This window comes from Streptomyces sp. NPDC002853, from assembly GCF_053591915.1.
Genome location: NZ_JBSFUS010000007.1, coordinates 1 through 57,671, shown reverse-complemented (window position 1 = coordinate 57,671; position 57,671 = coordinate 1). Strand labels below are relative to the sequence as shown.

Annotated in this window: 40 protein-coding genes (1 of these 40 running past the window's edge); 27 read left to right on the top strand and 13 right to left on the bottom strand. The window is 71.8% G+C overall.

Annotation, left to right across the window (positions count from 1 at the left end):
• The 9 genes from ACWD02_RS19905 to ACWD02_RS19865 all read left to right on the top strand — a co-directional run.
• Positions 1 to 714: the 3' portion of a radical SAM/SPASM domain-containing protein gene (locus ACWD02_RS19905; protein WP_451212224.1), read on the top strand. Its footprint begins 651 nt before the window's first position; 714 of the gene's 1,365 nt are visible here — the last part of the coding sequence; the start codon falls outside the window, past its left edge; it ends in the stop codon at positions 712 to 714.
• A gap of 95 nt (positions 715 to 809) precedes the next feature.
• Positions 810 to 971, top strand: a complete 162-nt coding sequence (locus ACWD02_RS19900) for a hypothetical protein (RefSeq protein WP_389644163.1) — start codon at positions 810 to 812, stop codon at positions 969 to 971.
• A 139-nt stretch (positions 972 to 1,110) separates the two neighbouring features.
• Positions 1,111 to 2,580, top strand: a complete 1,470-nt coding sequence (locus ACWD02_RS19895) for a coproporphyrinogen-III oxidase family protein (protein WP_451212221.1) — start codon at positions 1,111 to 1,113, stop codon at positions 2,578 to 2,580.
• A gap of 4 nt (positions 2,581 to 2,584) precedes the next feature.
• On the top strand, positions 2,585 to 3,295 hold the full coding sequence (locus tag ACWD02_RS19890; protein ID WP_451212218.1) for an esterase/lipase family protein: 711 nt from the start codon (positions 2,585 to 2,587) through the stop codon (positions 3,293 to 3,295).
• Entirely contained in the window at positions 3,292 to 4,107 is an 816-nt protein-coding gene (locus ACWD02_RS19885; protein ID WP_451212216.1) for a class I SAM-dependent methyltransferase, read from the top strand. Before ACWD02_RS19890 ends, ACWD02_RS19885 begins: the two co-directional genes overlap by 4 nt.
• 400 nt (positions 4,108 to 4,507) lie before the next feature.
• Complete coding sequence (locus ACWD02_RS19880) at positions 4,508 to 4,954, top strand: SAM-dependent methyltransferase (protein WP_451213316.1); 447 nt, start codon at positions 4,508 to 4,510, stop codon at positions 4,952 to 4,954.
• A gap of 52 nt (positions 4,955 to 5,006) precedes the next feature.
• On the top strand, positions 5,007 to 6,278 hold the full coding sequence (locus ACWD02_RS19875) for an MFS transporter (protein WP_451212213.1): 1,272 nt from the start codon (positions 5,007 to 5,009) through the stop codon (positions 6,276 to 6,278).
• 82 nt (positions 6,279 to 6,360) lie between these two features.
• Complete coding sequence (locus ACWD02_RS19870) at positions 6,361 to 8,025, top strand: FAD-dependent oxidoreductase (protein WP_451212210.1); 1,665 nt, start codon at positions 6,361 to 6,363, stop codon at positions 8,023 to 8,025.
• Positions 8,026 to 8,152: 127 nt separating this feature from the next.
• Positions 8,153 to 8,719: a TetR/AcrR family transcriptional regulator gene (locus ACWD02_RS19865; protein WP_451212207.1), complete on the top strand. Its 567-nt coding sequence runs from the start codon at positions 8,153 to 8,155 to the stop codon at positions 8,717 to 8,719.
• Between the two features lie 13 nt (positions 8,720 to 8,732).
• Here ACWD02_RS19865 and ACWD02_RS19860 read toward each other — a convergent pair whose 3' ends face one another.
• From ACWD02_RS19860 to ACWD02_RS19850, 3 genes are read right to left on the bottom strand one after another with little or no spacing between them, the layout of a single operon-like run.
• Complete coding sequence (locus ACWD02_RS19860; protein WP_451212204.1) at positions 8,733 to 8,957, bottom strand: acyl-CoA carboxylase subunit epsilon; 225 nt, start codon at positions 8,955 to 8,957, stop codon at positions 8,733 to 8,735.
• 54 nt (positions 8,958 to 9,011) lie between these two features.
• Positions 9,012 to 10,658, bottom strand: coding sequence for an acyl-CoA carboxylase subunit beta (locus ACWD02_RS19855; RefSeq protein WP_451212201.1), 1,647 nt, complete (start codon positions 10,656 to 10,658; stop codon positions 9,012 to 9,014).
• Positions 10,655 to 11,758, bottom strand: a complete 1,104-nt coding sequence (locus ACWD02_RS19850) for a 3-oxoacyl-ACP synthase III family protein (RefSeq protein WP_451212198.1) — start codon at positions 11,756 to 11,758, stop codon at positions 10,655 to 10,657. Before ACWD02_RS19850 ends, ACWD02_RS19855 begins: the two co-directional genes overlap by 4 nt.
• Before the next feature lie 403 nt (positions 11,759 to 12,161).
• Between ACWD02_RS19850 and ACWD02_RS19845 the strand changes: the two genes are divergently transcribed.
• Together ACWD02_RS19845 and ACWD02_RS19840 are read left to right on the top strand one after the other, a co-directional pair.
• The gene (locus ACWD02_RS19845; RefSeq protein ID WP_451212195.1) at positions 12,162 to 12,767 is read left to right on the top strand and encodes a TetR/AcrR family transcriptional regulator; all 606 of its coding nucleotides are present in this window, start codon (positions 12,162 to 12,164) and stop codon (positions 12,765 to 12,767) included.
• Between the two features lie 250 nt (positions 12,768 to 13,017).
• Positions 13,018 to 13,668, top strand: coding sequence for a TetR/AcrR family transcriptional regulator (locus tag ACWD02_RS19840; RefSeq protein ID WP_451212193.1), 651 nt, complete (start codon positions 13,018 to 13,020; stop codon positions 13,666 to 13,668).
• A gap of 97 nt (positions 13,669 to 13,765) precedes the next feature.
• On the opposite strand, the gene ACWD02_RS19835 is transcribed toward ACWD02_RS19840, so the two are convergent.
• Positions 13,766 to 14,821 (bottom strand): PhlD, encoded by a 1,056-nt coding sequence (locus ACWD02_RS19835; protein WP_451212190.1) that lies wholly within the window; start codon positions 14,819 to 14,821, stop codon positions 13,766 to 13,768.
• A 748-nt stretch (positions 14,822 to 15,569) separates the two neighbouring features.
• Here ACWD02_RS19835 and ACWD02_RS19830 point away from each other — a divergent pair.
• From ACWD02_RS19830 to proB, 3 genes are read left to right on the top strand one after another with little or no spacing between them, the layout of a single operon-like run.
• Entirely contained in the window at positions 15,570 to 16,112 is a 543-nt protein-coding gene (locus ACWD02_RS19830) for a WhiB family transcriptional regulator (protein WP_451212187.1), read from the top strand.
• Positions 16,109 to 17,119, top strand: a complete 1,011-nt coding sequence (locus ACWD02_RS19825) for an alpha/beta fold hydrolase (protein ID WP_451212184.1) — start codon at positions 16,109 to 16,111, stop codon at positions 17,117 to 17,119. Before ACWD02_RS19830 ends, ACWD02_RS19825 begins: the two co-directional genes overlap by 4 nt.
• A 29-nt stretch (positions 17,120 to 17,148) precedes the next feature.
• On the top strand, positions 17,149 to 18,318 hold the full coding sequence (gene proB, locus ACWD02_RS19820) for a glutamate 5-kinase (RefSeq protein WP_451212181.1): 1,170 nt from the start codon (positions 17,149 to 17,151) through the stop codon (positions 18,316 to 18,318).
• 81 nt (positions 18,319 to 18,399) lie between these two features.
• On the opposite strand, the gene ACWD02_RS19815 is transcribed toward proB, so the two are convergent.
• Genes ACWD02_RS19815 through ccrA form a run of 5 tightly spaced genes read right to left on the bottom strand, consistent with a single transcriptional unit; the run spans position 18,400 to position 23,257 of the window.
• Positions 18,400 to 18,570, bottom strand: a complete 171-nt coding sequence (locus ACWD02_RS19815) for a hypothetical protein (protein ID WP_451212178.1) — start codon at positions 18,568 to 18,570, stop codon at positions 18,400 to 18,402.
• A gap of 18 nt (positions 18,571 to 18,588) precedes the next feature.
• On the bottom strand, positions 18,589 to 19,884 hold the full coding sequence (locus tag ACWD02_RS19810; protein WP_451213313.1) for a glutamate-5-semialdehyde dehydrogenase: 1,296 nt from the start codon (positions 19,882 to 19,884) through the stop codon (positions 18,589 to 18,591).
• A gap of 20 nt (positions 19,885 to 19,904) precedes the next feature.
• Entirely contained in the window at positions 19,905 to 20,105 is a 201-nt protein-coding gene (locus tag ACWD02_RS19805) for a hypothetical protein (protein ID WP_451212175.1), read from the bottom strand.
• A 36-nt stretch (positions 20,106 to 20,141) separates the two neighbouring features.
• On the bottom strand, positions 20,142 to 21,878 hold the full coding sequence (locus tag ACWD02_RS19800) for a 3-hydroxyacyl-CoA dehydrogenase family protein (RefSeq protein WP_451212172.1): 1,737 nt from the start codon (positions 21,876 to 21,878) through the stop codon (positions 20,142 to 20,144).
• On the bottom strand, positions 21,875 to 23,257 hold the full coding sequence (gene ccrA / locus ACWD02_RS19795) for a crotonyl-CoA carboxylase/reductase (protein ID WP_451212169.1): 1,383 nt from the start codon (positions 23,255 to 23,257) through the stop codon (positions 21,875 to 21,877). Before ccrA ends, ACWD02_RS19800 begins: the two co-directional genes overlap by 4 nt.
• Before the next feature lie 241 nt (positions 23,258 to 23,498).
• On the opposite strand from ccrA, the gene ACWD02_RS19790 reads away from it, so the two are divergent.
• The 5 genes from ACWD02_RS19790 (at position 23,499) to ACWD02_RS19770 (ending at position 29,692) form a co-directional block, all read left to right on the top strand.
• Positions 23,499 to 24,923: a cation:proton antiporter gene (locus tag ACWD02_RS19790; protein WP_451212166.1), complete on the top strand. Its 1,425-nt coding sequence runs from the start codon at positions 23,499 to 23,501 to the stop codon at positions 24,921 to 24,923.
• A gap of 43 nt (positions 24,924 to 24,966) precedes the next feature.
• Entirely contained in the window at positions 24,967 to 26,397 is a 1,431-nt protein-coding gene (locus ACWD02_RS19785; RefSeq protein ID WP_451212163.1) for a citrate/2-methylcitrate synthase, read from the top strand.
• A 93-nt stretch (positions 26,398 to 26,490) separates the two neighbouring features.
• Positions 26,491 to 27,630 (top strand): acyl-CoA dehydrogenase family protein, encoded by a 1,140-nt coding sequence (locus ACWD02_RS19780; RefSeq protein WP_451212160.1) that lies wholly within the window; start codon positions 26,491 to 26,493, stop codon positions 27,628 to 27,630.
• Positions 27,627 to 29,102, top strand: coding sequence for an amino acid adenylation domain-containing protein (locus ACWD02_RS19775; RefSeq protein WP_451212157.1), 1,476 nt, complete (start codon positions 27,627 to 27,629; stop codon positions 29,100 to 29,102). Before ACWD02_RS19780 ends, ACWD02_RS19775 begins: the two co-directional genes overlap by 4 nt.
• 56 nt (positions 29,103 to 29,158) lie before the next feature.
• Positions 29,159 to 29,692: a flavin reductase family protein gene (locus tag ACWD02_RS19770; protein WP_365816185.1), complete on the top strand. Its 534-nt coding sequence runs from the start codon at positions 29,159 to 29,161 to the stop codon at positions 29,690 to 29,692.
• Between the two features lie 76 nt (positions 29,693 to 29,768).
• Here the strand turns inward: ACWD02_RS19770 and ACWD02_RS19765 are convergent, their stop codons facing one another.
• Positions 29,769 to 30,512 carry a thioesterase II family protein gene (locus tag ACWD02_RS19765; protein WP_451212152.1) on the bottom strand — a complete coding sequence of 248 codons (744 nt, stop codon included), beginning with the start codon at positions 30,510 to 30,512 and terminating at the stop codon, positions 29,769 to 29,771.
• Positions 30,503 to 31,354: a 4'-phosphopantetheinyl transferase family protein gene (locus ACWD02_RS19760; RefSeq protein WP_451212149.1), complete on the bottom strand. Its 852-nt coding sequence runs from the start codon at positions 31,352 to 31,354 to the stop codon at positions 30,503 to 30,505. The genes ACWD02_RS19765 and ACWD02_RS19760 overlap by 10 nt, the downstream gene beginning before the upstream one ends.
• A 204-nt stretch (positions 31,355 to 31,558) precedes the next feature.
• Between ACWD02_RS19760 and ACWD02_RS19755 the strand changes: the two genes are divergently transcribed.
• The 7 genes from ACWD02_RS19755 to ACWD02_RS19725 all read left to right on the top strand — a co-directional run bounded on the left by ACWD02_RS19755 (position 31,559) and on the right by ACWD02_RS19725 (position 51,967).
• Positions 31,559 to 31,828, top strand: a complete 270-nt coding sequence (locus tag ACWD02_RS19755) for an acyl carrier protein (RefSeq protein WP_451212146.1) — start codon at positions 31,559 to 31,561, stop codon at positions 31,826 to 31,828.
• 50 nt (positions 31,829 to 31,878) lie between these two features.
• Positions 31,879 to 33,228, top strand: coding sequence for an NAD(P)/FAD-dependent oxidoreductase (locus ACWD02_RS19750; RefSeq protein ID WP_451212144.1), 1,350 nt, complete (start codon positions 31,879 to 31,881; stop codon positions 33,226 to 33,228).
• 127 nt (positions 33,229 to 33,355) lie between these two features.
• Positions 33,356 to 42,052 carry a type I polyketide synthase gene (locus tag ACWD02_RS19745; RefSeq protein WP_451212141.1) on the top strand — a complete coding sequence of 2,899 codons (8,697 nt, stop codon included), beginning with the start codon at positions 33,356 to 33,358 and terminating at the stop codon, positions 42,050 to 42,052.
• A complete protein-coding gene (locus ACWD02_RS19740; RefSeq protein WP_451212138.1) occupies positions 42,052 to 47,544 on the top strand; it encodes an SDR family NAD(P)-dependent oxidoreductase in 5,493 nt (1,830 codons plus the stop codon). Before ACWD02_RS19745 ends, ACWD02_RS19740 begins: the two co-directional genes overlap by 1 nt.
• A gap of 86 nt (positions 47,545 to 47,630) precedes the next feature.
• The gene (locus ACWD02_RS19735) at positions 47,631 to 49,295 is read left to right on the top strand and encodes an NAD(P)/FAD-dependent oxidoreductase (protein ID WP_451212135.1); all 1,665 of its coding nucleotides are present in this window, start codon (positions 47,631 to 47,633) and stop codon (positions 49,293 to 49,295) included.
• 27 nt (positions 49,296 to 49,322) lie between these two features.
• On the top strand, positions 49,323 to 51,089 hold the full coding sequence (locus ACWD02_RS19730; protein ID WP_451212133.1) for an NAD(P)/FAD-dependent oxidoreductase: 1,767 nt from the start codon (positions 49,323 to 49,325) through the stop codon (positions 51,087 to 51,089).
• Between the two features lie 188 nt (positions 51,090 to 51,277).
• Positions 51,278 to 51,967, top strand: a complete 690-nt coding sequence (locus ACWD02_RS19725; protein ID WP_451212130.1) for a TetR/AcrR family transcriptional regulator — start codon at positions 51,278 to 51,280, stop codon at positions 51,965 to 51,967.
• A 978-nt stretch (positions 51,968 to 52,945) separates the two neighbouring features.
• Here ACWD02_RS19725 and ACWD02_RS19720 read toward each other — a convergent pair.
• Positions 52,946 to 54,694 carry an MFS transporter gene (locus tag ACWD02_RS19720; RefSeq protein ID WP_451212127.1) on the bottom strand — a complete coding sequence of 583 codons (1,749 nt, stop codon included), beginning with the start codon at positions 54,692 to 54,694 and terminating at the stop codon, positions 52,946 to 52,948.
• A 312-nt stretch (positions 54,695 to 55,006) separates the two neighbouring features.
• Positions 55,007 to 55,570, bottom strand: coding sequence for a TetR/AcrR family transcriptional regulator (locus tag ACWD02_RS19715; RefSeq protein WP_451212124.1), 564 nt, complete (start codon positions 55,568 to 55,570; stop codon positions 55,007 to 55,009).
• A 130-nt stretch (positions 55,571 to 55,700) separates the two neighbouring features.
• Here ACWD02_RS19715 and ACWD02_RS19710 point away from each other — a divergent pair, with 130 nt between their 5' ends.
• The gene (locus ACWD02_RS19710; RefSeq protein WP_451212121.1) at positions 55,701 to 57,656 is read left to right on the top strand and encodes a 2-oxoacid:acceptor oxidoreductase subunit alpha; all 1,956 of its coding nucleotides are present in this window, start codon (positions 55,701 to 55,703) and stop codon (positions 57,654 to 57,656) included.
• Positions 57,657 to 57,671 lie beyond the last annotated feature (15 nt).

Here is a 57,671-nt window from a genome sequence, read left to right as displayed (position 1 = left end):
GGACATGTGTTCCGCACCGCGATCTCCGTGCACCGCAACAACATCCACGACGCCGAGGAGATCTTCGACTGGTGCGCCGAGCACGGCTACCCCCGGCCCCAGTGGCTGGAGACCCACCCGGTGGGCCGCGCCCTGCTCCACCCGAACATGCTGCTCAAACCCGAGGACATCGATGAGGTCTTCGGCGTCTACCAGCGGTGCATGGAGCGGTACTCGTCGGACCCGGGCCTGCCTGCCGGCGACGGCGCGGGCTCCGGCAGCGGCGCCGGGCGGCGCGCGGCGGACGAGATCCGCGGCGTCGACACCATCAAGTTCTGCCAGCGCCTAGAACGCGCCGTGGGACAGGAGAAGTGCGGCCGCTCCGTCGTCTACGTGAACAGCCGTGGCGACGTGTACCCGTGCAGCAACTGCATGTCGGGCCAGCTCTACGGCGCGGGGAACATCACCGAGCGCTCGTTCGCGGACATCTGGGAGCACGGCTTCGACGAGTTCCGCGACATCCGGTTCAGCGACCACTCCGTCTGCGGCCAGTGCCCGGTGGCCCAGGAGGACATCTGGTGCCAGTTCCGCTGCCCGCCCCTCGCCCGCAACATCACCGGCGACCCGAAGGGCTGCGGCGCCACCGAATACCTCCAGGAGTTCACCCTGCGCTCCGGCCGCTACTGGCGCGGGCGCGCCCAGCGCGACGTACGGCTGACGCTGACCCCGCGTTAGCCGCCCCAGCGCCCTTTGACCCCCGCTCCCGACGACGTGAGCGGGCCCCCGTACACGGCGGCACCACCGAAGCCGCCCCACCGAAGGGAAAGATCATGGGAGCCGAGGAGAAGAAGGTCATCCGCATCCATCTGGAGCCGGGGCAGGAGGGCGTGACACTGAGCGCCGTCGGCGCCGCTTCGGCCACCGCACCCTCCGAGACGCTGGTGGAGGCCACCACCGTCACCGAGGCCACGGTCATCGAGGTCGAGGTCTGAGCCCCACAGGACCCGCAATCCGGCGCACCGCCGCCCGGCACCGGCCCCGCCCCTGACGCGGGGCCGGGCCGGGACGGCCCGCCGCCGTCCACATCCCCTCCGGTCCATATCCCGTCACAGAGACGAGGTCGCGACGAGCATGGAGAAGACCGCCTCAGCCAGTACCACCACCCTCCGCCCCGGCACCGGGCTCGCGCGACTGCTCCAGGAGAACCCCGCGCTGCGGATCGGCCAGGACGACTACAACATCAACGTGACCGCCAACTTCGGCGAGCAGCTGGCGGACCGGCAGGTGGCCGACACCCTGCGCCGCCACCCGGGAGCCGGGCGCCCGGCGCATCTCTACTTCCATGTGCCGCTGTGCGCGTACATCTGCCACTTCTGCAACTACGTCAAGCGCAAGGTTCCCGAAGGGCCCGAGGGCGAGCAGGCACCGCGGATCTGGACCGACATGCTCCTCGACGAGTCGGAGCGCCAACTGGCCCACTCCCCCTGGCTGCCCGAGGCCCGCATCGAGTCCGTGTACCTCGGCGGAGGCACCGCATCGCTGCTCGGCACGGAGCAACTCGCGCGCCTCATACGGCACATACGCACGCGCTACACGCTCTCCGCCGACTGCGAGATCTCCCTGGAGGGCAACCCGGACAACTTCCAGCACGACGAGCTCGCCGAGGCCTGCGCCATCGGCTTCAACCGCTTCAGCGTCGGCGTCCAGTCCCTGCAGAGCGAGGTCAACGCCTTCGCGGGACGCGGCCACGACGCCGCCATGTCGCTGACGGCGGTGGAGAAACTGCGGGCCACGGGAAAGCCGTTCAACGTCGACATGATGTTCGGCCTGCCGCACCAGAGCGTCGCCACCGTCGCCGACGGCATCCGCCGCCTGGTCGACCTCGATGTGCCCACCATCACCATCTACCGGCTGCGCAACGCGGACCGCGCGAAGATGGGCATCGGCAACCGCGCCCTGTGGAACGTCGAGAGCGTCAAGGCGCGGCTGAACGACGAGCACCGATTCCCCTCCCTCGGCGAGACGTACGAGATGCGCGAGGCCATCGTCGAGACGCTCCTGGACGGCGGATACCACCCGAGCCCCTGCGGCTGGTGGAACCGCCCCGGCGTCTACCCCGACGGGAACATCCCCCGCGTCTCCCGCAACAAGTGGCAGCGGCACGACTCGATGATCGCCATCGGCCCCGGCGCGTACGGCTGGCTGACCGGCGACGGCGACGAGATCGTGCAGACCCACAACATCGCCGACATCTCCTCCTACGCCCGCCGGTTACGGGAAGGGCCCGGGCTGCCCCTCGCCTCCGGCCGCCGTCTGGTGGGCCACGAGGCCATCGGCATGGTGCTCGGCTTCGCCTTCAAGGCGAACCAGCCGATCGACGCCGGGCGGTTCAGGAGGCGGTTCGGCGTGGAGCTGTTCCGTGACGAGCCGTTCGCCCCGGTCTTCGACGAACTGATGGAACGCGGGCTCGTGGAGCCGGTGCCGGGCACGGCGGAGAGCGTCGTTCCCACGCTGGACGGCGAGGCGCTGCACGAGGAGATCATCAGTGTCTACTTCCACCAGCGCGTCGGCGGTTTCGCCGAAGCAGTCTGCCGTCGGTGATCCCGTGGCCGTACACGAACGCACCCAGTGGCGGATCGACCCCGCGGGCTCGGCCTATCGCACCCGGCGGTCGTTCCCGGCCGGGCCGTCGACCGCGACCGTGCTGCTCGCCGGGCCCGGCAGTGTCTCCGCCCTCGACGGCGAGGGCCGCGACGACACCCTGCTGCGAGAACTGACACACCGTCTGGTGGCGGACGGAGCGCAGGTCCTCACCTGCGACATGCCCGAGCGGGACCGCGGGCGGCCCGCCGACGACTCCGACTCCCGGGCCCGGTCCGACCGACTCGGTCAACTCCTGCGCGCACACGAGCACTTGGCTGCGGGTTCGGTCACCCTGATCGGATTCTCGCTGGGCGGGCAGGCCATCCTGCGGATGCTCGCGTCCGGTGACCCGCGCCGGACGGACCGGGTGATCCTGATCGGCACGGTCCTGGAGGAGGACACCTTCCTCAGCAGCCAGATCGAGACCCTCGACCTGGTCTACGGCAGCCTCGACCTGATCGGCTACGTCGCCGAGGCCGACGACGGCCTGCCGCCCGTGGCCCTCACCCCCGACATGTACGGCAAGTGGTCGGCCGCCAGGCTCATCGGACGGCACGCACTCGACGTGCACGTCTACCTGTTCAAGGGGCTCGGACACACGCTGCACCCCTGCGCGGCCGGTCCGGTGCCGGACCCGGTCTCGGCACTGACCGCGCTGGCCGCCGGCCGGTGACGACGAACGAGAGGAAGCAGGCCAAGAACATGCTCTCCAGCCAGCGATTCGACAAGATCGCCGACAATTTCGCCACCAGTGAGGTGCACCGGTCGAGCCCGACCATGGAGGCCCTGCACGAGACGCTCGGCCCGCAGACCGGCAAGGACATCTGCGATGTCGCCTGCGGCGCCGGACACCTGGCGCTCTCCTTCGCCGACGAGGGCCCGGCCCGTCTGGTGGGCGTCGATCCCGCGCCCAGCATGCTCGAGTCCTTCCTCAAGCTCGCCGCGGAACGCTCGGCGACGGTCGAGTCCGCGGAGGCCTTCGCCGAGGAACTCCCCTTCCCCGACGCCTCGTTCGACCTCGTCGTGTCGCGTCTGGCCCCGCATCACTTCCGTGACATGCCGACGGCGGTGGGTGAGATGACCCGGCTCCTGAGGCCCGGCGGACGCCTCGCCGTCATCGACCTCGAAGGCCATCGCGACCCGGAGATCGACGCCCTCAACCATGAGCTCGAGATGCTGCACGACCCGACCCACCACCGCAGTTACACCCTCACGGAGTGGGTCGGCTTCCTCCAGGACGCCGGTCTGAACGTGCCGGTGGCCCGCGGCTCGCTCGCGGAGAGCCGTACCGGCGTGCCCATCAAGCGGTGGTGCGAGATCGCCTCGTCGGGAGCGGAGGCCGAACAGGCCATCCGGCAGCGGCTCTTCGAAGCCCCGAGCAGCCATCTGCACGCCCTGGGCATCCGCAAGGACGGCGCCGAGTTCCGCATTCCCGTACGCACCTGCATGGTGATCGGCGTCAAGCCGCTGCGGGGGGCGCGCTGAGATGCCGGTCATCAGGCTGTACTCGCCGGAGCCGAGTCCCGGCGAGACCGCGCTCGCCCAACTGGCCGCCTCGGTGACCGAGTTGCTCGGTATTCCGGCGGGCCACTGCTGGCTCTGGTGGCAGCGGGTGGAGCCCGGCTCCTTCCACCGGCCGCAGTGGCAGGGCCCGGGAAATCCCGCCCCGGTGGGCTTCGTCGTCTGCAAGGAGAGCTACAGCGGGGCTCAGGTGGGCAGCCTTCTGCGGCTGCTCCGGGACCGCCTCGGTGATCTGCTCGACGTGCCCCGCGATGACGTCTACCTCACAGTGGGGCGCGCCACGGCCGGGGAGCTGCTGGTGAGGGGCGAGGTCTGGCAGGGCGAAACCCAGGAGCGGGGCGGACCCGGGGAAGTGACCGGCGTCGTGCCGATCGCCACCGTGCACAACGACCGCAAGGAACTCGTCGACGACCACTGGGGGCCCGTGGCCTCCGTGATCCGGCTGGACGCCCGGCGTTTCGGACCGGACGCCCTGCTCGGCCTGGACTCCTTCTCACATGTCGAAATCGTCTTCCACTTCCACCGGGTGCCGCCCGAGAAGGTGGAGCGCGGGGCCCGCCACCCCCGGGGGAACCCGGACTGGCCGCCGGCCGGCATCTTCGCGCAGCGCGGCAAGAACCGCCCGAACCGCATCGGCGTATCGCGCTGCCGGCTCATCAAGACGGACGGCCTTGACCTGCACGTCCTGGGGCTCGACGCGGTGGACGGCACACCCGTGCTGGACATCAAGCCGTACATGACGCAGTTCGCGCCGCGCGGCGAGACCGAACAGCCCTCGTGGGTCGACGAGTTGATGCGCGACTACTACTGAGCGATGCGGCACCGGGCGCGAGGCAGCGGGAAGAGACGGGGGCGAGGGCGACATGGCAGGGCCGACGGAGCACACGCGCGACGGACGGCGGCGCAGGCTGCCCGGAGCGGCGGGCAGCCTGCTCGCCGCCGTGTTCGTCGACGCCCTGGGGAGCGGCCTCTACATGGCCGTTTCCGTCATCTTCTTCACGCGGTATCTGGACCTGGGGACGGGCCAGGTCGGCATCGGCCTGTCCGTCGCCGGCGCCCTGTCGTTCCTGTCCCTCGTGCCGATCGGAGTCCTCGCCGACCGCGTCGGCCCGCGCCGGATGCTGGTCGCCGCGCATCTGGTGCGGGCGGCGCTGCTCCTCTGCTATCCGCTGGCCGCGGACTTCTGGGCGTTCCTCGTGGTGGTCTCCCTCCTCGCGGTGGCCGACCGCGGGGCGTCGCCGCTGGTGCAGGGGCTCTTCGGGGCGGCGGTGGGCAAGGAGGAGCGGGTCCGCGCCATGGGACGCGCACGTTCGCTGCAGAACCTGGGGCTCGCTCTGGGCGGTCTGGTCGCCGGCGCCGCCCTGCTGCGGGAGAGCGACACGGCGTACGTGAGCACCGTGTACGCCAACAGCTTCTCCTTCGTCCTCGCCGCGGCCCTGGTCCTGCGGCTGCGGACGCCCCGCCATGACGCGGGCGGCGGCCGACCGCTCCCCTGGCGGCAGCGCCTCAGCGTCCTGAAGGACCGCAGGTTCAGCGCGCTGACCTCGTTGAACTCCCTGGTCAGCCTGCACGTCACCGTGCTGACCACGGGTGTGCCGCTCTGGGTGCTCGCCCATGACGACATCCCGCGGGGCACCATCGCCTGGACGCTCGTCCTCAACACCGTCGTGGTCGTGCTCTTCCAGGTCCGCGCCACCAAGGGCACGCAGAGCGCGGCGGACGGCGGCCGTGCCCTGCGGCGCAGCGGCCTGCTGCTCGCCGTGTGCTGCGCCGTCCTCGCCGTCAGCGGTGCGGTCCCCGTCTGGGCGGCCGTGACCCTGATCCTCGCGGCGGTCGGCTTCCAGGCGTTCGCGGAGATGCACCAGCAGGCGGGGGCCTGGGCGATCTCCTACGACCTCGCGCCCGAGGACCGGCGCCAGGTCTATCTGGCGTTCTTCGGCCTGGGCAACGCCGCACGCAATACATACGGGCCGCTCGTCATCACCTTCCTCGTGGTCCAGCAGGGACCGGTGGGCTGGCTGTTGCTCGGGGCGCTCGTGCTCGGCGCGGGCGCCTGGGCCGCACGCCTTGGACTGCCGCGGACCGCGACACCAACGCTCGGCCGACCCGTGCGGTCCGGCGCCACCGCCCCCTGAACCACGGGGGCACCAGCCACCGAACCAGTCACTGAACCAGCCCCAGCCATCGCCACAGCCGTACGAGTCCAAGGAGGACCCCGTGGCCACCAGCGCCCCTCAGCAGTCCGTCATCGTCGTCGGGGCCGGGCCCACCGGTCTCGCCCTCGCCTGCGAACTGGCCGCCGCCGGGATCTCCTGCACGGTCCTGGAGCGCCGCACCGCGCCCTCCGCGCAGTCCCGCGCGATGGGCCTCTACAGCAGGACCATGGAAGTCCTCGACCTGCGCGGCCACGCCGACGACCTGGCGGCCCTCGGCCGGCCGGTGCGCCGCATGGTCCCGGCACGCGGCGCGGTCGTCGACTTCGCCGAACTCGACACCCGCTTCCCCTACCTCAACGTCATCCCGCAGAGCCGGACCGAGTCGGTGCTCCAGCAGCGCGCGATCGACCTCGGCGTCACCATCGAGCGGGACGCCGAGGTGTTCGGCCTCGGCCAGGACGGCAAGGGCGTGACCCTCCAGGTGCGTTCACCCGCCGGGGAGTGGGAGGAGAGCGCCGACTTCGTCGTCGGCTGCGACGGCGCGCACAGCGTCGTACGCGAACTCGCGGGCATCGCCTTCCGGGGACGGACGTACGACATCGCGCCGATCCTCGCCGACGTGCGGCTGCGCAAGCCGCCGCCCGAGGCCGTGCTCCTGCGCAACGGCGGGGGCGGCATCGTGCTCTCGGTGCCCTACGGCGACGGCCTGTACCGGCTCGCCGTGGCCCACCGGGACCGGCCGTGGACGCGTGACCCGGTGACCCTCGACGAGCTGCGCGGGCTCCTGACCGAGGCGCTCGGATTCGACCCGGAGCCCTACGAGCCGACGTGGCTCGCCCGGTTCAAGATCCACCAGCGGATCGCCGACCAGTACCGCACGGGGCGGGTCCTGCTGGCCGGGGACGCGGCCCACCTGCATTCGCCGCTGGGCGGGCAGGGCATCAACCTCGGCATCCAGGACGCGGTCAACCTCGGCTGGAAGCTCGCCGCCGAGGTGCAGGGCTGGGCGCCCTCGGGCCTGCTCGACTCCTACGAGTCGGAGCGCCGCCCGCACGCCGAGCAGATCCTGCGCGCCACGGACCGGGCGACGCGCCTGGCCACGAACCCCTCCCCCGTACTCAACACCGTGCGGCGCACCGTCCTCGCGCGGCTCCTGTCGCACGGCGGGCCGAGGCGGGTGGCCGGGGAGGCGATCAGCGGACTGCGCGCCGGCTACGCGCCGCGCGGCAGCCGTGGCGGCGGCCTGTCGATCCGGGCCGGACAGCGGGTCCCCGACCTGCGCGTGCCACGGCCCGACGCCCCGCCGGTGCGGCTGTACGAGCTGATGCGCGACGGCCGTTTCCTGCTCGTCGACCTGACCGCCGACGGGGCGGCGGCGAAGCTCGCCGAGGACTGGGGCTCGCGGGTGAGCCCGGTCCGGGTGGCCGGGCCGCTGCCCGGACTCCCGGGCGTGGAGCTCCTGTTGGTCCGCCCCGACGGGTACGCGGCCTGGGTGGCGGGACCGCGGGAGCGCGGCGCGGACGAGGACCGGGTGAGCGAGGCGCTGCACCGGTGGTGCGGGGTCCAGGGCCCGGCACCGAGCCGCCGTACGCACGAGACGCCGGCCGCGCGGCCGCCGCGGACCGCCCCGGCCCCCGCGCCCGAAGCCCGTGCCGATGACCAGGCGGGCGACCCGGCGGGCGACCAGTCCGGCGCGGAGAGCCTGATCTCGCGGCCCGAGGCGTAGCCGCCCTGAGGACCAGGCCGCCCGAGGATCTCTCCCGCACCGAGGCCGGGTGCGCGCCGCTGCGGCCGCGCGCCCGGCCGGCCATCCGCACCGCCACCGCTTCTGCCCGGCCAGGAAAGGGGATGCCGTGGACCACGGCGGGACCACACGTTCGCACCGCACACGCGCGGCGATCCTGTACGCCGCCCGGCTGCACTTCGCCGCCGACGGCTATCAGCGGGCCACCATCCGCGCCATCGCGGCCACCGCTTCGATAGACCCCTCGATGGTCATGCGGTACTTCGGGACCAAGGACCAGCTCTTCGACGCCGCTCTCGACGTCGACCTGGGCCTCCCCGACCTGACCGGCACGCCCCCGGAGCAGCTGCCGTACGTCCTGGTCACCTATTTCCTCGCCCCGTGGGAGAACGACACGGACGAGGGTTCCCTGCGGCTGCTCCTGCGGTCCGCCGCGACCAACGAACGGGCGGCCGAGCGGCTGCGGCGCATCCTGCACCAGCAGTTCACGAGCAGCCTGACGGGCGTGCTCGGCGCCGAGCGCGCCGCGTCCAACACCAGTCTGGTCGCGGCGCAGTTGCTCGGTGTGGCGTTCGCCCGCTATCTGCTGCGGCTTCAGCCGATCGCCGATCTGCCCGTACAGGCGCTCGCGAAGCTGGTCGCGCCTTCCCTGCTGACCGCTCTCTGGGCCAACTAGGCTTCGAGGACAGCTAGTTGCGCCAGCTGACCGGGGAGCGGTAGGAGGTCCGCGGGCCGGGGCGTTCCCACAGCGGGACCACGGACACGGACTCCGCGGCGGGCTCGCCGTCGTCCTGCGGGTCTGCCGCCGCGGCGCGGGACAGCAGCACCGCGGTCAGGGCCGCGAGTTCCTCGTCGAGGACGCTGCCGCCCTTGACGACTCGGACCAGGGGCTGCGCGGGGGTCGCGGTGGTCATGTGTGCTCCTTCTGCGAGGTCGGGTGGGCTGCGCTCCGGTGCGGGGGTGGCCGCCTACTGCGGCGGGTTGCCGTGCTTGCGTGCCGCGAGCTCCGCGTGCTTGGTCCGCAGCATGCGCAGGGCGCCGACGAGGACCCGGCGGGTGTCGGCGGGATCGATCACGTCGTCGAGGAGTCCGCGTTCGGCGGCGTAATAGGGGTGCATGAGCTCGGCCTTGTACTCCTTGACCATCTGCTCGCGCATCGCGTCGGGATCGTCGGCCGCCTGGATCCGACGGCGGAAGATCACGTTCGCGGCGCCTTCCGCGCCCATCACCGCGATCTCGTTGGTGGGCCAGGCGTACGAGACGTCCGCGCCCACGGAGCGGGAGTCCATGACGATGTACGCGCCGCCGTACGCCTTGCGCAGGACGAGCGAGATCCGCGGGACGGTCGCGTTGCAGTACGCGTAGAGGAGCTTCGCCCCGTGCCGGATGATGCCGCCGTGTTCCTGGTCCACGCCGGGCAGGAAGCCCGGTACGTCGAGCAGGGTGACCAGCGGGATGTTGAAGGCGTCGCAGAGCTGCACGAAGCGCCCGGCCTTGTCGCTCGCGTCGATGTCCAGGACGCCGGCGAGGGACTGCGGCTGGTTGGCGACGATGCCCACGACCTGCCCGCCGAGCCGCGCGAGCGCGACGACGACGTTCGTCGCCCACCGCTCGTGCACCTCGAGGAACTCGCCGTCGTCGACGATCTCCTCGATGACGCGGCGCATGTCGTAGGGGCGGTTCCCGTCGACCGGCACCAGGTCGGTGAGCGCGTCGCACTGCCGGTCCCCGGGGTCTTCGGGTGTCACGGCGGGCGCGGTCTCCCGGTTGTTCTGGGGCAGCAGCGAGAGCAGATAGCGGACGTCCTCCAGGCAGCTGTGCTCGTCGTCGTACGCGAAGTGCGCGACACCCGAGACGGTGGCGTGCACGTCGGCGCCGCCCAGGCCGTTGTGCGTCACCTGTTCCCCGGTGACGGCCTGCACGACGTCGGGACCGGTGATGAACATCTGCGAGGTCTCGCGCACCATGAACACGAAGTCCGTGAGCGCGGGGCTGTAGGCCGCGCCACCGGCGCAGGGCCCCAGCATCACGCTGATCTGCGGGATCACACCGGAGGCTCGGGCGTTGCGGGTGAAGATCCCGCCGTAGCCGGCCAGTGCGGTGACACCCTCCTGGATGCGGGCGCCCGCCCCGTCGTTGAGCGAGACGAGCGGCGCCCCCGCGGCGATGGCCATGTCCATGATGCGGTGGATCTTCGCGGCGTGCGCCTCGCCGAGCGCGCCGCCGAAGATGCGGAAGTCGTGGGCGTACACGAACACGGTCCTGCCGTGCACGGTGCCCCAGCCGGTGACCACGCCGTCCGTGTAGGGCCGCTTGTCCTCCAGGCCGAAGCCCTGCGCGCGGTGCCGCCGCAACGGCTCGACCTCCTGGAAGGTGGCGTCGTCGAGCAGCAGCGCGATGCGTTCGCGCGCGGTGAGCTTGCCCTTGGCGTGCTGGGCGGCCGTCGCCTTCTCGGAGGGTCCGTTCTCGGCGAGTTCGCGGATCGCGCGAAGGCGGGCCACGCGGCCTCGGGCGTCGGGGGCGAAGGCGTCCCGGGCCTCGGGGGGCGCTTCGGTGGGCGTCTCGGGGGGCGTCTCGGGGGGCGTCTCGCCGGCCCGCCCGCTCGGCGCGCTCATGACGCCAGCGGCGCGGGGCCGCCCGCCGCGAGCAGGTCGGGGACGTTGCACAGGGCGTCGGCGACCGCTGAACTCCGTTGAGCGGGGCGGGTGTTGTCCTGGGCCGGCATGGTCCACGTCAGCAGCGCGGTCCCGATGCTCATGCCGCCGCCGAACGCGGCGAGCACGACCGGGTCGCCGGGTGCCGCCGCTCCCGCGCGGTCCATCTCGGCCAGGGTGATCGGCACCGATGCCGCCCCGGTGTTGGCGTACCGCTCCAAGGTGAGGTGCAGCGCGGCGCGGTCCATGCCGAGTCCGGGCCAGAGGTCGGCGAGCATGATGCCGTTGGCCTGGTGCGGTACGAAGTGGCGTACGGCGGTGGCGGGGACACCGGCGCGTCGCAGCAGCCCGCCGATCTCGCCCGGCAGCGTGCGCTGGATGAAGTCGCGTACGCCGCGACCGTCCATCCGGAAGTAGTGGCCGCCCTCGGTCACGGTGGCGGGGGAAGCCGGGTGGCGGCTGCCGCCTGCGGCGACGCCGATCAGCCGGTGCGCGTCACCGCGCGAGGTCAGGGAGATCCTGTGCAGGCCGAGGCCGGGTGACACCGGGCCGAGGACCGTGGCCCCCGCCCCGTCCCCGAAGAGCACGGCGGTCCGCCGGTCGGCGTAGTCGAGGATGCGGGAGTAGATGTCGGCGCCGATGACCAGGCCGTGGCGCGGCTCGTCGGCGGGCGCCGCGGCCAGCATGCGTTCGACGGCCTTGAGCGCGTAGACGTAGCCGCTGCACACGGAGTTGACGTCGAAGGCGGCGGCTCGGGTGGCCCCGATCAGATGCTGCACGAGGGCGGCCGTGGCGGGCTGCGGATGGTCCGGGGTCGAGGTGGCGACCACGACGTACGCCAGCTGATCAGCCGTCAGCCCAGCTCTGTTCAGAGCTCGTTGTGCCGCCGCGGCGGCCAGGTCAGACGTGGCCTCGTGGGCCGCGGCCCTGCGCCGTTCGCGGATTCCGGTCTTGCGGACGATCCACTCGTCACTCACGCCCGCGCCGCGCCCGATCTCCTCGTTGGTGATGATGGTCTCGGGCAGGTAGGACCCCACTCCGACGATGCCGATCGACTGCACGATTCCTCCTCGGCGCGGCGTGAACCGCGGTTCCACTGGGGGCGCTCTCACTGGCGTCTGACCGGGGCCTCACCGGCGTCGACTGCCCGCGCTGTCCGGGCGGTTGCGGGAGTCCACAACTCCACAACCGATGAACTCATCACTTGTGGAGTTTCGCATACGCACGCCCGTCCGCCAAGCCCCCACCACGGCTGTTGCGTTGACCTCCGGAGCGCCCATCTCCCGTGAGCCGAACGGTACTTGACGAATTCAACGCCGGTAGAGTTCACTGCATCGTGAAATAATTCAGCGGTGGAACACCCGCATCCGGCGGCCGTCAAGCACGGGCCTCGCCACACGGCGCTCCCCTTGACGACGCCATCGGCTCAGCGTCGCCATGCCACACACCAACGGGAGATGCACCATGACCATCACCACCGAGAGTCTCGTGGACACCCAGCGGACCGAGGCCGCCCAGGCCCTGGTCTCCGCGGCCCGCACGCTCTTCGTCGAGCGCGGCTACCGTCAGACGAGCCTGGACGACCTCGCCGACCAGGCGGGGCTCGAACCGGAGCTCGCCCGTGCGCTGTTCGCCGACAAGGCCGAGGTCTTCGCCGCCCTGCTCCGGCGGACCTTCAAGGTGGCCGGGCTGCTCGCGCCCGAGGTCGCGGTGGGCATCGACGACGACCTGCCGACGCGCCTCGCCCGCAGCTACCTGCCCCTGTGGGAGCCCGGCGACGAGGAGTCACCGCTGGTGGAGGTCTACCGCATCGCGCTCTCCGACCGGGACGCATCCGCGGTCCTGCGCACCTGCATATCGGAGTCGCTCAACGGCCAGGTCGACCACCAACTCCCCGGCCCGGACGCGGATCTGCGCACCGCGCTCTTCGGCGCCCACCTCGGCGGCACCGCGATCGTCCGGCACCTGATCGGGGTCGAGGCGGTCGCCTCCGCCGACCTCGAAACGGTCATCGAGACGATCGCCCCGGGCCTGCGCCGGACCTTGATCGGAGCCGCCAACTCCCGGTGAATAGACCGCCGACAACTGCCCGAGGCGGGTGGCCGGAACAGGGCATGACTCCGCGCCAAGATCCAGGCACGCCTCTGGAGTCCTCGGTTTGCGCCTGTTAGGATGTTTTCACTAAGCAATGAATTAGCCGCTCTGACACCCCCCGAAGTGCAGTGATTCCATGACACCCAGGCGCACGGACGGACCAGCGACGTCCGCCCGAAAGTCCACGTCCCCTCAGAAGCCGCCCCCCGCCAAGAAGCCGAGGCCGTTGCGCGCACGCAGTGGCCGCCGGCCCGGCGACAGCGGCACGCGCGAGCAGATCCTGGTGGCCGCACTCCATCTCTTCGCGGACCGCGGTTACACGAGCACGACCATCCGCTCCATCGCCGAGGCGGCTCAGGTGGACCCGGCGCTCGTGCATCACTTCTTCAGCAACAAGGAAGGGGTCTTCCGCGCGGCGGTCGAGTCCCGGCTGAGCGTCTCCGCCGCCTTCGACGAGTTCGACGCGCCCCAGCCCGACGGTTCGACCCGGACCGCCGCGTGGCTGGCCCGGACGTACCTGAACTTCTGGGAGCACGAGGACACCCGGTATGCGATGACCGCCATCTACCGCGCGGGACTCGCCGACAGCGCCACCTCAGACCTCCTGCGGGACCGGATCGAGACAAGCATCAAGAACTGGGCCGGGCAGATGGTCTTCAAGGACCACCCGGACGCGTCCATCGTCTCGGCCCTCGCCTCGTCCCACCTGGCGGGCGTCGCCATCATCCGCTACGTCCTCAAGGTCGAACCGCTGGCCTCGATGGACTTCGAGGACATCATCCGCTGGGTGACACCCACCCTGAACCTGCGTCTCGCCTCGCTGGACCTCCCGGATGTCCCGGACCTCCCCGACATCACCCCGGGGGACCAGGCCTGACCGCCGGTCCGTCGGGGGCGAAGGCCGGGGAACCATCGATCCGGATTCCCCGGCCCGCCAACTGTTCCTCCCCCGAGGGCAGTTGACGCGTCCCGTGTCAGGCCCGCCAGGTGATCTTCGAGGCGATGAGCGAGATGCCGGGGCCCAGCGCGAGCAGCAGCCCGTGGTCACCGTCGGCCGGCGGCTTGGCGAAGGTCCTCTCCAGTACGTCGAGGACCGAGGCCGAACCGACGTTGCCGAGCTCGCGCAGGGAGTCCCGGGACAGGTCCACCATCTCCGGCGGGCAGCCGAGGCCCGCCATCACGGCGTCCAGGATCTTCGGGCTGCCGGAGTGCGAGACCACGAACCCCGGCCGCGCGTCGGCACCGGGTGGCGCGGTTCGCTCCAGCCACTCCTTGACGCGCGGCGCGATGTCCTGCACCGCCCGCAGCAGCCGTGGGGCGTTGTGCGCGTGCAGCCCGTCGGAGTCGACGTAACTGCCCACGATGTCGCGGCTGCCGGGAAGCAGGTACTCCCAGGGGTCGTTGAGCTCCATGTGCGGGCCGTCCGTGGCGGCGCGCACCACGCAGGCGCCCGCGGCGTCCCCGATGAGCCCCTTGAAGATCATGCCGTCCATGCCGGTGTCGGCCGGGTGCAGATAGTGGCTGTAGACGTCGGCGCAGACGACGAGGACCGTGGCGTCGGGCTGCGCGACGACCAGGTCCCTGGCCCGGGTGAGGGCGAACGCCCCGCCTCCGCAGCCGAGTTGGGTCACCGGGAGCCGACGGACCGAGCAGGGCAGGGCGAGCCGTTCCATCAGGTGGATGTCGAGGCCGGGCATGGTGTGCCCGGTGGCGCTCGTCACCACCAGGTTGGTGATGTCGCCCGGCTCGAGACCCGACTCGAACAGCGCCTGCCGGGCCGCGCTCTCCGCCAGATCGAGGGAGTCGCGCAGATGGGTGCGCATGCGCTCCACGACGGGTACGTCGGTGCTGAACTGCTCGGCCAGCGGGCGGGTGTACCAGCGGGACCGGACGGACGTGGCACGGATCGCCGTGTGGATGGCTTCGAGCCTAGGGTGGTCGACGTACAACTCGCTCAGCAGGCTGAGGAGTTCGTCGGTGTCGACCTGATGGCGGGGCAGGGCTACGACAGGTGCGCTGACGACCGGCATGGGAACCTCCAAGACGCTCGGACAGTGGCGAACTGAGCGCGAGCCCGGGCTTCGAGCGGCATGGGGCGCCGAGGCATCCGTGGGGATGGCGGCCGCCGGTCCGTTCGTCAGCTCTCGCAATGGCAGTAAATGCACGTAAAACACCCCTTCAGGTGTCCGACCGTGCTCCCCCCGTTGGGAGCGCCGTACAGCGCGGATGAAGAACGTCGAGCTCGATGGCGCGTGGCGTTCAAGAGCGTGGATCTGGGCTGCCTGGTGCTGGGGGGTACGTCGGCCGGTGCCGGGGCACAGCCCGGGCACGTCCGTCGGCACTCCCCCGGGACCGATTCGGGTCCGTGTGGTTTGAGCCATGGGGACCGTACGCCACACGAGTTGGCTCCAGCAAGACTTGATTTCAACACGCGAGGAATCCACAGAATGGGCGCGCCACGACCACCTCGCGGTCACGGCCCCGGCGCCCGGCAGGCCGGGGCCGCTCACCTGGGACATCACCCGCCGGCGCGGCCGCCGGGGCGGGTTCATGCAGGAACCACGCGTCCGCGGCGCCGCCTTCCGGCCATTCCAAATGAGCTCAACACCCATTGAAATCATTGTCCGTTGACTTTATTCTCGACAGCAGTGGGACGGCATCACCACGTCCGCGGCACGCCGCGGGCGATGCCGCTCGCCATGGTCGTCTTCAGGTCATTGAGGGGGCGGTTCCGCATCGGTTCGGGGCCGCGATGAAGCGAAGGAAGGGCCGACCGACATGTACGCACCAGCGAATCAGCACACACTCGGGGCACCCTGGGTGGAGCGGGCGGCCTGCCGTGACTGTGATCCGGACACCTTCTTCCCGTCGGGGAGGAGCCCGGACGACACGGAGTTGGAGGCGGCCGCCAAACGGCTCTGCGCGAGCTGTCCGGTGGCCGCCGACTGCCTGAGCGAAGCGCTCGCGCACGAGGAGAGCGCCGGCATCTGGGGCGGGCTCACCGTCCGGGAGCGCCGGGAGCTGCGGCGTGTGGCCGGCACGGTCGCAGCGATCAGCGGGAACCTCCACCGGTTCCTGGAGAGCGGCGGCAGGCGGAGCAAGCCGCGCCCCCAGGAGCGCTCGGCCTACGTGTGGTTCCTGCGCCGCCGGGGGTGGGGCCAGACGCGTATCGCCTCGGCTCTCGGCATGACCTTCGGGCAGGTCCAGCACGCGTGGCGCACGGCCGAGTTCGCCTCCGCCTGCGGCTGCGACTTCGCGGCCGCTCCGCGGCCCGCCGAGCCGGCCCCGGCGCTCACCGCCGAGCGCGAGGAGGCGTCATGAGCACCGCAGCGCCGGCCGAGCCGCGCCACCAGGTTCATGTGCTGGGCACGCCTGACGGGGCCGAGCTCGCCGTCTCCACGCATGGTGACCCCGATGCCCCGCTCGGCGTGCTCCTCTGCCACGGCTGGACGATGTCCGCCCTCGACTGGCGTCCGCACATCGACGCGTTGACCCGGCCGCGCCCCGGCTTCCCGGCCCTGCGCGCCATCAGCTTCGACCAGCGCGGGCACGGCCGTTCGACGCGGGGCAGTGCCGTCCTCGACATGGAGCTGCTCTGCGCCGACCTGGCCCTGGTCCTCGCCGACGCGGCGCGTGACGGCAGGCCCGTGATCCTGATCGGCCACTCCATGGGCGGCATGGCCATCCAGGAACTGGCCGCGCGGCAGCCCGGCCTGTTCGGCACGGAGGTGGCGGGCGTGGGCCTGATCTCCACCTCGCTCAACGAGGTCGGTGCGACGCTGAGCGCCCTGAACGACCGGCCGGACCCGACGGGCGCGCCCGGGTCCCGGCGCCGCGCACGGACCCAGCAGAAGGTCGCCGACCGTCTGCTGCGTTCGCCCCGCGCGGCGCGGACCGCCCACCGCCTCCTGACCGGTCCGCTCTCCCACCCGACCACGGCGCCGCTGTGGCGCGCGGTCTTCGGCCCCGGGCCGGCCACCGAGGCGGTCCGCGCCAACGCGCGCGCCTTCCGTGACGTGCCCGTCCTGGCGATCGCCGAGTTCTACTCGGCCCTGACCTCGCACGACTGCGCGGGCCGCGTCCGCGCCCTGGGCAACGTCCCCACCCGCGTCCTGGTGGGCGAACTCGACCGCTACACACCGCCCGAACAGGCGCGGGCCCTCACCGCGGAGATACCCGGCGCGACCCTGCAGACGGTGCCGGGTCACGGCCACGACCTTCCCTACGAGCAGCCCGTCCTGGTGGTGGAGACGGTGCACGCGTTGCTCCGCGAAGGGGCGCACGGGCTCCCCGGGGGCAGTGGCATGTCGACTGCGGCGCTCCGGTGACGGGTTCGGCCCGCGGGCCGAGGACCGACGTGCTCGCCGCCCGACGCATCGTGGTCAAGGTCGGCTCGTCCTCGCTCACCACGGCTGCCGGAGGGCTCGACTCCGATCGCGTCGACGCGCTCGTGGATGTCCTTGCTCGTGCGAAGGCGGCCGGCGTCGAGGTCGTGCTCGTCTCCTCCGGCGCCATCGCGGCCGGTCTCGCCCCGCTGGGCCTCGCGGCCCGTCCGCGCGACCTGGCGCGGCAGCAGGCGGCCGCCTGTGTGGGGCAGGGGCTGCTCGTCGCCCGGTACACCGCCTCGTTCGCGCGGTACGGGGTGCGGGTCGGGCAGGTGCTGCTCACCGCGGAGGACGTGAGCCGCCGGGCGCACTACCGCAACGCGTACCGCACGCTGGAGCAGGTGCTCGCCATGGGCGCGCTGCCGGTGGTCAACGAGAACGACACCGTGGCCACCGCCGAGATCAAGTTCGGCGACAACGACCGGCTCGCGGCGCTCGTCGCGCATCTGGTGCGGGCCGACGCGCTCGTCCTGCTCTCCGACGTGGACGGCCTGTACGACGGCGTACCGGACCGGCCGGGGTCGCGCCGCATCAGCGAGATCCACGGCCCCCATGACCTGGCAGGCGTGGAGATCGGCAGCACCGGGAGCGCCGGCGTCGGCACCGGTGGCATGGTCACCAAGGTCGAGGCGGCGCGCATCGCCACCGACGCGGGTATTCCGGTGGTCCTCACCGCTGCCCGGCACGCGGCGGACGCGCTGGCAGGCCGGGACACGGGAACCTACTTCCACCGCACGGGCGCGCGCGCCGCCGACCATCTGCTCTGGCTGGAGCATGCGAGCAGCCCGCGCGGGGCCCTGCACCTGCACGCGTCCGCCGCCAAGGCTCTCGTGGGCCGGGCGGGCCCCGTCCTCGCCACCGGCGTGACGTACGCCGACGGCGACTTCGCCGCGGGCGATCCCGTGGAGCTGATCTCCCCGGCCGGGCAGGTCGTCGCGCGGGGTCTGGTCAACCTGGACGCCCGTGAACTCCCCCCGCTCCTGGGCCACTCGGAGACGGAACTGGTGAGCCTGGACGACCTCGTCCTGCTGCTCCCGGGCCCCTCGGCCCTGCCGCCTCTTCCGCGGCAACCCCCGGCACCACGCCGTATCACCATCCGGGTGCGGCCGGCCGCCGAGCGGGCGACGGAGGCATTGCGCTGAGGCGCGCGTGACGGCGACGCAGGAAGGCGCCCCCGCGATCCTCTCGCGTGGGCGCCTTCGGTGTGCGGATCGCGTGGCCCGTCAGTCGATGCCCCGCACGATGTGGGGCTCCGTCGGGTCGTCCTCTGCGCCTGCCAGGCCGAGCCAGGGCGGCACGGGGGCGGTGGTGCGGGGGAAGCGGTCCCTTGGCCGGCTGTCCTCGTACAGGAACCTTCCGGAAGGTTCCGTGGCGGTGATGATGCGTACATGCATGGCCCGTTCCTCCTTGAACTACCGGATCTGACCGTCGCCCACCAGGACGTACTTCGTGGTCGTCAGCGCGGTCACGCCCATCGGGCCCCGCGCGTGCAACTTCTGTGTGGAGATGCCGAGTTCGGTCCCGAGCCCCAGTTCCCCGCCGTCCGCGAACCTGGTCGACGCGTTGACGGCGACGACCGCGGTGTCCAGGGCGAGGACGAACCGGCGCGCCGCCGACTGGGATTCGGTGACGATCGCCTCGGTGTGCCCGGTGCCGTGGCGGCGGATGTGCTCGACCGCCGAGTCCAGCGAGTCGACCACGGCGACCGCGATGTCCGCCGCGAGGTACTCGCGGTCCCAGTCCTCCTCCGTGGCCGCGACCACCGCCGGCCCGCCCGGAGCGGACGGAACGGTGGCTGCCGCGGCGAGGACACGGGCGTCAGCGTGCACGGTGACGCCGTGCCGCGCGAGCTCCTGGAGCGCACGCGGCAGGAAGAAGGGCGCCACGGCCTCATGCACGAGCAGCGTCTCGGCCGCGTTGCAGACGGACGGCCGCTGCGTCTTCGCGTTGATCAGGATGCGCAACGCCCGGTCCATGTCGGTGTGTTCGTCGACGTAGACATGACAGTTCCCCACGCCCGTCTCGATCACCGGGACCGCCGCCTCGCGCACGGTGGTCTCGATCAGCTCCCGGCCGCCCCGCGGTATCAGTACGTCCACCAGGCCCCGCAGCGACATGAGTTCCCTTACGGAATCATGCGTGTCGCCGGGTACTCCTTGTACGGCATCGACCGGCACCGCCGTGCCCGCCACCGCGTCCCGGATCACGGAGATCAGTGCAGCGTTGGTGTGCCGGGCGGCCGAAGAGCCGCGCAGCAGGGCCGCGTTGCCGCTCTTGAGGCAGAGCACGGCGGCGTCGACGGTGACGTTGGGTCGGCCCTCGTAGATCATGCCGACGACGCCGAGGGGCACCCTGATCTGACGTACCTCCAGGCCGTTGGGCAGGACGGAGCCACTCGTGACCGTACCGACCGGGTCGGCCATGGCGGCCACGTCACGTGTCATGTCCGTGAGGCCGGCGAGCTGACCGTCACGGACCCCGAGCCGGTCGAGGACCGCCTGGGGGCGCCCGGCCGCGCGGGCATCGTCCATGTCCCGCTCGTTCGCGGCCAGGATCTCCGGCGCCCGGTCGGTGAGGGCCCGCGCGATCGCGCGGAGCGCGGAGTTCCGCTGGGCCCCGGTCGTGGTGGCGAGCCGGGCGGCGGCGACCCTGGCCGCCACCGCGGCCTCCCGGACAGCGCTCGTGGCCACTGGCCTCGAGGTGCCCATCACCGCTGGTGTCGAGGTGCTCATCGGATCGCCCCCTCTCGCAGCGGCTGCCCCGCTTCGGGGGCCTCGCAGAGACCTCGTACGAAGGGATCCAGGTCGGGCCACCCGGTGAGCTCGGCCAGCATGGCGCGCGCGATGGCGTCGACGCCGATCTCGATCTCGGCCCTGCGGTGGTCCCGCCGCCACTCGGCGCCCGGCTCGGCACTCATGTCGTCGTCCATCCGATTCCTTCCGTCACGCCCGCTGCGGTCAGCGCCTCACCCATGGACCCGGAACCCCGCCCCCGCCTTGCGCCCGGCCCGGCCCGCGGCGACCAGGTGCTCCATGAGCGGCGCGGGCGCGGTCGCGGGGCTGCCGTCGGCGGCGTGCAGGATGTGCTGGATGCTCAGCGAGATGTCGAGGCCGATGACGTCGAGGAGTTCGAAGGGGCCGAGCGGATAGCCGAAGCCCAGCTTCATGACGGCGTCGATGTCGTCGACGGTGGCGTAGTGGCTCTCCGCGAGCCGCACCGCACTGTTGAGGTAGGGAAAGAGCAGGGCGTTGACGATGAAGCCCGGCCGGTCCGTGCAGCGCACCGGATGCTTGCCGAGCGTGCGGCACAGCTCGCGGGCGGCCGCCACGTTCTCGGGCGCGGTCTCCAGGGAGCCGATCACCTCGACGAGGCGCATCACGGGCGCCGGGTTGAAGAAGTGCAGTCCGAGCACGTCGGCGGGGCGGCCCGACGCGAGTCCGCACTCGATCACGGGCAGGCTCGACGTGGTGGTGGCGAGCAGCGCGCCCGGCCGGCAGACCTGGCCCAGCTCGCGGAAGAGTTGCTTCTTGACGGCGAGGTCCTCCGCGACGGCCTCGATCACCAGGTCGCAGTCGGCGAGTTCCGTCAGATCGCTGCTGGGGGTCAGGCGGCCGAGGGCGGCGTCGCGCGTCGCCTCGTCGAGCCTGCCGCGCTTCAGGGAGCGTCCCGTCGAGCGGGACACCGCCTGCCACGCCGACTTGGCGCGGTCGTCGGTGCGGCCGACCAGCACGGTGGGGCACCCGGCGAGTGCGAAGACCTCGGCGATCCCGGCGGCCATGGTGCCCGACCCGACGACCCCGACCGTGCGGACGGCGGGCGAACCGGAGGGTGTCCCGGGCGCGGGAGGAGCCTCTTCGGTCCCTTGGTAGTCGTAGAAGCCGCGCCCCGACTTGTGGCCGAGCAGTCCGGCCAGGACCATGTGCCGCAGGCGGCGCGCGGGCCGCAGCGCGGGCTCGTCCCACCGTTCGGCGAGCACGGTGAGGATGTCGCAGGCGGTGTCCGTGCCGATGACGTCGAGCAGTTGCAGCGGCCCGAGCGGCAGTCCGCAGCCGAACCGCATCGCGGCGTCGATGTCGTCCCGGCTCGCGACCTGCTGGTCGTACATGGTGACGGCCTGGTTGAGATGGCCGAAGAGCAACGCCGACGAGATCAGTCCGGCCCGGTCGCCGACGCCGACCGCCCGGAGGCCGAGCCGCTCCACGAGGTCTTCGACCTGGCGGAGGGCGTCATGGTCCGCCATCACCGTGCGGCCGACCTCGGCGATCTGCGCGGTGGGCAGCGGGAGTTGGAGGCCGACCAGCCGTCCGGGGCGGCCGCAGGCCGCCGCGAGGTCGGTGAGCGAGAGTGCGGCGGCCGTACTGGCGATGACCGTGCCGGGCGGGCAGACCCGGGCCACGGCGCGCAGGACGTCCACCTTGGCGGTACGTCGCTCGGGCACCGCCTCGACGACCGTGGCCGCCCCGGCGAGCTCCTCCCAGCGTTCGGCACAGCGGATCCGCCCACCGGCCTCGCGGGCCTGCTCGGCGGTGACCGTCCCGTCCGCGAGGCCCGCCCCGAAGAGTGCGGCGGCCCGGTCGCGCGTGGTCGGCGCGTCCTTGTCGACGACGATCACGTCAAGACCGCCGAGCGCGGCCCTGCGGGCGAGCGCGGAGCCGATGCTCCCCAGACCCACCACCGCGAGTGTTCCGTGGTCGTCGTTCATGCCGCCGCCCCTTCCAGGGAGGGGAGTTGGGGCTGTGCGGGAGGCGCGGCCCGGAAGCGGTTGATGGCCGTCTCGTGGCGGGCGCGGAATTCGGGGGCCGTGACACCGAGCCCTTCGGCGGGTGCGAGGCAGCGCACGCCGACCTTGCCGTGGTGTTCGTTGCGGTGCAGGGACTCCACGGCGTCACCGACCTCGTCGAGGGCGTAGGTCCGCGAGAGGGTGGGGTGGATCTTGCCCTTGGCGATGAGGCGGTTGGCCTCCCATGCCTCGCGGTAGTGGGCGCAGTGCGAGCCGACGATCCGCTTCAGGGACATCCACAGGTAGCGGTTGTCGTACTCGTGGTTGTAGCCCGCGGTGGACGCGCAGGTGACGATGGTGCCGCCCTTGCGCGCGACGTACACGCTCGCCCCGAAGGTCTCGCGCCCCGGGTGCTCGAAGACGATGTCGGCGTCCTCTCCCCCGGTCAGCTCCCGTATTCGCTCGCCGAGCCTGCGCCACTCCTTGCGGTCCTGGGTGCGTTCGTCGCGCCAGAAGCGGTAGCCCTCCTCGGCGCGGTCGATGACGAGCTCGGCGCCCATACGGCGGGCCAGTTCGGCCTTCTCGGGCGAGGACACGACGCAGATGGGCGTGGCGCCGCCGGCCAGGGCGAGCTGGGTCGCGTACGAGCCGAGTCCGCCGGCGGCGCCCCAGATGAGGACGTTGTCGCCCTGCTTCATGCCGGCGCCGTTGCCGGTGACGAGCTGGCGGTAGGCGGTGGAGTTGACCAGGCCGGGCGAGGCCGCCTCCTCCCAGGTGAGGTGCTCGGCCTTGGGCAGGAGCTGGCTGGCCTTGACCAGGGAGAGTTCGGCGAGGCCGCCGTAGTTCGTCTCGAATCCCCAGATGCGCTGCTCGGGATCGAGCATCGCGTCGCCGTGCCCTTCCGCGCCTTCGAGTTCGACGGACACGCAGTGGGCGACCACCCCGTCGCCCGCGTGCCAACGCCGCACCCCTGGGCCGGACTTGAGGACCACGCCCGCCAGGTCGGAGCCGATGATGTGGTACGGCAGGTCGTGGCGTGCCGCGAGCCCGCCGAGCCTGCCGTACCGCTCCAGGAACGCGAAGGTCGGTACGGGCGAGAAGAGGGCGCTCCACACGGTGTTGTAGTTCACCGCGCTCGCCATCACCGCCACCAGGACCTCGCCGGGGCCGGGCTCGGGGGTCGGCACCTCCTGGATGTGCAGGGAGTCGGCCGGGGCCCTGTCCCGCAGGGCGACGCCCTCGAACATGGCGGCCTCCTCCTTGCGCAGGACGGCGGCGCGATAGGAGTCGGGAATCCTGAGGGCCGCCACATCGGCCGGCACCGAGTCCGGGGCCTCGATCGCCTCCACCAGTTCGCGCATGGTCACGCACCGCCTTCCGAACAGGGAAACTCACCAAACAGTGAACTCAACTGGCGATGAGTTTTGCATGGACCGAGCACCCCAGCAAGCCCCCACAGGGGCCCGGAAACACCGGGGCGCGGACCGCTCGCAGCGACCCAAGAACGGGTCAAGCAAGGCCAGTTCCCCCTTGCAGCGCCCGACACCGGCGTGCAAAACTCATCGCCAGTTGACTTCAGCGACGAATGAATTAGGTGACACTGTGCCCACTCCACACGAGCTGGAAGACTTACAGGCCACCGCTTTCGCCGGCATCGCGGTCATCCTGACCGTCGGCGCACTGCTGGCACGCCTGGCACGGCGGTTTCACCAGCCCGCCGTCATCGGCGAGATCACAGCGGGCATCCTGCTCGGCCCGAGCCTGCTCGGGCTGCTGCCCGGTGACCTGACGCACCGTCTGTTCCCGGACGACGTACGCCCCTTGCTCTCGATGGTCGCGCAGATCGGCCTGCTGCTCTTCATGTTCACCGTGGGCTGGGAGCTGGACTGGGCGACGATGCGACGGCGCAAGCGGTCGGTCGCCGGGGTGACCGCGGGCAGCATCCTCGTCCCGCTGGCCCTGGGCATGTCGATCGCGTGGGTCATCTACCAGAACCACTCGGTGGTGAACGGCGAGAAGATCGACTTCTTCTCCTTCGCCCTGTTCCTCGGCGTCAGCATGTCGATCACCGCCTTCCCGGTGCTCGCCCGCATCCTCAAGGACAATCACCTCTCCCGCACCAAGGTCGGCGCACTCGCGCTCACCAGCGCCGCGTTCGGCGACGTCATCGCCTGGTGCGTGCTGGCCGGAGTGGTCGCGATCGTCACCGCCTCCGGGCCCACCGGCTTCACCAACACCCTCTGGATGTCCGCCGGTTACGGCGCCGCGATGATCGTCGTCGTCCGCCCGGCCCTGATCCGCGCCGTCGCGTGGATGTCCCGGCGCGGCAGCGGCACCTACCTCGCCGCCCTCGTCACCGCGGGGTTGCTGCTCTCCGCGTACGTCACGTCGAACATCGGCATCCACCCGATCTTCGGTGCCTTCGCCTTCGGCCTGGTCATGCCCCGCAAGCCGAGCGAGCTCCTCGAGGAGAAGATGCTCCGGCCGCTGCAGCACGCGGGGGAACTGATGCTGCCCGTGTACTTCATCATCACCGGGCTCTCCGTCGACATCGCCGGCATGTCCGCCACCGCCTGGGGCGAGCTGGCCCTGATCCTGTCCGCCGCCATCGTGGGCAAACTGGTCGGCGCCTCGCTGCCCGCCCGCTCCTTCGGGCTCAGCTGGCGGGAGTCGCTCGGCGTCGGCGCCCTGATGAACACCCGTGGTCTGACCGAGCTGATCATCCTCGGCATCGGTCTCAACCTCGGGGTCCTCGACCAGACCCTCTTCACCGAGATGGTCCTGATGGCGCTCATCACGACCGCCATGACCGGCCCCGCGCTGCCCTACCTGCTGCCGCGCACCCGGATGGACCTCGTGACCCGACGCGGCACGGGTTCGCCCCGCCCGTCCGCGCCGCTGCGCGAGCAGCCCGCCGCGCGCGACGCGTCGAGCGCCCGCGAGAGCGTGACCGCCCGCGACACCACCCCCGCCGTGGTGCGGCTTCCCGAACCGGCCGACGACCACGCACCGGACATGGCGGGATAGCAGCCGCCGGCTCGGTACGACGACAGAGAAGGAGATGCCCCACGTGCATCCCGTCATCAGCACGCTCTCCCGGGTCTTCGACATGCCGTCGGAACACATCGGCGACGAACTGCGGCTCCGCGCGGTGGCCAGCTGGGACAACCTCACGGCCGTCGAGCTCCAGGTCCATCTGGAGCACGAGCTCGGCACCACACTCGACAACGGCTTGATCGAGCACATCGAGTCCGTGGGCCAGCTCCGCGCGTTCTACGACGAACGCCTCGCCGAGCTCTCCACGTCCGACGAACTCGCGGAGATCGACATCCCGCAGGACGCGTCGGCCGTGGCGCCCGCGCTGCCCCGCATGCAGCGCCCCGACCCCGAGCAGTCGCCCGCCGTGCCGGACGTGGCGGACATGATCGTCGGCGAGACCGGCATCTCCGAGGTGGACCCCGACCGCGGCAGGCTCGCCTACCGCGGCTATCCCATCGAGGAACTGGCGGGCCGGGTGACCTTCGAGGGAGTCGTCCACCTGCTGATCCGCGGCTGGCTGCCCGACCCCGACGAGCTGCGCGTCTTCAGGGCCAGGCTCGCCGCGGCCCGTGAGCTGCCGTCGATGGTGGCCACCAACCTCGTGCTCAACGCCGGATGCAGTACGTCGTCGGTGCTGCGCACGGCGGTCTCCGCGCTCGCGGTCGCCGCCGAGGCCGACGCCGACCCGGCCGCGCACATCGGCCTGGGCGAACGCCTGATCGCGCGCATCCCGACCATATTCGCCATCCAGCAGGCCGCCCGCACCGGCCGCCGGATGATCAGCCCCGACCCCGAGCTCTCGCACGCCGAGAACATCCTCCACATGCTGGACCTGCCCCGCGACCCGGAGCGCGTCCGCCTGGTCGACCTCTGCCTGGTCCTGCAGGCCGAACACGGCTGCAACGCCTCGGCGTTCGCCGCCCGGGTCGCGGCGGGGACCGGCGCCGACACCTTCGCCGCCATCACCGTGGCGCTCGCCACCTTCACCGGACCGCTGCACGGCGGCTCGGCGAACCAAGTGGTCGACCAGGCCCAGGAGACGGAGAACCCCGACGCGGCCGCCGCCTACCTGCGGGGCCGCGCCGACCAGGCCGCCGCCGTACGCACCCGACCGGTGCCGTACGCCATGGAGGACCCCCGGGTCGGACCGCTGCGCGAGGCGGCCCGCGGCTTCCGGGCCAGCCCCGGCCGCGACCACGTCCTGAAGGTCCTTGACGCGGTACGCGCCGCCGCGCACCCATCCAAGGGACCTCGCCCGTACCTGACCGTGGACTGCTACGCAGCCGCGATCTACCACCTCCTGGGCATGCCGTCCGACCTCTTCGTCCCGATGTTCGCCGCCGCCCGGGTGCCCGGCTGGCTCGCGCACGTCGAGGAACAGCGCGCCCAGCAGGGGCGCATCCACCCGCGGCTGCGTTACGTCGGCCCGCGGAACCTGCGCCACCTGCCCGGCCCTGCCTGAGGGCACGGGTCCTGCCTGAGGGCACGCGGCACGCACCACTCACCCGGATCCCGACGCGGGAGGGAGCGCCTTCCCCGTACGACAGGAGCAGATGTGGAGTTCGGCTGGAACGAGGGCCAACAGGCCCGCTACGACGAGGTGCTGGCGGCCACCCGGGCCGCCTTCCCCACCGGGCCCGGTTCGGGTCACGGGTTCTACACCCGCAAGGACTGGCTGCGGCTCGGCGAGATCGGCCTGCTCGGCGCCTGTCTGCCCACGCAGGCCGGCGGTCAGGGGCTCGGCGCCCTGGACACCGCGCGCGTCGTCGAGGCGGTGGGGCGCGGCTGCGCGGACACCGGCCTGGTCTTCGGCGCCGCCGCGCACACCTTCGCGTGCGCGGTGCCGATCGCGGAGTTCGGCAGCGCCGCCGTACGGGAGCGGCTGCTTCCCGAGCTGGCCGCCGGGCGGCTGATCGCGGGCAACGCGATGACAGAACCGGACGCGGGATCGGACTCCTCCAGGCTCGGCACGACCGCCCGCCCCGTCGACGGCGGCCTCGTCCTCAACGGCACCAAGAGCTTCGTCAGCAACGGCCCGGCCGCCGATGTGTACGTGGCGTACGCGACCGTCAATCCCAAGGCGGGCTTTCTCGGCGTGACCGGCGTCGTCGTCGACCGGAACACGCCCGGCGTCGTCGTGGGTGAGCCGCACGAGAAGATGGGCATGCACTCCTGCCCGGCAGGTGCGGTCACCTTCGAGGAGTGCTTCGTCCCCGACGAGAACGTCCTCGGTGGCGTGGGCCAGGGCGCGGCGATCTTCCAGCACTCCATGGGCTGGGAGCGGGCCTGCCTCTTCGCCCTCTACATCGGGCTCCTCGAACGGCTCGTCGAGAGCTGCGTGCGGCACGCCACCGAGCGGCGCCAGTTCGGCAAGCGCATCGGCGAGTTCCAGTCGGTATCCAACCGGATCGCCGACATGAAGCTGACCCTGGAGAGTGCCCGGCTCCTGCTGTACCGCGCCTGCTGGGAGATGGACCAGGGCAGGCCGGCCGTCCTGGCGATCGCGCTGTCCAAGCTCGCGGTGTCCGAGGGCGTGCTCGCCGCCGCCACCGACGCCGTACGGATCTTCGGCGGGCGCGGCTATCTCCGCGAGGACGGCATCGAGGCGGCCCTGCGCGACGCCGTGCCCAGCACGATCTTCTCCGGCACCTCGGACATCCAGCGTCAACTGATAGCGAAGGAGATAGGACTGTGAGGCTCCACCAGCTCGTCATCGACTCCGCCCGCCGCACCCCTGAGGCCCCGGCCGTGCGGTCCCCCCAAGGGGTCCACAGTTACCGGGAGCTGGACGCCCTCGCCGACCGGTACGCCGCCGCGCTGCACCGGCGCGGGGTGCGGCCCGGCGACCGGGTCGTGCTGTGGAGCCACAAGACCCTGGAGGCGATCGCCCTCATGCAGGGCGCGCTGCGCGTCGGCGCGATCTACGCCCCGGTCAGCGCCGCCAACCCCGCCGCGCGCGTCCGGCGGATATCCGACAGCTGCTCCCCCGCCCTGGTGGTGGCCGACGGCGACGGCCTGCGCCGCGCCGGCGCCACCGACTGGCCCGCGTCGGTGCCGCTGGTCGCCTTCGCCGACCTGGCGCAGGAGGCCGCCGCGGACGACGCCCCGGCGGCGTACGAGAACGAGCCCGACGAGCCGGCCTACATCCTCTACACATCGGGCTCCACCGGGGAACCCAAGGGCGTCTGCATCAGCCACCGCAACGCCCTCTCCTTCATCCGCTGGGCCGCCGCCGAGATCGGCGTCACCCCCGACGACCGGCTCTCCAACCACGCGCCGTTCAACTTCGACCTCTCGGTCTTCGATCTGTACGCCGCGTTCCTCACCGGCGCCTCGGTGTTCCTGGTGCCCGAAGGACTCGCCTACGACCCGGTCCAGCTCGGCGCGCTCCTGCGCCGCGAGGAGATCAGCGTCTGGTACTCGGTGCCCTCCGCGCTGACCCTGATGATGCAGCGCGGCGACCTGCTCGCCGACGAGCCGCCCAAGGCGCTGCGCGCGTGTGTGTTCGCCGGTGAGCCGTTCCCGATCCAGCAGGTGCACGAACTGCGCAAGGCCTGGCCCGATGTGCGGATGTACAACTGGTACGGGCCGACCGAGACGAATGTCTGCACCAGCTACGAGGTCACCGACCGCGACCTGGGCAGCACCCGCCCGCTGCCCATCGGGACCGCGGTCTCCGGTGACCTGATCCGGCTGCACCCGCCGCGCTCGCGCGAGGGGGAGATCGTGGTCACCGGGCCGACGGTCATGCTCGGCTACTGGGGCAAGGAGCCTCAGAAGGGCGCCTACTTCACCGGTGACATCGGGCGGATGGGCGCGGACGGGATGCTGGAGTACGTGGGGCGCCGTGACCACATGGTGAAGGTGCGGGGGCACCGCATCGAGCTCGGCGACATCGAGGCGGTGATCGCCGACGCCCCCTCGGTGGCAGCCGCCGCGTGTGCCGTGGTGGGCTCCGGCCTCGACGCCAAGCTGCACGCGTTCGTGGTGGCGTCGGGCGACGAGCGTCCCGGGCTCCTGGAACTCAAGCGGGACTGCGCCACCCGGCTCCCCCTCTACATGGTGATCGACGCCGTGCACGTCGTGCCCGAACTCCCCCTGACCGCGAACGGGAAGACGGACCGTCCGGCGCTGGTCGCCGCTCTCGCCGACAGCGAAGCGCGGTAGCCCCGGTGGTCTCCGCCGGACTGAGCCGCCTCGGACTCACAGACGAGGATTCATACATGCCCGATCAACTGGACGTCACCGAGACCGTGTTGGACCAGGTCGACCTGAACACCTTCCGTTCCGTGATGGGTTCCCTGCCCACCGGCGTCAGCGTGGTCACCAGCGTGACGGCCGACGGGGAGCCGCGCGGGCTGACCTGCAGCGCGGTGTGCAGCGTCTCGGCGTCGCCGCCGCTGCTCCTGGTCTGTGTCAAGGCGCCGAGCGCGACACTGGAGGCCATCCACCAGAGCTCGGTGTTCGCGGTGAACTTCCTCTCCGCCGACATGACGGCGCTGGCGCGTACGTTCGCGTCGTCGGTGCCCGAGCGGTTCTCGGACGTCGCGTGGCGGCCCGGCGAGCGCACCGGCGCCCCGCTCCTCGGCTCCACCGTCGCGCTCGCCGAGTGCATCCTGACCAGCAGCCATCTCGCCGGCGACCATCAGGTCCTGATCGGCCGCCTGGTGCACGGCGAGGCCAGCGCTGCCCGGACGCCCCTCGCCTACTGGCGCACGCAGTTCTCCGAGGTGCAGCCGCAGGGGCTCGCGAGCTGACCCGCCGCGTGGCCCGAACGCCGTCGGCCTTCCCCTTGACCGGGGAAGGCCGACGGCGTTCGGTCGTGTCTCAGCGCTATGGCAGGGCGGCGATGACCTTGGCGACGTACGCGTGGAACTCCGTTGTGTCGAGGATGAAGTGGCCGCCGGGGAGCCACTCGGTGCGCACCTCGCCGGTGCCGTGGTTCTCCCAGTCGTGCAGTCCCGCGTCGTCGACCATCGGATCGTCGCGGCCCGCGCACACCCACAGCGGGCAGTCGAGCGGGGCGCCGGGCAGCGCCTCGTACGTCTCCGAGATGGTGAAGTCGGCCCGGAGCATGGGGACGAACAGCTTCACCAGCTCGGGGTTGGCGAACACCTGCGGCGGGGTGCCGCCGAGTTGGCGGACGGCGTCCAGGAACTCCTGTGCCCCCAGCGGGTGGATGTCGGGCAGGATGCGCCGGGCGGTGGGGCCGTTGCGTCCGGCCAGAATGACGGCCACCGGCGGCCTGCCCAACGCGGCCCAGTAGCGCGCGAGTTCATGGGCGAGGGCCGCGCCCATGCTGTGCCCGAGCAGGACATAGCGGCCGCCCGTGTGCGGGGCCGAGGTGCGGACCAGGTCGTCGAGTACGGCGCCGAAGTCGTCCCGCGGCGCCTCGCGCATCCGGGTGCCGTGGCCGGGGAGCTCGAGCAGGGCGCAATCCACGTGCGGGAGAGCCGCCCGCAGGCTCGCGAAGACGCGGGCGGCGCCGCCCGCGTGGGGCAGGCAGATCAGGGCCGGCGACGCGGTCGGGGGCGCCGGGGACGCGGGGGCGGGCGATCGGGGGCTGCTCAGCTGCATGACGGACCTCCACGGTCGGGAACGGTCTGGCGGCCGGTGGCCTTGGGGGCCCCGGCGACTTCGGGGATCACCGGCGGGAGAGGTGCGGGCAAAGCCGGCGGGACGCTGGGGATGCTGCCGGGCGCCATGTGGAAGGCGCGCACGAGGCTGCCGCCGTCCGCCACGGCCACGGCGGCCCTGAACTCGGGCCCCAGGTCGATCAGTTGCAGCGCCCAGGTGCGGGTGGCCGCCTGTGCGGGCAGCGCGTGGACGGGGACGGGCCCGGAGCGTCGCGCCCCGGGGGCCACCTGGACGGCCGTCAGGTCCCCCGCGAGGCCGCTGCCGATCGCCTTGAGAACGGCTTCCTTGCAGGTCCAGTGGGTGAACAGGCCGCTCTGCGCGGCGTCTTCGGCGGCCTGTGGCCAGCGCGCCGCCTCCCAGGGCGAGAGGACCTGGTCCCGCATGCCCGCCGGGTCGTGCAAGGCGGTGATGCGCTCGACGTCGACGCCCACGGGGCCGTCCCGGGTCACCGCGACCAGGGCCATGCCGTCCGTGTGCGCGAGGCTGACCCGCAGGCCCGGGTCGGATGCCACGTAGGGCTTGCCGAACTCGCCGGTGGTGAAGGCGACGTGCGGTACGCGCAGCCCGGTGTACGCGGCGGTGACGGTGCGCAGTGCGGCATGCGCGCAGGCGTGCAGGGCCTGCCGGGGCGGCACGACGCGTTCGTGGCGGCGGAGCTCCGCGGGCGTGAGCAGTGCGAGGCAGCGTTCGACCACCGCCTTGCGCCCCGGGCCCGGTGGCGGCTCGCGCACCGCCCAGACGTGCGCTTCTCCGGTGGGTGGACCGTGCTGTTCCCCGCTCATGGCGCCTCCAACTACGCGACCACTGCTTTGTGTTGGGCCCTTGACGATGAGCTCAACACTAGTAGAGTTCATCAGGAAATGAAATCACCGGGCGTTGAACTCCCCGAGTGTTGAACTCCTTTCTCAGGGTTCCCCCGGCGGCTCCAAGTGCCTCCCCGGCAGCGGAGCGTCCCGCCCGTCATCAGCATCTTCAGGAGGTACGGCGTGGCCAGTGACCGTGACGAACTGCTCGGCCGACTCACCGAGTTCATCCAGGAACGGCTCCTGTCCGAGCCGGACCCCAAGGGCATAGCTCCGGACACCCCGCTGCTCGAGTGGGGGATTCTCACCTCGATCAACACCGCCCAGCTGCTCACCTTCATCCGGGACGAGCTGGGCACGAACATCCCGCCGACCGAGCTGACCGGGACCAACTTCCAGAACCTCGACAGCATCACCGACCTGCTGCTGTCCCTCGGCTCACCCGTGCACTGACCGCGACCACGGCGCGGCACACCGACCGAACCCTTGAAGAGGAGCTCAAGTTGTCCGCAAACTACGACTACGACATCGGCATCATCGGCGGTGGTCCGGCCGGCGCGACCGCCGCTTCCTACCTCGCCAAGGCGGGCCTTTCCGTCGTGGTCTTCGAGTCCGAGACCTTCCCGCGCGAGCACGTCGGTGAGTCGCTGGTGCCGGCCACCACACCGGTCCTCATCGAGACCGGCGCGATAGACGCGGTCGAGGCGGCGGGCTTCCCCAAGAAGTACGGCGCCGCCTGGACGTCGGCCGAGGACCGCGACATCGACCACATGGGCTTTCAGGGCCTCGACCACGACTTCCGGGCCGCCGAGGTGCTCTTCAGCGAGCGCGACCAGGCGGGCGTCGACCGCGACTACACCTTCCACGTCGACCGCGGGAAGTTCGACCAGATCCTGTTGCAGCACGCGGAGAGCCTGGGCGCGAAGGTCTACCACGGGGTCCGCGTCAACCGCGTCGACTTCTCCGACCGCGACCGCCCCGTCATCCAGGCGAAGGTCGGCAACCAGCCGATCGGCGTGCCCGTCCGCATGGTCGTCGACGCGAGCGGCCGGCGCACCATGATGGGCAGCCAGCTCAAGGTCAAGGTGCCCGACCCGGTATTCAACCAGTACGCGGTGCACACCTGGTTCGACAACTTCGACCGCAAGGCACTCGCGGTCAACAAGGAGCAGTCGGACTACATCTTCATCCACTTCCTGCCGCTGACCGACACCTGGGTCTGGCAGATCCCGATCACCGACACCATCACCTCCGTCGGCGTCGTCACCCAGAAGTCCCGCTTCAAGGAGGCCAAGGACGACCTGGAGACCTTCTTCTGGGACACCGTCGGTTCACGTCCCGCGCTGTGCGACGCGCTCAAGAACGCCCAGCGCGTCAAGGAGTTCAAGTCCGAGGGCGACTACAGCTACGCGCTGACGCAGATCGCCGACGACTCGCTCATCATGATCGGTGACGCGGCCCGCTTCGTCGACCCGATCTTCTCCAGCGGTGTCAGCGTGGCCCTCAACAGCGCGCGCCTGGCGGCCAACGACATCATCGCGGCGCACGAGGCGGGTGACTTCCGCAGGAAGCGCTTCGACACGTACGTCGACACCCTGCGCAGCGCCGTGCACAACTGGTACGAGTTCATCTCCATCTACTACCGCCTGAACATCCTGTTCACGGCGTTCGTCCAGGACCCCCGCTACCGCCTGGACGTCCTGAAGATGCTCCAGGGCGACGTGTACGACGGGGAGCCCAAGGCGCTCGCCGCCATGCGGGAGATCGTCACGGCGGTGGAGAACGATCCCAACCACCTCTGGCACAAGTATCTCGGGGAGCTCAAGGCGCCCACGGCGGCCGCGAAGTTCTAGACCGCACGGCCGCCGCACAGCCGCCGCAGACCGGGTGGCGCGGACCCACTCGCGCCACCCGGACCTCGTTCCTCACCCACTCGTCGCACTCCCGACGCACTCCCGTCGCATTCCTTGAGGGGGACCCATGCCCGTCCGCAGCGGACCAGTCACCGATCCGGCCATAGCCCTTGTCGGCATCGGGTGCCGTTACCCGGGCGGAGTGGTCGACCTCGCATCCTTCTGGCACGTCCTGCGGGACGGCGTCGACGTGATCGGCGAGATCCCCGCGGAGCGCTGGGGCCCCGAGTTCATCAGCGAGGACGGGGCCGAGCCCGGCACCGGATACTGCCGCTACGCGGGTGTCCTGCAGGGGCTCGACCAGTTCGACGCGGACTTCTTCGGCATCTCCTTCCGCGAGGCCCGCGAGATGGACCCGCAGCAGCGGCTCCTCCTCGAAGTCTCCTGGGAGGCCCTCGAACACGCGGGCCTGACGAAGCCTCAGCTCGCCGGGTCACGCACCGGCGTCTTCTTCGGCATGCTCGGCATGGACTACACGCTCCTGCACTCCAAGACGCGGGGGGTGCGGGGCATCGACCCCTACTACGCGAGCGGCAAGGAGTTCAGCTTCGCGCCGGGGCGGGTCGCCTACACCCTGGGGCTGCACGGGCCCGCGCTCGCGGTGAACACCGCCTGCTCCTCGTCCCTGGTCGCGGTGCACCTGGCGTGCCGCAGCCTGGCCAGCGGCGAGGCCGACACCGCGCTCGCGGGCGGCGTCAACGTCCTCGCCGCCCCCGAACTCTCCATCTTCATGAGCAAGGTGCAGGCCCTGTCTCCCACCGGCCGCTGCAAGCCCTTCGCGGCGGACGCGGACGGAATCGTCCGGGGCGAGGGCTGCGGAGTCGTCGTCCTGAAGCGGCTCGACGACGCACTCGCCGACGGCGACCGGGTACTCGGCGTCATCCGGGGCAGCGCCTTCAACCACGACGGCCGCAGCGCCGGCCTGACCGTCCCCAACGCCTCCGCCCAGGCGGCCCTGCTGCGGGACGCCCTGAGCCGCGCCGACGCCACCCCGGCCGACGTCACCTATGTGGAGACGCACGGCACCGGCACACCGCTGGGCGACCCTATCGAGGCGTACGCCCTGTCGGAGGTGTTCGGCCCCGGCCGTGATCCCGCCCGCAAGCTGCACATCGGCTCGCACAAGGCGAACTTCGGGCACACCGACGCGGCCGCCGGGGTGGCCGCGCTCATCAAGACCGTCCTGACCGCACGGCACCGGCTCGTCCCGCCGCAGCTGCACTTCGGCACGCCCAACCCGGCGATCCCCTGGGCCGACGGACCGTTGCAGATCTCCGCCGAGGCACGTCGACTCGACGGCCCCGACGACCAGTTGCTCGGCGTGAGCGCATTCGGCCTGAGCGGCACCAACGCCCACATCCTGCTGTCCGCCGCGCCCGAGCCGGCGCCCGCCGCCCCCCGCGAGGCGAGCGCCGAGCCCTCGCCGAAGGTGCTCCTCCTGTCCGGTTCCACCGACGACGCCCTGCACGAGCGCGCGAGGAACCTCCTGACCACCCTCGACGGCGACCAGCCCCTGGCGGACGTCCTGCACACGGCGGCGGTCCGGCGCACCCACCACGAGACCCGCGCCACGGTGATCGGCGCCGACCTGGACGAACTGCGCGCCTCACTCACGGACCTGTCCCAGGGCACACCCGACGAGCACACCCTGACCGGTGTCGCCGAGCCCCGCCGGCGCCACCGCACCGTCCTCGTCTTCTCCGGGCAGGGCTCACAGTGGCGGGGCATGGGCCTCGACCTCTGGGAGCGCGAGCCGGCCGCCGCGCGGTGCCTGGAGCGCTGCGACGAGGTGATCCGCGCCGCCGGCCTCCCCGGACTGCGGGAACTGTTCGGCGAGGCCGACCTCACGGCCACCGAGCTCGCCCAGCCCGCCGTGGTCGCCCTGCAACTGGCGATCGCCGAGGTCTGGCGCGAGCGGGGCGTGCGGCCCGACAAGGTCATCGGCCACAGCCTCGGCGAGATCTCGGCGGCCTGCTGGTCCGGCGCGCTCGACCTGCCCACCGCCCTGGACCTCGCGATCCGGCGCGGGCGCATCATGGCCGGCGCCGCGGGCACGGGGCGCATGCTCGCGGTGGGACTGCCCGAGGTCCAGGCCGTCGACACCGTCGCGGGCACCGGGCGCGCGGTCACCGTCGCGACGGTCAACGGACCGAACGCGACCGTGCTCGCCGGGTCCGAGGAAGACCTGACGGCGCTCTCGGAACTCCTGCGCGAACGGTCGGTCACCGCACGTTTCGTCCCCGGTGACTACGCCTTCCACAGCCCGGCCATGGAACCGTACGCCGAGGAACTGCGCGCTGAGCTCTCCGAGTTCGCCGCAGCACCGACTCCCGAGTCGTTCGTCTCGACCGTCACGCCCGACGAGCGCCCCGCCGTACTCGACGCGGCCTACTGGGCGGCGAACGTCCTGAATCCCGTACGGTTCTGGCCCGCCGTACGCCATCTCCTGAACGACCGGGGCGCCGACTTCATCGAGATCGGGCCGCACCCGACGCTGGTGCGCCCGCTGACCGAGGCACTCACCGCCACGCGCCGCCACGGTGTCGCCGTGGCCTCGCTGCGCAGGGACGCCGACGGGCCCGCGACGCTGCTCGGGGCCCTCGCCCAGCTGCACTGCGCGGGCGCCGACATCGACTGGGCGGGCCTGCTCCCCGGCCGCCCTGCCGAGCTTCCTCGCCACCCTTGGCAGCACGAGTCCTTCTGGCTGCCCGAGGTCACCCGTGGCGCGCAGTCCGGCGCGGTCGCCCCCGGCGCCGCGCAGGCGTCGTCCGCCAGGCTCGCCGTCCAGCTGATCGACCCCGAGGGGCGTCCGCTGGGCCCGGCGCAGGAGCTGCGGATCGGTGCCGGTGCCACCACCGGCACCCCCTTGATGCCGGCGGGGATCCCCCTCTCCGCCGGTGACTCCCCGGTCACGGTCCCGACCCCCGACGGGCTGGTCCGGGAGGCCGTACCGTCCGCCGTCGCACCGCACGGACAAGCGGAGGCGACGGCGGACGGGACGGAACCGGCACACGGCGCCACGGGGACGGCCCGCGACCGGCGCGAGCTGATGCGTCAGACATCGGCCGTCCTCGCGGAGATCCTCGGCCAGGACCCGACACGCCGCATCTCGCCCCGCCGCGGCTTCGCCGACCTCGGCCTCGACTCGCTGTCCATCGTCGAGTTCGTCGACCGCCTCGGCATCGCGCTCGGCCTGGAGATCGCCCTGTCCACGCCGTTCGAGCGCCCGTGCCTGGACGAACTGGTGGACTTCCTGCTGCCGGAGGTCCTCGCGAAAGCGCAGGCCCCGGAGAAGGACCAGCTCCCCGCGCGGACGGTCACGCCCGCCGACCCGCAGCCCGCGACGCCCGCGCCTACATCCGCGCCCGAGCCCGCCGACGACCCCATAGCCGTCGTCGGCATGAGCTGCCGCTTCCCCGGCAGCCCCACCGTGCGCGACTACTGGCAGCTCCTCGTCGACGGGCGCGAGGTCATCCGCGAGGTGCCGTCGGACCGCTGGGACGGCAAGGCCTTCCTCTCCGACGGAGCGTGGACGCCCGGCACGATGACCTCCCTGCGGGGCGGCTATCTCGACGACGTACGCGGCTTCGACGCCGCCTTCTTCCGGGTCTCGCCCCGCGAGGCACGCAGCCTCGACCCCCAGCACCGCCTCTTCCTCGAAGTCGCCTACGAGGCCCTTGAGGACGCCGGGGCCACCAGGGAGCGACTGCGCGGCTCGGCGACCGGCGTGTTCGTCGGGATGAACAGTTCCGACCACGCCCAGCACGTCAGCAGTCACCTCCAGGACGTCGACCTGTACTACGGGACCGGCAACTCCTTCGCCGGGGCTTCCGGCAGGCTTTCGTACTTCCTCGGCCTGACCGGTCCGAGCCTCGCGGTGGACACCGCCTGCTCCTCGTCGCTGACCGCCGTGCACCTGGCCGCGCAGAGCCTGCGCCAGGGTGAGAGCGACCTCGCGGTGGCGGGCGGCGTGAACGTGATCCTCAGCCCGGTGATCCCCGTGTCGGTCTCGGCGGGCGGCGCCCTCTCGCCCACCGGCCACTGCCACACCTTCGACGAGGCCGCCGACGGCTACCTGCGCGGCGAGGGTTCAGGGGCGGTCGTGCTCAAGCGCCTCTCCACGGCCATCGCCGACGGCGACCGCGTCTACGCCGTGCTGCCGGGCAGCGCCGTCAACCAGGACGGCGCGAGCAGCGGCCTGACCGTCCCCAACGGCACGGCCCAGCAGGCGCTCATCCAACAGGCCCTCGACCAGGCCGGGTTGGCGGGCAGCGCGGTCGGCTACGCGGAGGCCCACGGCACCGGCACACCGCTCGGCGACCCGATCGAACTGCGGGCGCTCGCCCAGGCGCTGCGCCCTGGGCACTCCACGGCGCGGGAGCCCGATGCGCCGCTCCTCGTCGGTTCGGCCAAGCCCAACATCGGTCACCTGGAAGCCGCCGCCGGAATGGCCGGGCTCATCAAGGCCGTCCTGTCCGTCCACCACGGCCGCATCGCCCCGCACATCGGCGTCACCACCCGGCCGACCACCCAGGTCGCCTGGGAGAAGCTGGGCCTCGAAGTCGCGGGTGGTGACGGGCAGTGGCCCTCGGCCCCCGGCCGGCCCCGCGTCGCGGGCGTCAGCTCCTTCGGCTTCACCGGCACCAACGCCCACATCCTGGTGACGGAGCCGCCCACGGCCGCCCCCGCTCCCCCGGCGCCCGCCCCGGCCCGCTTCGCCGTCCCCCTCTCCGCCGCACAGCCCTCCGCGCTCGCCCCGGCCGCCGACGCCTTCCTCGCCCGGACCGAGGGGATCGACGAGACGGAGCTCGCGGACCTCGCGTACACCGCGTCCGTACGCCGCAGCCGCCTCGACCACCGTGCGGTGGCCGTCGGCCGGAGCCTCACCGATGTCCGCTCCGCGCTGGCCGCGCTCGCGGCGGGCGACGACGACCCCGGCCTGCTCACGGGCACGGCGGAGGCCGCACGATCCTGTGTGTTCGTCTTCTCCGGCTTCGGCTCCCAGTGGGCCGGCATGGGGCGCCAACTCCTGGACTCCGAAACGGTGTTCAGGGACGCGGTGCTCGCCGTGGAGGAGGAGATGCGCAAGTGGATCGCCTGGTCGCCGCTGGCCTCGCTGCGCGGGGAACCCGGCAGCAGGCCGTTCGACGAGGGCATCCCGCAGGAGCTGATCTTCGCCGTGCAGGTCGGTCTGGTCGAGCTGTGGCGCAGTTGGGGCGTGGTTCCCGAGGCGGTCGTCGGCCACAGCATGGGCGAGGTCGCCGCCGCCTGGGCCGCGGGCGCGCTGACGCTCGCCCAGGCCACGGAAATCCTCTGCCTGCGCTCGCGGCTGCTCGACACGGTCGTGGGGACGGGCGGCTCGATCGCGGTGGGTCTGCCCCGCCATGAACTCGCGCCTTATCTGGCCCTGTACGAGGACCAGTTGAGCATCGCGACCATCAACGGCCCGCGCACCACGGTCGTCGCGGGTGACGACGGCGCCCTTGAGGAGCTCGCCGCCGAGCTGAGCGAGGCGAACGTCTTCGTGCGCCGCATCAAGGTGCCGGTCGCCCCGCACTCGCCGCTGGTGGAGCCGTTGCGCGAGCGCCTGGTGACGGGACTCGCCGCTCTGGTGCCCGCCGAGGCCCGCATTCCGGTCTACTCCGCGGTGGCGGGCGGCGAGGTGGCGGGTTCCTCGCTCACCGCCGAGTACTGGGGCCGCAATCTGCGTGACACCGTGCTCTTCCAGGACGCCGTGAGCGCTGTCGAGGACCCGGAGGACCGGGTGTTCGTGGAGATCTCGCCGCATCCGGTGCTCGTGTCGGGGGCCGAGGAATCCCTGACGGCCGCAGGCGTCCGGGCTCCGGTCGTGCTGCCCTCGCTGGTGCGCGACGAGGACGAGGTGGGGGCCCTGCTCAAGAGCCTCGGCGCGCTGCACGCGCAGGGCGTCCCGGTCGACTGGGCGGCGTTCGCCGGACCCGGCCGCCGGATCGTGGAGCTGCCCGCCTATCCGTGGCAGCGCAAGGAACACTGGCTGCCCCAGCAGTCCAAGGAACGTGCCGGGGGTTCGGGTGCCCTGGTCGGCACTCCGGTCCGGCCGGCGAACGCCTCCTGGACCGCGCTCCTGCCGGTGACGGTCGACGGGGTGCGCGCCCCCTGGCAGACCAGCGCCTCCGGCACGGTGGCCGCGCCCGCACTCCTGGAGGCCGCCCTCGACTGCGCCGCCTCGACGGGCGCGCCGACACCAGCGCTTTCCGGCGTACGGTTCGGTCCGGCGCCCCGCACCGACGCCGAGAGCCGGGCTGAGCTGCAGGCCGTGGTCGACACCCGGCAGGGCTCGATGGCGCTGCGCTCCCTGGCCGATGACGCGCCGTCCGATGCCGCCCTGACGGCGTCGACGGACACCGGGGGTGTGAGCGCGCCGCAGCCCGCCGCGCCGGGTGGGCTCGCGGTGGACGAACCCCTGCGGGCGAGCCTCGCCGAGGCTTTCTTGGGGCTGCGGGTGCTGTCGGCGGACTCCGCCGCGGGCGCCGCCGAGATCTCCGTGGAGCTGCCCGACGGGGCGTCCCGGCGAAGGCTGCCGGCCGACCTGCTGCGGCTCGCCCTGCGGCTGGTCGCCGAAGGCGCCGGAACCGGACCCGCCGAGGCCGACCCGCTGCCGGCGTCGATCGGCCTGGTCCGGGTCAAGGCTGCCGCCGACGGAACGGTACGGGTGTGCCGCGGCCCGGTGCGGCTCTCCGCGGACGGGCTGCGCGAGGCGGACGTGACGGTGCTCGACCCCGCGGGCCGTGCCGTGGTGGAGCTGGCGGGCCTGCGCCTTGCCGCACCCCGTGACCTCGTCCCCGCGGACGCCGCCCGGGACCGCCTGGAGAGCCTCCTCTACCGCATGGCCTGGCGACCCGCCCCGCTGCGCCCCGCCGACCACGACGCGCAGGGCCCGGCGCCCGCCTCCCGCTGGCTGGTCTGCGGCGACACCGAGCATCTGGCGGGCGCGGTGGCGGACGGGCTGCGGGACGCGGGAGCCGAGGTGATCCGGGTGCGGTCGACGCAGGTGACGCACCAAGGCCACGCGAGCCCCGCCGACGTATCCCTCGACCCGAACGACCGAGACGCGTGGCAACGGCTGCTCACCGGCACGGATGCCGGGGCGGGGGCCGGCGCGGGCACCACCGCCGTCTGCGACCTCTGGCCCCTGGAGGACCTGGACGCCCGCCCGGACGCCTGGCGGGCCACCACCGCGCTCGCCGCGACCCTCGCCGGCCTCGAAGGCACCGCGCCAAGGCTGTGGCTCGTCACCCGGCACGCACTCGTCCCCGCGGGCCACGCCGGGTTCCCCGTCGCCGCACAGGGCGCCCACGCGGGGCTCGGCCGGACCCTGGCGATGATGCGTCCCGACGCGTGGGGCGGGCACGTGGACCTCACGCACGGCAGCGCGGAGGAGCTGCGGACCCTGGTGGCGCGGCTGCTCTGCGCACCGGGCGACGAGCACCTCCGCGTCGAGCACTCCTCCCTTCAGGTGGGGGAGTTGACGCAGAGCAGGCCGCCCGAGGCGTCCGGCCACGCGCCGCTCTCCGCCGACCGCTGGCACCTGGTGACGGGGGCGCGCCGCGAGCTCGCGCCGCCCGTCGTGGACTGGCTGATCGGGGCGGGGGCCCGGCGTATCGCGCTCGCGGACACCGAACCGGCGTCGGACGAGCCGCTGCCCTGGGACGAGCCCCGCATCGAGGCCTGGCGCGCCCAGGGCGTGGAGATCCGCCGTGCCCCTGGGGCCACCCGCGGTGAACTCACCGCTCTGGTCGGCCAGTTGCGTGCCGATGCCGGGGTCGCGGGCGTCGTCTGCGCGGACTCCCCCGGCACCGCGACACTGCTGGACGAGACCACGGACGCCGCCGTCCACGCGGAACTGCGGCGCGCCACGACGGCGGAGCTGCTGCACGAGCTGACCGCCAAGGATCCGCTCGGCCTCTTCGTCCTGCTCGGCTCGGTGCCCGGCACCTGGGGCGGCGCCGTCACCGGTGCGGCCGCGCCCGCCGACTGGACCCTGCGGGCGCTCGCCGCCCGGCGCAGGGCGAGCGGCCTGCCCGTGTCCCATCTGGAGCTCATGCCCCTCGCGGGCAGTGAACTCCTCGACGAACGGACGATTTTACTGCTGAAGAGCAGTGGGATCGCGCCTCTACAGGAGGAGGATCTGGTCGGTGCCCTCGGCCTGCTCGCCCGCGAGAGCGCCGTGCACGTGTCGGTGGCCGACGTCGACTGGGAGCTCTTCAGGGCCGCGCTCGCGGACTCACCGCACCAGCGGCTCTTCGCCCCGGTGCTCGGGTCGGCCAAGCGTGACGGCGGCACGGAGTTCGTGGCCGGGCTCGGTGAGCTCGACCCGGCCCTGCGCCGCGACCGGATGCTCGACTGGGTCTGCACCCAGGTCGCCGCGGTCCTCGGGCTCCCGGAGGACGACCTCCAGGCCGAGCAGGGCTTCTTCGATCTGGGCCTGGACTCGGTCATGTCCCTCACACTGCGGCTGCGGCTCTCGCGGGGGCTGAAGACCGACCTGTCGTCGACGGTCGCCTTCGAGCACCCCACCGCGCTCGCGCTCACCGCCCATCTGCTCGACCGCCTCGGCTACCCCGCCGACGCCCCGGACGCGGCCGCACAGGCCGCCACCGCGGACGGCGCCGGACCCGGCGAAGCCGGTGACCCGGACGGCATGGACGAACTCGACGACGACGAACTGCTTCGCCAGCTGGAGGCCGAGATCTCCGGCACAGCCCTTGGGTTCGAGGAGAACTGATGACGAACACCCCCGCAGAGAAGCCGAACCGCTCCGCGCAGGAGCCGAACCGGCCCGCGGACAAGCCGGCCCAGCCGAGCCAGGACGTCCTGCGCGGCCGTCTGAAGGAGTCGCTCGGCACGATCCGCAGCCTCCGCGCCCGGGTCCAGGAGCTCCAGCAGCCCCAGCCCCTCGCGGTGATCGGTCTCTCCTGCCGGCTGCCGGGCGGCGGGACACCCGAGGAGTTCTGGGAGTCCCTCGCCGACGGCCGTGACGCGACCTCCGACTTCCCCGAGGAGCGGCACCCGGTCGCCGGTTTCTACCACCCCGACCCGGACCACCCGGGCACCGCCTACACCCTGGCGGGCAATTTCCTCGACGGTCCGGTGGACACGTTCGACCCGACCGTGTTCGGCATCTCGCCCCGCGAGGCCGCGGGCATGGACCCCCAGCAGCGCCTGGTCCTCGAACTGGCCTGGGAGGCCATGGAGGACGCCTGCCTGCCGCCGACCGACCTGGAGGGCCAGCAGGTCGGCGTCTTCCTCGGCGCGAGCACCAGCGACTACGTGCGCATGCGCCAGCAGGAGGGCGCGATCGCCGACGTCGACGCCTACCAGCTGATCGGCGAACCCAGCTTCCTGGCGGGCCGCATCTCCTACACCTTCGGGCTTCAAGGCCCCAGCATGGTCATCGACACGGCCTGCTCCTCCTCCCTGGTCGCCCTGGAGCAGGCCTGCCTCTCGCTGCGGTCCGGCGCCTGTGACATGGCGCTGGTCGGAGGGGTGAACCTGATGCTGTCGCCGTACGGCTTCGTGCTGGTCAGCAAGTTGCGCGCGCTGTCTCCCGACGGACGCTGCAAGACCTTCGACGCGTCGGCCAACGGCTATGCGCGCGGCGAGGGCGGAGCCCTGTTCGTCCTGAAGCGGCTGAGCGAGGCGGAGGCCGCGGGCGACCGCATCCTGGCCGTCGTCCGCGGCGTCGCCACCGAACACGACGGGCGCAGCAGCGGCCTGACCGTGCCCAATCCGTCGGCGCAGCAGAGCGTCATCAGCTCCGCGCTGAAGGACGCGGGGGCCGCCCCCGCCGAGCTCGGCTATGTGGAGGCGCACGGCACCGGGACCCCGCTGGGCGACCCGATCGAGCTGAAGGCCCTCGACGCCATCACGCGCAAGGACCGCCCCGCCGACCGGCCGTTGCTCGTCGGCTCGGTGAAGACCAACATCGGCCACCTGGAGCCCGCCGCCGGCGCCGCCGGGATCCTCAAGGTCGTCCTTGCCCTGAAGCACGACACGCTGCCGCGCCATCTGCACCTCAACAACCCCAATCCGCAGGTCCCCTGGTCCGATCTGCACCTGAAGGTCACCACCGAGGAGACAAGCTGGCCCGAGGGTCCACGCCTGGCCGGAGTGAGCAGTTTCGGCGCGAGCGGCACCAACGCGCACACCGTGATCGGCGAGGCACCCAAGCCCGCGCCGCGCGGCGGCACCACCCGTGACACCGGTCTGCTGACCCTGAGCGCCAACAGTCTCCCGGCGCTGCGGGCGATGGCGACGTCGTACGAGGCGCGTGTGCGGGACGCGGATCCGCGCACCCTGGCGGACATCTGCTACACCACGCACATCGGCCGGGCCCGCATGAAGCACGGGCTCAGCGTCTCCGGCACCCGTGAGCAACTCGCGTCCGGTCTTGCCGCGTTCGCCGCGGGCGAGCGGTCCGAGCAGGTCACGGTGCACGCCCCGACCGGTGCCAAGGCGCGCCGTCTGGGCTGGCTGTTCACCGGGCAGGGTTCGCAGTACGCCGGAATGGCGTCCGAACTCGCGGCGAGTGAACCGGTGTTCGCCGAGGCCCTGGCCGAGTGCGTGGCCGCACTCGACCCCTATCTGACGGAGCCGCTGGGCCCGGTCCTCGACGGAAGCGGCCCTGCGTCCGAGCGGATCAACCGGACCGGCTTCACGCAGCCCGCCCTGTTCGCCGTCGAGTACGCCCTCGCCCGGATGTGGGAGTCGTGGGGCGTACGGCCGAGCGCGCTGATCGGACACAGCCTGGGCGAGATCACCGCGGCCTGCGTCGCGGGCGTCCACTCGCTGCAGGACGCGGCCCGGCTCATCACGGCCCGCGCCCGCCTGATGGAGGCGCTGCCCGCGGGCGGCGTGATGGAGACGCTGGTCTGCGACGAGGAGACGGTGCGCGCCGCGATCGCCGGGGCGGGACGGGCCGGTGACGTCGCCGTGGCGGCGGTCAACGGCCCCACCGATGTGGTGCTTTCGGGCCCCGGCGCGGAGGTCGGCGAGGTCGTCGCGCTGCTCGCCGCGCAGGGCGTCAAGCACCGGCCGCTCGCGGTCTCGCACGCCTTCCACTCGCCGTTGATGGCGCCCATGCTGGAGGAGTTCCGCGCCGTCACCGAGACCCTGACGTTCCATCAGCCCAAGTATCCGATCATCTCGAACGTCACGGGCAAGGAGTGGGGCTCCGAGCAACTACGCCCCCAGTACTGGTCCGAACACGTCATGGCACCGGTCCGGTTCGCCGAGGGAATCACGACGCTCCACGAGACGGGTTGCCGCACCTTCCTCGAACTCGGCCCGGCCCCTGTCCTGTTGGGCCTCGGCGCCCGCAGCCTGCCGGAGGACGGCGTCTGCTGGATCCCGTCCCTGCGCCGGGACCGGGCGGACGGCCACATCGTCGCCCAGGCCCTGGGCGCCCTGCACCACCGGGGCGTGCCGGTCGACTGGGCGGCCGTGCACCGCGCCGAGGAGCCGCGCCGCTCCGCCCTGCCCAGCTACCCCTGGCAGCGGGAGCGGTACTGGTTCAAGGAGGAGGGCGCGGGCGGGACGTCGCCCGCCGCCGCACCGGACGACTCCCCCGGCGCCTTCTTCGACGGGCACCTGCTCTCGGGGCAGCCCACCTTCTCCCCCGAACTCGACGAGCTCCCAACGGTGTTCGTGCAGACCGGAGGGGACGGCCGCCGCTCGGTCTCGGCGGGCGGTTTCTGCAACTGGGCGCTCGCCGGCGCCGCGAAGCTGCCCGGCGCGCAGCCCCGTGTCGTGGAGCGCTTCGTGGTGGGCGAGCCGCTGCTGCTCGACGCCGAGCACCGGCCCGGCCAGGTGCGCGTCTACGTCCTGCCGCAGGACGACGAGGGGCGCTCGCTCTTCCTCTGCTTCTCGCTGCAGGGCGGCGACTGTGTCGAGTCCGGCAGCTGGCGGCTGCACGCCCGTGGCGTCCTGGCCCGCCGCACGCCGGACGCACGTCCCGGTGGCGGCGACCTGGCCGCCGTGCGGGCACGGTGCCTGCCGGTCGCCCCGGCCGACGTCACCGTCCCCGTCTGGGCGGAACCGGTCCTGAACGAGGTCTACCAAGGCCCCGGAGAGGTGCTCGCCGAGGTCAACTCCGCCGCCGAGGAGCTGCCGAGGGGTGCGCTCCTCGACCTGACGATCGGCCTGCTCCGGCAGTCCGCACACGTCGGGGAGGCCGCCGACCCCAAGGCGTCCAAGGTGCAGCCGGTCGGCGTACGCCGCTACATCCACGGCTGGCTCGACCCCGCGGACCCCGAGGCGCAGGACGGCGAGCTCCGCGGCGGTTTGGAGATCCTGGGCGCCGACGGCAGCCCGCTGATCATGATGCGGCACGTCCATCTGCGCTCGTCGTCGGCGGACCTGGACGACCTGCCGCGCAGCCCGCGCGAGGACACCGTCTGGGAGCAGGCCTGGCAGCCCGTGGACCCGGCGACGGCGACCGGCGAGCGGGAGCTGCGCGGGCAGCGGGTGCTTCTGGTGGGCGGCGGCGCGGACAGCGTGCGCAGCGGCATCGTCGAGGCGACCACCACGCAACTCGCGCTGCGGGGCGCCCTGGTGACGCATGCGGAGGCGTCCGTGGACGCGGTCCGTGCCGCGCTCCCGTCGCAGGGGACGTACGACCATCTCGTCCTCCTCAGCGGCCTCGACCTGCCGGTGGCCGGGTACGACTCCTCCGCGATCCAGCAGGCCCGTGAGCAGGCGGAGTACGTGTTCCTCGCCGCGGTGAAGCAGTTGGTGACCGAGGAGTCCGCCACGCGGGTGTGGGTGGTGACCCGGGGCGCCCAGTTCACGGGCCCCGGCCAGTCGGAGATCTGCCTGCCCGCGGGCCCGCTGTGGGGCCTCGGCAAGGTGGCGGCCCTGGAGCACCCCGAGCTGTGGGGCGGCCTTCTGGACCTGGACCCGGCGGGCTCGCCGGACGAGGCCGGGCAGATCGCGGCCCTGCTCGCGACGGAGACCGCCGAGGATCTGACGGCACGCCGGGCAGGGGCGCTGCTCGTGCCCCGCCTGATCCCCGCGCCCGTCGCGGAGTCCGCCGCCGAGCGGCCCGTCCCGCAGCTGAGCGACCTCGGCAGCTATCTCGTCACCGGCGGCCTCGGCAGCCTCGGTCTGCTGGTCGGCGAGTGGCTCGCGGGCCTCGGCGCGGGCACCGTCGTCCTCGTCGGGCGCGGCGGGCTGCCGGACCGTTCGGCCTGGGACGCCCCGGAGCTCGACGACGCGACGGCCGCCAGGATCGCCGGGGTCCGCCGCATCGAGGCCCTGGGCGCCGACGTACGCGTGGTGGCCCTTGATGTCGCCGACGAGACGGCGCTGCGCTCGCTGACGGATCAACTGGGGCTCGCGGGCCGCCCGTTGCGTGGCGTGGTGCACGCGGCCGGGCTCTCCGAGCCACAGTTCCTGCGGGAGAGCGACCCCGAGACGTACGACCGGGTCATGCACGCGAAAGCGGCGGGCACCTGGGCGCTGCACGACGCCACCGTCGACCAGAACCTGGATCTGTTCGTCTCCTTCTCCTCCATCGCCTCGGTGTGGGGCTCGCAGCACCTGGCCGGGTACTCGGCGGCCAACGCCTTCCTGGACTCCTTCGCGTACTACCGGAAGCTGCGGGGCCTGAACGCGACGACGGTCAGCTGGGGCCCCTGGGGCGCCCGGTCCGGGCTCGCGGACGACTCCGTGATGGCCTTCCTGCGCTCCATCGGCCTGCACCAGCTCAATCCCGCCCACGCCCTTGAGCTGCTCGGCGAGGCGATGGCCGACGGCGTCGCCAACCGCACGGTGTGCTCGGCGGACTGGGCGCTGTTCCGCGACCTGATGGAGGCGCGGCGCGAGCGGCCGATCCTGAGCGGCATCCGTTCCGCGCCCGCCGCCGGCGCCTCCGCCGGGGCCGAGCCGGGATCGCTGACGGCGCGGCTGCTCGGCCTGCCGCGCGACGAGCGGCTCGCGGAGATCAACGAGTACGTACGCGTGCAGCTCTCCGGAATCCTGCGGATGGAACTCGACACGCTCACCGCGGACACCCGGCTCGCCGACATGGGCCTGGACAGCCTGATGGTGATGGAGCTGATCAGCCGCTGCAGGGACGACCTGGGCCTGGAGATCAACAGCCGCGACTTCTTCGCCTGCCCCGGCATCGACTGGGGCTCCTTCCTGCACGAACTGATCGAGGAGAAGTACCCCGCCGCCGGCCTGTCGGCCGCGCCGCGCCAGGCGGCCACCGCATGACCGGCGCCCGACCCGAACCCGCCCCGGCCCCCGAAGGAGCCGGCACAGCACCCGAAGCCCGCACAGCCCCTGAAGGGACGAGCATCATGCAACCGCTGCCCGTGTCCGACTCGCCCGGCAAGGCCGACCACGACGTCGCCATCCTGGGCGCCGGTATCGCCGGGTCGATCCTGGCCGCCATTCTCGCCCGCAACGGGGTCAAAACCGTCCTGGTGGACGCCGGGGCCCACCCGCGCTTCGCCGTCGGCGAGTCGACCATCCCGTACACCTCGGTGATGCTGCGCATCCTGGCCGCGCGCTACCAGGTGCCGGAGATCGCGCACCTGAGCCACTTCTCCACGATGCGCTCGAAGGTGTCGTCGAACTCCGGCCAGAAGAAGAACTTCGGCTTCGTCTACCACCGTGAGGGCGAGCCCCAGGACCCGCGGGAGATCAACCAGTTCGTGATCCCGGTGGCGCTCTCCACCGAGTCGCACATGTTCCGCCAGGACGTCGACGCCTACATGTTCAACGTGGCGGTGCGCTACGGCGCGGTGCCGCGGCTGAACACGCGGGTGACGGACGTCGACATCGACGGCTCCGGCGCCACCCTCGCCGTGTCGGACGGGCCGGACATCCGCGCCAGGTACGTGGTGGACGCGGGCGGCCACAACTCGCCCCTCGCGAAGAAGTTCGGGCTGCGGGACGAAGTGCCCCAGCAGCGCACGCACTCCCGGACGCTCTTCACGCACATGGTGGGCGTGACCCCCTTCGACACCAGCCCCGCGGGCCGCAAGCACGACAACCCGAGCCCCTGGCACCAGGGCACCCTGCATCACGTCTTCGACGGCGGCTGGGTCTGGGTCATCCCCTTCGACAACCACCGCGGCGCCACGAACCGCCTCTGCAGCGTCGGCCTGACCCTGGACCCGCGCCGCCACCCCAAGACCGACCTGGCGCCCGACGTGGAGTTCGCCCGGTTCCTCGACCGTTTCCCCGACATCGCCCCGCAGTTCAGGCACGCCAAGGCGGCCCGCCCCTGGGTGTCCACCGGCCGGCTCCAGTACTCCTCGCACCAGGTCGTCGGCGACCGGTTCTGCCTGACCTCGCACGCGGCGGGCTTCGTGGACGCCCTCTACTCGCGCGGCCTGACCAACACGACGGACATCGTCAACTCCCTCGCCTGGCGGCTCATCGAGGCCGCGAAGGACGACGACTTCTCCGCCGAGCGGTTCAGCCACATCGAGACGCTCCAGCAGGGCCTGGTCCGCGCCCACGACGATGTGGTGGCGTCCTCCTTCACGTCCTTCCGTGACTACGGCATGTGGAACGCCACGTTTCGCATGTGGGCCCTGGGCACGGTGCTCGGCACCCTCAACGCCCAGGACGCGCTCGTGCGCTTCCAGCGCGGCCGGGACCCGATGGTCTGGCGCGAGCTGGAGGCGCAGCCGCACCCCGGGGCGCTGTTCCCGGCGAGCGTCGGCTTCAACAAGATCACCGACGCCGCCTGGTCGGCCTGCCGGGACGTCGAGGCGGGCCTGATGACCCCCGACCACGCCACCGGCGAACTCTTCGACCTGCTCCAGGACGACAGCTACGCCCCGCCCCCCTTCGGCCTGCACGACCCCGCGAACCGCTTCTACAACCCCAACCCGGCGCGCATGATCCGCACCATGCTGTGGGCCAAACGCGGCCCGGCCGCAGCCGACACCGGCCCCATCCTGGCCAGTGCGCTCGGCGGATTCCTGCGCTCCCGGTTCCACAAGAGCTGACGACGGCCGACCCAGGAGGACGGGAACATGTCTGACCGACACGAGGAAACGCGCGCCGGGGCGAAGCTCCCGGCGGACGCGGGGCTGCCGTCGGACCCCGCGTGGTGCGAGGGCGCCGACGCGGTGGGGCCGTCGGAGTCGGCGCTCCCCGACGAGCCGTTCGACGACTCCGCGCCCGAGCCGGGCCCGGTGCACACGGTGGCCGTGCTCGGCGCGCACCTGGGCGGCGGCATGCTGGCCGCCGTCCTGGCCCGCGCGGGCGTGGACGTCGTCCTGGTGGACGCGCCGCACGACGCGAGCGCGCCCGCCGGCGAGAGCACGGTGCCGTACACGGCGGAGGTCTTCGAGCTGCTCGCCCGCCGCTTCGACGTCCCCGAGCTCTCAGCGCTCGGCCACTTCGGGGAGCTGCCGCCGGAGATACGCCGGACGTCCGGGGTCAAGAAGAGCATCGGCTTCGTCTACGCGCGCCCCGGCGAGCCGGTGCGCCCGCGCCAGAAGCTCCAGTTCAACGTGCCGAGCGAGCACGGCGAATCCCATCTGTACCGGCCCGACGTCGACGCCTGGGTGCACCAGCTCGCCGTGTCGTACGGCAGCAAGGTCCCGCCGAGCCGGGCGCCCCTGGCCGACGTGCGCGGCGGCCCCGGCGACTTCACCGTCGAGCTCACCGACGGACGCTCCGTGCGGGCCGGGTTCGTGGTCGACATGTCGGGCCCCGACGCCCCGATGCTGCGCCGCCTGGGCACCGCCCTGCGTCCGCTGCGCCACTCCTCGCGGGTCCTGACGGCGCAGCTGCGCGGCGTACGGCCGCTGGAGCGGCGGGTGGACCCCGGCGACGGCGGGACGCCCTGGACCGGGGGCACCACGCAGGTGGTCTTCCCCGGCGGCTGGCTGCAGCTGATCCCCTTCGGCGACGAGCGGGGCGGTGAGCAGGCCATGACGAGCGTGTCGGTGAGTCTGGACGCCAAGCGGTGGCCGCAGCGGTCGGCGTCCCCGGAGGCCGACTTCAAGGATCTGATACGCCGTTTCCCCGACCTGGAGTGGCAGTTCGCGCGGGCCACGACCGTGCGCCCGTGGTCCGGCGGCGAGCAGTGGCAGTACGGCGCGTCGACCACCGCGGGCGACGGGTTCGTCGTCCTGGACCGCTCGGCGGTCCGCTGCGACTTCACGCTGTCACGCGATGTGACGCTCACCGCCGAGCTGGTCCACGAGGCGGCGGTGCGCATACTCGCCGCCGCCGAGGCCGGGGACTGGTCCGTCGAGCGCTTCCGGGGCCTCGAGGCCTTCCAGGCCTCGCTGACCGAGCACAGCGACCGCCTGCTCCAGACGGCGCTCACCGCCACCACGGACTTCCGGCTGTGGAACGCCTTCTGCCGCGTCTGGCTGCTGCACTCGATGTTCGCCGCGCTCTCCCTCAAGCGGGCCCGCAACGACGCGCTCGCCAGGCCCGGAGCCGCCGACCAGTGGGCGGAGCTGGAGAGCTATCGGGGCAACGGCATGTGGTTCCCCGCCTATCCGGGCTTCGGGGTCCTGTTCGACGACACGTACCGGCTGCTGCGGCAGGTCGCCGACGAGCGCGTCAGCGCGGGCTCCGCGGCCGAGCGGATTTTCGGCCAGATGCGGAGTGCGTCATTCATCCCGCCGCTGTTCGGTTTCGGGGACCCGTCCGACCGCTACTACAACTTCACTCCGCTCAAGCGGGTCAAGGTCCTGCTGTGGGCCAAGCGCAAGGCCCCGCACCTGGTACGCAGGGTGCTCACCAAGGGGGCGACGATCCAGCCCAGCGTCACCGAATAGCAGTCGGCGGGCCGTCCCCTCGCGGGGCGGCCCGTTGGTGCGTTCTGGCCAACGACTCGGCCCGGACGTGGACGCGTTCTGGACACTCCGGCGGGGGGCCGGGATGCTTTCGACGACAAGCAAGCCGTGCGTGAATGGGTGGTAACGATGAGCGCCGCGAGCCGTGGACGCATGACGGAGGGTCCCCTATGAACGCCGGAAACGGGATTCCTTACGCGCAGCAGGCCGCCTCGCGCCGGCGGAGCACCACGCGCGGAGGACGCCCCCTCTCGGCCCGCAGCGGCCGCCGCCCCGGGGAGAACAGCACGAAGGAGCAGATTCTCACCGCGGCCCTCGATCTCTTCGCGGCCAAGGGCTACTCGGGCACCACGATCCGTGCGATCGCGGGCGAGGCCGGCGTCGATCCGGCCCTGGTCCACCACTTCTTCAGCACGAAGGAAGGCGTCTTCCACGCCGCGGTCAACTCCCGCCTGAGCGTGTCGTCGCTCTTCGACGCCCTGACGGACGACGGCTCGCAGCCCGCTCCCGAGGACCGCGCCGAGTGGGTCGCCCGTACGTTCCTGTCGTTCTGGGAGGACGAGTCGACGCGGCCCGCGATGGTCGCCATCTACCGGACGGGCCTGGCGGACGAGTCGACGTCGAGGACGTTCCGGGACCGCATCGAGTCCAGCATGGGGAACTTCGTGCTGCGGATGGTGCCCGAAGTGACGGAGCGCACCGAGGTGTTCACCTCACTGGTGTCCGCGCAGCTCGCGGGTCTCGCGATGCTGCGCTACATCCTCAAGGTGGAGCCGCTGGCCTCGATCGACTTCGAGGAGCTGCTCACGTGGTTCGTGCCCGCGCTCGACGTGCACTTCGACAAGCTGGCGCAGGGCTAGATCCGTCGGCGTCAGCGCGGCCTCCGGTGTGCGGACGGCCGCCTCCCGCGCCTGGACGACCGCCTCGGACCGCGCGAGGACGAGGACGCCACGGCCCGCCACGAGCGCGGCGGCGAGCACGGCCAGGAGCCCGGCGGGACCTGACACCCCGCGCTCCCCCAGGACGACGGTCCCGATGAGGGAGGCGAAGACCGGGTTGACCAGCGTGACGGTGGCCAGCGGAGCGTCGAGCGCGTCCCTGAAAGCCAGTTGACTGAGCATCAGGCCGGCTGTGCCCAGACCGGCGGTGACCGCCACGACGACCACCGTCACCCAGAGCGGCAGCGCGGCGGTGTCGTCGCCGGAGAGTTTCAGTACGGCGGTCTGCGCCAGGGCCGAGGCGGTGGCGAAGGCGATCCCGGCGGCCGTCGCGTACCAGAGCCCCCTGCCGACCGGGTGTCTGGCCACGGCCGCGGCCGCTGTCGCCAGGCCGAGGGCCACGGCGGTGGCCGCGATGACGCCGAGCACTTCCGGTGTCCGCAGCGTCCGGCTCGCGGTGGACGACCCGGTGAGGGCGAGCAGCCCGGCGACTCCCGTCACCGTCAACGCCGTACCGCGCCACTGGGCCGAGGTCATTTTCGTGCGGGCGACGGCGGCGGACAGGAGCGGCGCCGCTACGAGGGTCAGGACGCCGAGGGTCTGGACGGTGATGAGCGGTCCGTGGCGCAGCGCCCCCACGTGGAGCGCCGCGCCGGACAGGTTGAACAGGACGGAGGCCCACCAGGCTCCCGTACGGAAGAGCCCACCGGGCCGCCGCACCGCCACCCGCCGCTGCACGACGGCAGCGGCGGCGTAGGCGAGGGCGGAGACGACGCCGAGTGAGAGAACCGGCACGACGGTGTCCACCGCGGCTTCCTTTCGCAGACGGGGACCCGGCGGTCCGGGGGCACGGGGTCCAACCCCGGCCCCCGGACCCGGATCCGGTTCCTCAGGGCGGTGTCACGCGCCTCCCGGCACGTCGGTGACGTCCTCCGGGCGGATCTTCGGCAAGGCGAGGACGAGCAGGCAGGAGAGGCCGAAGCAGCCGATCTGCCAGTAGACGACCTGTTCGAAGCTCTCGCTGAAGTTGGTCTTGCGAGCCTCGGGCACGGCCTTCTCCAGGACCGCCGTCTGCACCTTGTCCTTGACCTCCTGCGGGGCCGGGTTGTTCGCCATCTCCTTCTCGATGGCCGCGCAGCTCTCGGGCGTCTCGGTGAGGTCCTTCTGGTTCATGCGGTCGTGGAAGCAGGTCTGGAATCCCGCGACCGCCTTGTCCTGCTGGTCGTCGACGACGCCCGCGGACGTGAGGTCCTTGCGCAGTTCAGACACGGCGGAGCGGCTGGAGTCATCGGCGTTCGTGCCCAGGAATCCGTAGAAGAGGATGCCGGCGACCGCGATGCCGATCGCGATGCCGACCTGCTGCACGGTGGCGAGCATGCCGGACGCCGAGCCCGCCTCTCGGGAGCGGATGCCGGCCAGGATGATGCCGGTGCACGGGGCGAGGAAGAAGCCACCGCCCATGCCTGCCACCATCAGCGAGGGGATCAGCTGGTAGCCGTGCAGGTCCGATCCGGCCCAGTGGACGGTCGCGATCACCCCGGTCATGCCGACGAGCAGGAGACCGGTGCCGAGGGCGAGCGTCTTGGTGCCGAGCTTCTTGACCACGGCCGTGGAGCGCGCCGAGCCGGCCGCGATGAGGACGGCGAAGCCGAGGCTCACCAGACCCGCCGAGATCGGCGTGTAGCCGAACCCGACCTGCAGGCTCATGAAGAACGTCATGAAGAAGGACGGGATGCCCGCGAAGAACACGATGCTGATCAGCAGCCCGACGGAGAACGACCGCTCCTTGAAGAGCCGCATCGGAATGAGCGGTGACTTGTCGGGGCGGTTGGACAGCCTGGCCTCGTAGAGCGCGAATCCGATCAGGATCAACGGGCTGAGACCGAGCAGTGCCAGGCTCCAGGTCGGCCAGTCGTGCTCGCGGCCGATCACCAGCGGCAGGATCAGGCTGAAGAGTCCGGCGGAGAGGATCGTCGCGCCCACGACGTCGAGACGCTGTGCGCCGTCCGCCTTGGACTCGGGGATCTTCGCCATGCCGAGTGCGAGCGCCACCAGGCCTACCGGCAGGTTGACGTAGAAGATCGCACGCCAGTCGCTGCCGAGGATGTCCATGTCGATCAGCCAGCCGCCGAGCACCGGCCCGAGGACGGTGCCGAGACCGATCGAAGCGCCGTACATGGCAAGGGCCTTGGGCCGCTCACGCGTCGAGAAGGTGACCTGGATGATCGAGAGGACCTGGGGGAACATCAGGCCCGAGAACAGGCCCTGCAGCACCCGGGAGCCGATCAGGAACGTCGACGTGGGGGCGGCGCCGCACAGCACGGAGGCGGCGGTGAAGCCCAGCATGCCGATGAGGAAGACCTTCCGGCGGCCGTAGATGTCGCCGAGCCTGCCACCGGTCACCAACGCACAGGCGAAGGCCAACGAGTAGACGGCGACGACCAGTTGGATCTCGGCGAAGGTGGCGCCCAGGTCGCTCTGCAGCGACGGCAGGGCGACCATCGTGATCGTGGTGTCCAGCATCTGCATGAAGATCGCGGAGAGCGTGACCGCGAGGACCACCCAGCGTGCGGAGTGTCCGGCGGGCCCTGATCCGGACGAAGTACCCGGCGGCTTCCCCGCCTTCACATCGGTACTCATTGCTTCCATGTTCCCTCCTCGGGCCCACTGACTGCGGCCTGCTGGATTATTCACTGTCCAATGAAGTCTACGAGCATTGAATTTCCTCACGCAACCCTGATGACTCGCTTCCGGACATCCGGGCTCCGGTCAACTGCGGGGTATGCCAACAGGTTTGAGGGGCAATGGCGCACTAGTGTCGGGTTGTTGGACCGCAGTCGCGAGCACCGGATCACCCCTACCCAGGGCATGCAAAAGCGAGCCTTAGCGTTAATGAACGCAAAGGCTTGAAGGTCGGGCCGCCTTACGGCTGCGGCTGACCCTTGCGAACGCCGGGCCGGCTCAGCGTCCGGCCGAGAGGTAGCCGGCGACGACCGGCATGAGCGTGCGCACCAGCTCGTCGGAGCTGCCGCCCTTGGCCAACTCGGCCGGAAGCAGCTCCAGATGACGTGCCATCACCACACCCACGAACAGACTGCTGATCAGAGCCAGCCTGATCTCGCCGTCCTCGTCCTCGGCGACCCCTTCGGGCACGAGCGACTGCCGCAGCCGCGACCCGGCGACGTCCAAGTCGAGCGCGGACCGCAGGACGCCGAGAATGCGCGTGCGCTGCACCTGGTCGTCCCAGTCGGCCACGGCGTTGCGGAGCAGCCACTCCGCGGCGTCCGGATCACGTCGCCCGACGGCCTCGCGGAGCACCTCGGCCGGCCGGACCGTCTCCGCGACCACGGCGGTGAACAGGTCTTCCTTGGAGGAGAAGTAGTGCCCGATCAGGGCGGGATCGCAGCCCGCGTTCGCGGCTATGGAGCGCAACGAGGCCCTGCGAAAACCTTGCTCGGCGAAGAGGTCCGCGGCGGACCGCATGATGGCCTCGCGCGTACTCGGCACACCCTTGTCGTCCCCCATGGCGGCAGCTCCTCTCGATCACGAGCCCGCACGACATCAATTCAACTGACGATGAAGTCTACATAGAGTGAGTTCAGCGGTCCAGCCGCTCGGCACCGCCGTCCCGGATGAATTCAACGCCTATTGAAATATGGTGACGGCGCTTCTAGGCTCGGCCCTGGCGGCGGTCGGACAGCCGCTGGACCGCCCAACCACCCCCAGCAAGAGAGGACTTGTGCCGGTGACGAAGCAGACAGAGCGGCTCGATCGAGTCATCATCCGATTCTCGGGTGACTCCGGCGACGGCATGCAGCTCACCGGGGATCTGTTCACCTCGGAGACGGCATCCTTCGGCAACGACCTGTCCACGCTGCCGAACTTTCCCGCCGAGATCCGCGCCCCCGCAGGCACGCTGCTCGGAGTGTCCAGCTTCCAGCTCCACTTCGCCGACCACGACATCCTCACGCCGGGCGACGCGCCGAACGTCCTGGTCGCGATGAACCCCGCCGCGCTGAAGGCCAACCTCGGTGACGTGCCCAGGGGTGCCGAGATCATCGTGAACACGGACGAGTTCACGCCGCGCGCGCTCCAGAAGGTCGGCTACCCCTCAAGTCCCCTCGACGGCAACGAGCTTGACGCGTACCGAGTACACCCGGTGCCGCTGACGACACTGACGGTCGAGGCGCTCAAGGATCACGACCTGTCCCGCAAGGACGCGGACCGGTGCAAGAACATGTTCGCCCTGGGTCTGCTTTCGTGGATGTATCACCGGCCGACCGAGGGGACGGAGAAGTTCCTGCGGACGAAGTTCGCCAAGAAGCCGGCCATCGCCGAGGCGAACATCGCCGCATTCAGGGCGGGTTGGAACTTCGGCGAGACGACGGAGGACTTCGCCGTCTCGTACGAGGTCGCCCCGGCGGCCGAAGCCTTCCCGGCCGGCACCTACCGCAACATCTCCGGCAATCTCGCGCTCTCGTACGGTCTGATCGCGGCGGGACGCCAGACGGGGCTGCCCCTGTTCCTCGGCTCGTATCCGATCACTCCGGCCTCCGACATCCTGCATGAGCTGTCGAAACACAAGAACTTCGGTGTGCGCACCTTCCAGGCCGAGGACGAGATCGCCGCGATCGGGGCCGCCTTGGGCGCCGCGTTCGGCGGCTCACTGGCCGTCACCTCCAACTCCGGCCCCGGTGTGGCCTTGAAGTCGGAGACGATCGGCCTCGCGGTATCGCTCGAACTGCCGCTGCTGATCGTGGACATCCAGCGCGGTGGCCCTTCGACCGGTCTGCCCACCAAGACCGAGCAGGCGGACCTGCTGCAGGCCATGTTCGGGCGCAACGGCGAGGCGCCGGTGCCGATCGTGGCGCCCAAGACGCCGGCGGACTGCTTCGACGCGGCCATCGAGGCGGCGCGGATCGCGGTCACCTACCGCACGCCGGTGTTCTTGCTGAGCGACGGCTATCTGGCCAACGGGTCGGAACCCTGGCGCATCCCACAGGCCGATGAACTGCCCGAGATGCTGGTGCAGTTCCCGCAGGGACCCAACCACGTCCTGGAGGACGGCACCGAGGTCTTCTGGCCCTACAAGCGCGACCCGCGGACCTTGGCCCGCCCTTGGGCGATCCCGGGCACCCCCGGCCTCGAACACCGCATCGGCGGCATCGAGAAGCAGGACGGTACCGGCAACATCTCCTACGACCCCGCCAACCACGACTTCATGGTCCGCACCCGCCAGGCCAAGATCGACGGCATCCAGGTGCCCGACCTCGAAATCGACGACCCCGGAGGCGAGGCGCGACTCCTTGTCCTTGGCTGGGGTTCGACCTACGGGCCCATAACCGCCGCCGTCCGGCGCCTGCGCCGCGCGGGAACTGCCGTGGCCCAGGCCCACCTGCGCCACCTCAACCCCTTCCCGCACAACCTGGGCCAGGTCCTCGAGCGTTACGACAAGGTCGTCGTCCCGGAGATGAATCTGGGCCAGCTCGCCCTGCTGATCCGCGGAACCTATCTGGTCGATGTCGTCTCCCACACGCAGGTCAACGGGATGCCGTTCAAGGCCGAGCAGCTCGCCACCGCCCTCAAGGAGGCCGCCCGCCATGCCCACTGAGGCCCTCACCCTCAT

What these genes read in the sequence shown, in the direction of transcription:
- ACWD02_RS19745 (WP_451212141.1), top strand. Translation starts at nt 33,356, where the DNA reads ATGCCCGTCCGCAGCGGACCAGTCACCGATCCGGCCATAGCCCTTGTC.
- ACWD02_RS19845 (WP_451212195.1), top strand. Translation starts at nt 12,162, where the DNA reads ATGACCATCACCACCGAGAGTCTCGTGGACACCCAGCGGACCGAGGCC.
- ACWD02_RS19710 (WP_451212121.1), top strand. Translation starts at nt 55,701, where the DNA reads ATGGTGACGGCGCTTCTAGGCTCGGCCCTGGCGGCGGTCGGACAGCCG.
- ACWD02_RS19735 (WP_451212135.1), top strand. Translation starts at nt 47,631, where the DNA reads ATGCAACCGCTGCCCGTGTCCGACTCGCCCGGCAAGGCCGACCACGAC.
- ACWD02_RS19825 (WP_451212184.1), top strand. Translation starts at nt 16,109, where the DNA reads ATGAGCACCGCAGCGCCGGCCGAGCCGCGCCACCAGGTTCATGTGCTG.
- ACWD02_RS19770 (WP_365816185.1), top strand. Translation starts at nt 29,159, where the DNA reads ATGCCCGATCAACTGGACGTCACCGAGACCGTGTTGGACCAGGTCGAC.
- ccrA (WP_451212169.1), bottom strand. Translation starts at nt 23,257, where the DNA reads ATGCGCGAACTGGTGGAGGCGATCGAGGCCCCGGACTCGGTGCCGGCC.
- ACWD02_RS19830 (WP_451212187.1), top strand. Translation starts at nt 15,570, where the DNA reads ATGTACGCACCAGCGAATCAGCACACACTCGGGGCACCCTGGGTGGAG.
- ACWD02_RS19855 (WP_451212201.1), bottom strand. Translation starts at nt 10,658, where the DNA reads ATGAGCGCGCCGAGCGGGCGGGCCGGCGAGACGCCCCCCGAGACGCCC.
- ACWD02_RS19800 (WP_451212172.1), bottom strand. Translation starts at nt 21,878, where the DNA reads ATGAACGACGACCACGGAACACTCGCGGTGGTGGGTCTGGGGAGCATC.
- ACWD02_RS19715 (WP_451212124.1), bottom strand. Translation starts at nt 55,570, where the DNA reads ATGGGGGACGACAAGGGTGTGCCGAGTACGCGCGAGGCCATCATGCGG.
- ACWD02_RS19720 (WP_451212127.1), bottom strand. Translation starts at nt 54,694, where the DNA reads ATGGAAGCAATGAGTACCGATGTGAAGGCGGGGAAGCCGCCGGGTACT.
- ACWD02_RS19765 (WP_451212152.1), bottom strand. Translation starts at nt 30,512, where the DNA reads ATGCAGCTGAGCAGCCCCCGATCGCCCGCCCCCGCGTCCCCGGCGCCC.
- ACWD02_RS19725 (WP_451212130.1), top strand. Translation starts at nt 51,278, where the DNA reads ATGAACGCCGGAAACGGGATTCCTTACGCGCAGCAGGCCGCCTCGCGC.
- ACWD02_RS19730 (WP_451212133.1), top strand. Translation starts at nt 49,323, where the DNA reads ATGTCTGACCGACACGAGGAAACGCGCGCCGGGGCGAAGCTCCCGGCG.
- ACWD02_RS19875 (WP_451212213.1), top strand. Translation starts at nt 5,007, where the DNA reads ATGGCAGGGCCGACGGAGCACACGCGCGACGGACGGCGGCGCAGGCTG.
- ACWD02_RS19895 (WP_451212221.1), top strand. Translation starts at nt 1,111, where the DNA reads ATGGAGAAGACCGCCTCAGCCAGTACCACCACCCTCCGCCCCGGCACC.
- ACWD02_RS19805 (WP_451212175.1), bottom strand. Translation starts at nt 20,105, where the DNA reads ATGGACGACGACATGAGTGCCGAGCCGGGCGCCGAGTGGCGGCGGGAC.
- ACWD02_RS19760 (WP_451212149.1), bottom strand. Translation starts at nt 31,354, where the DNA reads ATGAGCGGGGAACAGCACGGTCCACCCACCGGAGAAGCGCACGTCTGG.
- ACWD02_RS19810 (WP_451213313.1), bottom strand. Translation starts at nt 19,884, where the DNA reads ATGGGCACCTCGAGGCCAGTGGCCACGAGCGCTGTCCGGGAGGCCGCG.
- ACWD02_RS19860 (WP_451212204.1), bottom strand. Translation starts at nt 8,957, where the DNA reads ATGACCACCGCGACCCCCGCGCAGCCCCTGGTCCGAGTCGTCAAGGGC.
- ACWD02_RS19740 (WP_451212138.1), top strand. Translation starts at nt 42,052, where the DNA reads ATGACGAACACCCCCGCAGAGAAGCCGAACCGCTCCGCGCAGGAGCCG.
- ACWD02_RS19815 (WP_451212178.1), bottom strand. Translation starts at nt 18,570, where the DNA reads ATGCATGTACGCATCATCACCGCCACGGAACCTTCCGGAAGGTTCCTG.
- ACWD02_RS19900 (WP_389644163.1), top strand. Translation starts at nt 810, where the DNA reads ATGGGAGCCGAGGAGAAGAAGGTCATCCGCATCCATCTGGAGCCGGGG.
- ACWD02_RS19835 (WP_451212190.1), bottom strand. Translation starts at nt 14,821, where the DNA reads ATGCCGGTCGTCAGCGCACCTGTCGTAGCCCTGCCCCGCCATCAGGTC.